The sequence below is a fragment of the Marinobacter sp. ELB17 genome, assembly GCF_000169375.1.
Lineage (GTDB): Bacteria > Pseudomonadota > Gammaproteobacteria > Pseudomonadales > Oleiphilaceae > Marinobacter.
The window spans coordinates 512,113-569,371 of the sequence record NZ_AAXY01000001.1 but is presented as its reverse complement, the minus strand read 5'-3'; the positions used below and the strand labels follow the sequence as shown (position 1 = coordinate 569,371).

The following is a 57,259-nucleotide window of genomic DNA, read 5'->3' as shown; positions in this document are numbered from 1 at the left end:
TCAGTGCCAGACTGGAACCACACACCGATGCCATAGAGCTGGAACCGTTGGATTCGGTGATTTCAGACACCGCACGAATAGTGTACGGGAACTCTTCAACCGTTGGCATTACGGCCAGAAGGCCACGCTTGGCCAGGCGTCCGTGACCAATTTCACGACGGCCGGGGCCCATCATACGGCCAGCTTCGCCAACGGAGTACGGAGGGAAGTTGTAATGGAACAGGAACGGGTCTTTGCTTTCGCCTTCCAGCGCGTCAATAATCTGCATGTCGCGCGACGTACCCAGCGTGGTGGTCACGATGGCCTGGGTTTCGCCACGGGTGAACAGCGCAGAGCCGTGAGCACCCGGCAGAATGCCCACTTCGATTTTGATCGGGCGCACGGTTTTGGTGTCGCGGCCGTCAATACGCGGCTTGCCGTCAATAACTTGCTGGCGAACAACGTGCTTTTCGGTTTTACCAAAGCATTTTTTGACGTCTTCAGCGGAGTGCTTGCCTTCTTCGTCACCGGCCAGTTTTGCAACGGCGGCGGCTTTGATCTCGCCGAGCCGCGCGTAACGGTCCATCTTATCGCGGATGCTGTAGGCCTCTGCGATAGCATCAGCGAAGTCAGCCTTGATCGCGCCCATCAGTTCGGCGTTTACGGCTTCAGCCTGCCATTCCCAGCGGGGCTTGCCAATTTCAGCGGCAAATTCTTTAATGCCGCTAACGGCAGTCTGCATTTCCTGGTGGGCAAACAGCACGGCGCCCAGCATTTGGTCTTCAGTCAGGCTTTGGGCTTGGGACTCCACCATCAGCACGGCGTCTTCGGTGCCGGCAACAATCATGTCCAGCAGCGAGGTTGAACGCTCTTCGTGAGTCGGGTTCAGGAAGTAGCCACGCTCGTTGGTAAAGCCAACGCGGGAAGCACCAATGGGGCCTTCAAATGGAATGCCAGAAATAGCCAGGGCCGCAGAAGCCGCCAGCATGGCAGCAATGTCCGGATCCTGAGTTTTGTTGGCGGACATAACGGTCAGCACAACCTGAACTTCGTTCATGAAGCCATTGGGAAACAGCGGACGAATCGGACGGTCGATCAGGCGTGACGTCAGCGTCTCTTTTTCGGTAGGACGCGCTTCACGCTTAAAGAATCCACCGGGAATTTTACCCACAGAGTAGGTTTTTTCGGTGTAGTTAACGGTCAGCGGAAAAAAGCCCTGACCGGGCTTGGCTTCTTTGGCACCTACAACGGTGCCCAGCACAGAAATATCGTCGATGGTTACGAGTACGGCACCGGTGGCCTGACGAGCAATACGGCCAGTTTCCAAAGTAACGGTTTTACCACCAAGTTCGAACGTTTTAGTTACGGGTTTAGGTTCCACAAAAAACTCCTGAATATCTTTCCGATTGATTCAGTTACTCACCCATGTGGGTAACTGCTGTTCTGCGCTACACAAAAAAACACAACCGGCGGTAGCGCTCTTGCAAGCACCACCGCCGGTTGGTCAGCCAGGGCAAATAACCATGCCCCAGCTCTCAGGCCGTCGAAACAGATTAGCGACGCAGAGCCAAACGCTTGATCAGCTCAAGATAACGATCAGCATTCTTGCCTTTCAGGTAATCCAGCAGCTTACGACGCTGGTTTACCATACGGATCAGACCGCGGCGCGAATGGTGGTCTTGCTTGTTGATCTTGAAGTGACCCTGCAGCTTGTTGATGTTAGCGCTAAGCAGTGCTACCTGAACTTCAGGAGAACCGGTATCGCTTTCAGCCTGCTGGTAATCTTTAACAATCTGAGCTTTCTCGTTGGCAGAAAGTGCCATAAACCACCTCAATATATTGCGATGCTTAAGAGTACAGCCGAACCGCGCATCTCTACAGCTTGGCTAAACGGCTCGCCTAGCGGCGGCCGTCGGTTTTAACCAAACGCTTGGGCACCAGCTGGGTGCCCTCACTGTCCGGGAATGCTTCTGCCAGCCCAACAAAGTCTTGATTGCCATAAACGCGCACGTAACCCTGTTCAAGCTGTGCTTCTATTCTAACTGCTTGGCCATTCAATATCGACACCAGCACCGGTCCACTCAGGCGGTGTTCGGGAAACATGCTGAGTGCCGCGTCTGGCGCTACCAGCAAGCCGTCCAGGCTTTCATCACGCTCGCGCATGGCTTCCATACCCGGTACGTCGTGGGCATCGGCCAATGTGAAGCCTGCGGCCAGGGTACGGCGCAGTGCAATCACATGGGCGCCACAACCAATGGCTTCACCGATATCTTCCACCAGTGAACGGATATAGGTGCCTTTTGTGCACTTAACCGCAATGTCCATTTCGTTATCGCGAAGAGCCAACAATTCCAAACTGTAAATAGTGACCGGGCGCGCTGGGCGCTCAATTTCAATGCCTTGACGAGCGTACTCGTACAACGGGCGGCCCTTGTGCTTGAGAGCCGAATACATAGAAGGCACCTGCTGGATATCGCCACGAAAGCGGTCCAACAGGGGCTCTAAAATGTCAGCGGTCAGGCCTTCCGGCACGGGCCGGGTTTCTACCACAGAGCCTTCGCTATCACCGGTTTCGGTGCGTTCGCCCAAGCGGGCGGTCGCAATGTAGGCTTTGTCGCTGTCTAGCATGGTCTGCGAAAACTTGGTCGCCTCGCCAAAGCACAGCGGTAATACACCGGTGGCCAGCGGATCTAAGGCTCCGGTGTGGCCGGCTTTGGCCGCCCCATACAACCGCTTCACCTGCTGCAAAATGCCATTGGAGGTTAAACCCTGAGGTTTGTCGATCACCAAAATACCATTAACATCGCGGCCTTTGTGTCTGCGGCTCAAACGTTGGACTCCGGATTGTTTTGACCATCAACAGGGCCATCGGCGGCACTGTTGTCAGCGCTATCGCCGTCATCACTTACCGCGGGCTGATCACCCACGGCTTTGCGAATCAGGCCATCCAGCCGGCGGCTGTAACCCTGCAGTTCATCAAAGTGAAAGCGCAGAAGAGGCACCACACGCAGCTTCATCGCACGGCCAACCTGGCCGCGCAAAAACCCGGATGCCTTGTTCAGTACCGCCAGAGATTCTTTCACCTCTGGCGACTCTGCGCCAAGCTCTTCAGTAGTCAGCAAGGACACGTAAATGTCGGCGTAACCCAGATCACGGCTTACCTTAACGGCATTGACCGTAATCATGCCCACCCGCGGGTCTTTAATTTCCCGCTGGATGAGCTGGGCCAGTTCTCGCTGCATCTGATCGCCAATGCGATCAATACGACTGAATTCTCTAGCCATGGGACCCCCTAGCCATTACGCCCCCGTGGATTCAAGCTTGCGCTCAACCCGAATACGATCGAATACTTCGATTTGGTCGCCCACTTTCACGTCGTAGCCTTTCACGCCAATACCGCATTCCATGCCGTTACGTACTTCTGGCACGTCGTCTTTGAAGCGGCGCAGGGATTCCAGCTCGCCTTCAAAGATCACCACGTTGTCACGCAGTACGCGAATCGGTTTGTTACGGTACACGTTGCCTTCAGTCACCATACAACCGGCCACCTGGCCAAACTTCGGCGAACGGAACACGTCGCGTACGTCGGCAATGCCGATGATGTCTTCGCGGAATTCCGGTGCCAGCATGCCAGTCAGAGCCGCTTTCACGTCGTCCAACAGGTTGTAGATAATGCTGTAGTAACGCAGATCCAGGCCTTCCTGCTCAACCAGGCGCTTAGCGGCGTTATCGGCGCGCACGTTAAAGCCAAAGATCACGGCACTGGTGGCCACGGCCAGGCTGATGTCGGTTTCGGCTATACCGCCAACACCAGAAGATACAATCTTCACCTGTACTTCTTCGTTGCCCAGATCCTGCAGCGAACGGGTAATGGCTTCCAGCGAACCACGAACGTCGGTTTTCAATACCACGTTCAGGGTTTTCACCTGGTCTTTGCCCATGTTCTCGAACAGGTTTTCCAGTTTGGCTGCCTGCTGACGCTGTAAACGCTGCTCGCGCTCACGAACGTGGCGGAACTCAGCCAGCTCTTTGGCCTTGCGCTCATCGGCTACAACGAAGAATTCGTCGCCAGCGTTGGGCGTGCCATTCAAGCCCAGAACCTCTACCGGAATAGAAGGGCCTGCATCTTTAACCTGCTTGCCAGCTTCGTCGGTCATTGCGCGCACTTTCCCGAAGAAAGAACCTGCAACAACCATATCGCCCTGGCGCAGAGTACCGTTCTGAACCAGTACGGTAGCCACTGAACCGCGGCCACGCTCAAGGCTGGATTCAACCACAACGCCTTGGGCGGGTGCAGACGGAGACGCCTGCAGCTCCAGAATTTCAGCTTGCAGCAATACTGCTTCCAGCAGATTGTCTACGCCGTCACCGGTCTTGGCAGAAATAGGCACGAACTGTACATCGCCGCCCCATTCTTCCGGAATCACGTTAATGGCAGACAACTCGTTTTTGACGCGATCCAGATCGGCATCTTCTTTGTCCATCTTGGTAATAGCTACCACGATGGGCACACCGGCAGCACGAGCGTGTTCAACCGCTTCTTTGGTCTGCGGCATAACGCCGTCGTCAGACGCCACCACCAAAATCACGATGTCGGTACACTGGGCGCCGCGAGCACGCATGGCGGTAAACGCCGCGTGGCCCGGGGTATCCAGGAAGGAAACCATGCCGTGGTCGGTTTTTACGTGGTACGCACCAATGTGCTGGGTAATACCGCCAGTCTCGCCAGACGCAACCTTGGTGCGGCGGATGTAATCCAGCAACGAGGTTTTACCATGATCAACGTGACCCATTACGCTCACAACCGGTGCGCGTTTAACTTGTTCCTGGCCTTCCTGGCTGCTGAATTCACTCAGCACAGCTTCTTCGAAGGCGTCGTCACTGATTGCTTTGGCGGTATGGCCCAGTTCGTTCACCACAAGGACTGCAGTTTCCTGCTCCAGGGGCTGATTAATAGTGGCCATTACGCCCATACCCATAAGGGTTTTGATCACGTCAGCGGATTTCACAGACATGAGATGGGCAAGATCGCCCACTGTGATCAATTCGGGAACTTCTACTTCTTTGACCATAGGTTTGGTCGGCCTCTCAAAGGCGTGTTGCTTCTCTTTGGGTTTCTTTTTCGAACGCAGCGGCTTGCGCAGCTTGGTGTCTTCGTCGTCCGAAGTAGCCCGTGGCGAATCCTGAGTGCGACTGCGAGGGCCACGGTGGCCTGCCGATTTCTTCTTCGGCTTGCCGTCATCGTTATCTGTATCGTCGCTACGTTCGCGAACTTTTTCCTTCTTTTTCTTCGGCTTGCGGTCTTTACCATCGCCTTCAGGCGGCGGTATCGGCATGTCTTCCGGCGCTATTACGGCCGGCTTTTCTGCCTTCGCGTCCACTGGCTCAGCCGCAACTTGCTCTGCCTTGGTTTCTGCAGCTTTGGTTTCAATCACAGCTTCAGTTGCTGCAACCGGTGCTTCAACCTTTGTGGTCGCTTCAACCGGAGTTACCGGCGTTTCCACTACGGCCTCTTCCGCTGATTCCAGCGGCGTTTCGGCGCGCTTGATGTAAGTGCGGTGCTTGCGAACCTCAACACTCACGGATTTGGCCTTGCCGGCCTTCAACGTGGTGGTTGTTTTGCGCTTCAAGGTGATTTTCTGAGGCTCGGCCTCACTGTCACCGTGGTTCTTGCGCAGATACGTCAGCAGCTGCTGTTTCTCGTCACTGGAAACCGCATCGTTCTCAGAACGCGCTTTCAAGCCTGCTTCCACAATCTGCTTCAGTAAACGATCCACGGGAGCGCCTACATCTTCGGCCAGTTGTTTTACCGTTACTTCCGCCATACTGGTCCTCCTCCCGGATTAGGCCTGGTCTTCAAACCAGGGGGCACGTGCTGTCATGATTAACTGACCTGCACGCTCTTCATTCATACCTTCAATTTCAAGCAAGTCACCAACCGACTGCTCCGCCAGATCTTCCATGGTGCGTATACCCATGCCTGCGAGCTTGAACGCCAAGCCGCGGTCTATGCCTTCCATTGCCAGCAAATCTTCAGCCGGCTCGGCACCATCCAACGCTTCTTCGTTGGCCAGAGCCTGATTCAATAATGCGTCTTTGGCACGCTTGCGCAGTTCGGTGACGGTTTCTTCGTCGAATCCCTCAATCGCCAGCATTTCCTCCATCGGAATGTAAGCTACTTCTTCAATTGAGCTAAAGCCTTCATCAATTAGCACGCCGGCGAATTCTTCGTCGATATCCAGATGCTTGGTAAAGTGCTCCAACAGGCGGCCCTGCTCTTGTTCCTGGCGCTCGCCAGCTTCCTCTTCGGTCATTACGTTCAGAGTCCAGCCGGTTAGCTCGGTGGCTAAGCGCACGTTCTGACCGTTACGGCCAATGGCCTGAGCCAGATTGTCCGCTGCAACCGCTACGTCCATCGTGTGACGGTCTTCGTCCATCACAATAGAGGCCACTTCGGCCGGCGCCATGGCGTTAATGACCAGTTGCGCGGGGTTGTCGTCCCACAGCACTATGTCAACACGCTCGCCATTCAGCTCGTTAGATACGGCCTGAACCCGAGAACCGCGCATGCCTACGCAAGCGCCTACCGGATCAATACGGCGATCGTTGGTTTTTACCGCAATTTTTGCGCGCGAGCCGGGGTCACGGGCAGCACCACGGATCTCGATCAGCTCTTCAGCAATTTCGGGCACTTCAATACGGAACAGCTCAATCAACATCTTCGAGTCAGAGCGGCTCAAAATCAGCTGCGGGCCGCGGTGGTCGGTGCGGATTTCCAGCAGCAAAGAACGAACCCTGTCGCCCATGCGGAAAGTTTCCCGTGCAATCAGGTGTTCGCGGGGCAGCAACGCTTCAGCGTTATTTCCCAAGTCAACAATCACGTTGTCGCGGGTCACTTTCTTTACTGTGCCGGAAACCAGCTCACCAACGCGACCGCGATAGCTGTCTACAATCTTGGTACGCTCGGCTTCCCGCACTTTTTGGAAGATGATCTGTTTAGCCGCCTGGGCGCCAATGCGGCCGAACGCGACCGAGTCGATCCGTTCTTCGTGCATGTCGCCAGGCTGCAAGTCAGGGCTGATGTCTTCAGCTTCCTGAAAGGTCAGCTCGGTGCCTAGCGCCGGAACGGCGTCATTATCCACCACCAGCCAGCGGCGAAAGGTATCGTATTCGCCGGTACGGCGATCAATCGAAACCCGGATATCGGCGTCTTCGTCATCGAAGCGTTTTTTGGCGGCGGTGGCCAGCGCCAATTCGATGGCTTCAAAAATCACGTCTTTCTCGACACCTTTTTCGTTCGAGACGGATTCGACCACCAGCAAGATCTCTTTACTCATTGAATTACCCTGCCTTCAAAATATTCTGTGCGTCCATTGAATGTACTCGTGGACATCGCTCAAATAAAATGTCACTCAAATAGCGTGCAACTTAAAGAACGCGTCACTCGAATACCGGAACGATGTTCGCCTTGTCGATACTGTCGAATGGCAACAGAAATTCGTGGTCATCTACCACCACAATCACATCGTCGCCTTCAATACCGTTCAGCAAACCCTGAAACTTGCGCCGACCTTCAAACGCCATACGCAAACGGATTTGCACTTTGTGCCCGACGAACGCCTGATACTGAGCCAATTCGAACAGCGGGCGATCCATTCCAGGCGATGACACCTCTAGCGTGTATTCGCTCTGTATGGGGTCTTCCACATCCATGACACTGCTGACCTGGCGACTGACTTTTTCACAATCTTCAATGCCGATGCCTTTTTCGACATCATCAATAAAAAGCCGCAACAATGATTCGTGGCCGCGAGCGCGGAATTCAATACCCCAGTATTCATAGCCGAGGCCTTCAACCACCGGCCGCAGAATGTCTTCCAACTGTTTGATCTTGGCTGACAAGTTACGCCATCTCCGTATTCAGAATTTGCTGACTACAAAAACAAAAAAAGGGCTGTGTATCAGCCCTTTTCATGCACCAGGACCTGATGCGCCAGGCCCCTTAGTCAAACAGCCCAAAATATAAAGGCTGTTTGTTGCAAGAACTCGCAAAAAGCACGATTAAACAGCGCTTGATGCTAGCAGACACTTTGCCTGCCGGACGCCAGCCAAACTTCGACTGCACCCAATCTGCGGCGGAGTATAGAGCCGCAGACCTCACTGGTCAAGGACTGACCAAAAAAACGGCCTGGAAAACCAGGCCATTTTTTCACTGCATATGGTGCCCAAGGCCGGACTCGAACCGGCACAGCTTTCGCCACCACCCCCTCAAGATGGCGTGTCTACCAGTTTCACCACTTGGGCAATTCGGTTACTCCAGGCCAGGCAGATCACTCTGCCCGCCGTCGGTTTCGCTGACGGGATCTGTAGCGGCAGGCGCGGATTCCTGAACCATCGGAATACCAGCTTCACCCGCTACTTCGGCACGCTGCTTGGCAAAAATCGCCAACGAGAAACTTGTTACAAAAAACGCAATGGCCAAAAAGGTCGTGAAGCGGGTCAAAAAGCTACCGCTACCCTGGCTGCCAAATACGGTCTGCGACGCTCCGCCACCAAAGGCTGCACCGGCGTCAGCGCCCTTGCCTTGCTGGATTAGAACCAGACCCACCAGGGCCACGGCAATAACCACGTGCAGGACAACGATCAAAGTTTCCATCAAATCCATAAAGACGCTCGCAAACCTTTAACAATGGGTATCTGCCGGCAGTGCCTGGCAGATACTGACAAAATCTGTTGCACTCAAAGATGCACCGCCGATCAATCCACCGTCTATATCCGGCTCAGCGAAAAGTGCGGCTGCATTATCCGCTTTTACGCTGCCGCCGTAAAGCAAAGAAATGGATTCGGCTGGAGCACCCATATTTGCCAGTACGCCACGAATGGCCTTATGCATGGCCTGGGCGTCTTCGCCGGTGGCTGTCTTGCCAGTGCCTATGGCCCAAATCGGCTCATAAGCAACTACAATCTGCCCCCATTGCTCTGGCGTCACTTTGCTCAAACCGTCACGCACTTGGGTAGCAACGGTTGCTTCGGCCTGCCCGGCTTCGCGTTGTTCCAGAGTCTCCCCCACGCACACAATGGCGTTCAAGCCTGCACTGAGCAGCTGCTCGGTTTTCACCGCCACCTGGACATCGGTTTCACCAAACAGCTGACGTCGCTCGGAGTGGCCCACCAGACCATAACGGCAACCGACATCGGCCGCCATAGGCGCGGAAAGCTCGCCGGTGTAGGCGCCCTGCGCTTTTTCACTGACATTTTGCACGCCCACTGCCATTGCGTTATCAGCAGCCTGAATCACCGCGGAAACATAGAGCGCGGGCGGGAAAACAACCGCTTCCATACCCAATTCGCGCACCTGCTGTGCAACCAGGCCAACCAACTCGTTGACCAGGCTTTGGGACCCGTTCATTTTCCAATTTCCGGCTACAATGCGACGACGCATAACACACCTTTATTCATTCGCAAGCGGCGGCGTGAGTCCGCCGAAAAGAGAGGCGAACTATACCCCACACCCCAAGGCCAAACAACTGCTTGCCGCCGACTCTGATCAGGCAATCGAGCTTTCCACCACCTTCGCTAATTGTCGGGCAATGCGTTCAATCACCTCAGCATCCTGGCCTTCTGTCATGACTCGAATCAGCGGCTCGGTGCCAGATGCCCGCAACAACACCCGGCCGTCGCCGCCGAGTTCGGCTTCGGCGCGACTTACGGCGGCCACAATATCTTCACGCTCAAGCGGATTGAAGCGCTTGGTCACTCGCACATTGATCATGGTCTGCGGCAGTTTGCTCATGCCCCGGCGAATTTCAGCCAGGGTTTTACCTGATTTCCAGATAGCGAGCATCACCTGAAGCGCCGACACAATGCCGTCGCCGGTGCTGGTACAGTCACGGATGACCATGTGACCGGAACCTTCGCCACCCAGCACCCAGCCCTTCGCCAACAGGCGCTCCATTACGTAGCGATCACCCACGTTGGCGCGCTCGAACTCAATCCCCAGCTCCTTCAAGGCCAGCTCAACGCCAAGATTGGTCATCAGGGTACCCACCACACCGCCTTTCAGGCGGCCTTCGGCATAGCGCTGTGAGGCAATCACATACAGCAGCTCATCGCCGTCTACTTCGGACCCGTCACGGTCGACCATAAGCACGCGGTCGCCGTCGCCATCAAAGGCTATCCCCAGATCAGCTTTTCTGTCTAGAACCGCCTGACTCAAACCTGCAAGGTGGGTGGAGCCCACATTGAGGTTAATATTAAGACCATCGGGTGCTGCACCAATCACCGATACGTTCGCTCCCAACTCACGAAACACTTTTGGCGCAACGTGATAGGTAGCTCCGTGAGCGCAGTCCAAAACAATGCTCATGCCTTCCAGAGAAAATTCATTGGGCACGGTACTTTTACAGAATTCTATGTAGCGGCCGGGGGCGTCATCAATGCGCGACGCTTTGCCGAGTTCTGCCGAATCACACACCGTCAGCGGTTGTTCCAGCCAGTGCTCGATTTCGGCTTCCAAGGCGTCATCCAGCTTGGTGCCATCTGCCGAGAAGAACTTGATACCGTTGTCGTAATGGGGATTGTGCGAAGCACTGATCACAATACCGGCCGAAGCGCGGAATGTGCGCGTAAGGTAGGCGATAGCCGGTGTTGGCATGGGGCCCAGCAGCTTTACGTCTACCCCGGCAGCAGCCAGGCCGGCCTCCAGCGCAGATTCAAACATGTAGCCGGACAGCCGGGTGTCTTTGCCGATCATCACGCTGTTGCGCTGGCCTTCGCGTTTAAACGCCTGGCCTGCAGCCCACCCCAAACGCAGCATGAACTCAGGAGTAATAGGGCCCTCACCGACGTGGCCGCGAATTCCATCGGTACCAAAATACTGCCTGCCTGACATTACACCGCTCCTTTGATCGCCGCCGCCATTTTAACGACATCTACCGTTTCCCGAACGTCATGCACACGCACAACACTCGCGCCTTTCATGGCACATATTGTCGCGGCAGCAAGGCTTGCCGGCAACCTTTCTTCCACATTGCGACCGGTAATAGCACCCAAAATAGATTTGCGCGACAGCCCCAACAACAGAGGGTACCCCAATACAGTAAATTGCTCTGCCCGCGCAAGCAGCTGCAAATTATGCTCCAGGCTTTTGCCAAAACCGACGCCCAGATCCAGCATGATTCTTGAAGAATCAATGCCGGCGCCCTGTGCCGCGAGTATTCGCTGTGCCAGAAACAAACTGACCTGTGCGCACACATCCTGATACTGCGGGTTGTTCTGCATGGTATCCGGCTCGCCCTGGCTGTGCATCAGGCACACCGGCAAACCGGTGTTTGCGGCAGCCTGCAAGGCGCCTTCACGGGTTAGTGCTCGCACGTCATTAATCAGCCCGGCACCCAGGGCCGCAGCTTGAGTCATCACCTGCGGCGAGCTGGTGTCTATGGAAATCACCACATCCAGTTCGCCGGCGATGGCCTCTACCACCGGGCACACCCGGTCCAGCTCTTGTTGCAGGCTGACAGGTTTGGCACCAGGGCGGGTCGATTCGCCGCCCACATCAATAAAACTGGCGCCGTCTTCAACCATTTGGCGGGCGTGGACCAGAGCCTGCTGCGGGCGATCAAACCGACCACCGTCGGAAAACGAATCAGGCGTTACATTCAGCACGCCCATTACGTGGCACTGAGTCATGTCCAGCGTGCGCCCGGCAAAATTCATCTTCATTCCAACCTCGGCAAATAATTTGGGGGTCTTACAATGAAAAACGCCGCCCTAGAGCGGGCGGCGTTTTTACTTCTTCCTCACTAGCGCGTTACAGATCGCTCAGTGCTCTCCCGCCGGGCGGCCAACGCCACCATGAGAATCGTCGCTCGCTTTGCCATTAACTTTGCCTTCGGTGGAAGTATCTTCTTTGTCGATTGAAGTAGCCTCGCCACCCGAAGAACCACCCCGATCGTCCCAGCCTTTTGGCGTACGGGCATCACGGCCTTCCATGATATCGTCGATCTGGAGCCGATCAATAGTCTCGTACTTCATCAGAGCTTCGGCCATCAAGTCCAGCTTATCGCGATTCTCGACCAATACGTTGCGGGCGGTCTCGTAACAGGTATCAATGATGTTACGCACTTCTTCATCGATACGCTGCGCGGTTTCCGGCGAGTACACGGTTTGATGTTGCCCAGCGGTACGCCCCAGGAACGGTTCGTCATTCTCACTACCGTACTGCAGCGGACCCAGCTTTTCCGACAGCCCCCAGCGGGTCACCATGTTGCGAGCCAGACTGGTCGCCCGCTCAATGTCATTGGAGGCACCGGTGGTGACACCGTCTGCGCCCAATGTCAGCTCTTCGGCGATGCGGCCACCAAACAAACTGCTGATCTGGCTATGGAGGAAACGCTTGGAATGGCTGTACCTGTCTTCCTCCGGCAAGAACATAGTCACACCCAAAGCACGGCCGCGAGGGATGATACTCACTTTATACACGGGATCGTGCTCTGGCATCAGGCGCCCGACAATGGCGTGACCAGATTCATGATACGCGGTGTTCAGTTTCTCTTTTTCGTTCATCACCATGGACTTGCGTTCCGCGCCCATCATGATTTTGTCTTTCGCCAGTTCCAGCTCTTCCATAGACACCAAACGCTTGTTGCGACGGGCTGCGAAGAGCGCTGCCTCGTTCACCAAGTTAGCCAGGTCGGCACCGGAGAAGCCAGGCGTACCACGAGCAATAACGGCAGGATTGATGTCGTCATCCAGCGGTACTTTCTTCATGTGTACTTTCAAGATCTGCTCGCGGCCCAGAATGTCTGGCAGGCTCACCATCACCTGACGGTCAAAACGGCCAGGGCGCAGCAACGCAGGGTCTAGAACGTCCGGGCGGTTGGTGGCGGCAATCACGATAACGCCTTCGTTACCCTCAAACCCGTCCATTTCAACCAGTAACTGGTTCAGCGTTTGCTCACGCTCGTCGTGCCCGCCGCCCATGCCGGCGCCACGGTGGCGACCGACCGCATCAATCTCGTCAATAAAAATGATACACGGGCTTTGCTTCTTGGCCTGCTCGAACATGTCGCGTACACGGGATGCACCCACGCCGACGAACATTTCGACAAAATCTGAACCGGAGATCGAGAAGAATGGCACCTTGGCCTCACCGGCGATGGCTTTTGCCAGCAAGGTTTTGCCCGTGCCCGGAGGACCGATCATCAGAACGCCACGGGGAATCCGGCCGCCCAGGCGCTGGAATCGACTGGGATCACGTAAGAAATCCACCAGTTCTTTTACGTCTTCTTTGGCTTCGTCTACACCTGCAACATCCGCAAAGGTGTTTTTAATCTGGTCTTCGCTCATCAGGCGAGCTTTGCTCTTACCAAACGACATTGGGCCGCCCTTACCACCGGCACCACCCTGCATTTGCCGCATAAAGAATACGAAAAGCGCAATAATAATCAAAATCGGGAATGCGGCGACCAGCAATTGGGTCCACAGGCTCTGGCGCTCGGGCTCTTTACCGATCACCTCAACGCTGTTGGCCAGCAAGTCATCCATCAGTTTGTTGTCAGCCACTTGCGGGCGGACGGTCTGGAACTGTGAACCGTCGGGGCGTGTACCCTCAATCTTCAGACCGTCAATCGTGACCTGGTTTACACGGCCCTGTTGAACCATCTCCACAAACTGGGAGTAGTTGACTTGTTGGCCACTGGTGGTAGGAGTGAAGTTCTGAAACACCATCAGTAGCACTGCGGCTATTACCAGCCATAAAACCAGATTTTTTGCCATATTGTTCAAGGATCACCACCTATAAATTGCCGGGCTGCGCCATGGCACGCCCTTTTTCGCCACTTTACACCATTTCTACGGCCGTTCACCAGAAATGGCCTTGCTGCCACCAAACTTGCTGGTCGCTTCTGGCTGCGGGTGCCAGCAACCGAAGCATCTGAAGTCTCTAAGTGGGGGACTTGATAACGAATTGCAATACCATCCCCAAAGGAATTGACTGATTGAAGCAGGTATCGTTCCACTGATGGGCAAAAGGCCCGGGCGATAAGTGTTAACGGCGATTTTTCCCACTGCACTTTCTGCTACAATCTGGACATTATACGTTGACGGCAGCACAACGAGTGCTGACCTTTTGTTAATTGCCGCTAGAAAGAGATTGCATCATGAGCCTTTCACCAGAACAGCGCCGGGAATACCGGGCGATCGCCCACAATCTTAAACCGGTCATTATTGTAGGTGACAAGGGCCTGACCGAAAACCTTCAGGAAGAACTGGAGCGGGCATTGAACGACCACGAACTGATCAAGATAAAAATCGCCAGCCAGGATCGCGAAACACGCCAGCAGGCAGTGACCGAACTGTGCACGGGCGCCAAGGCTGAAGTCGTTCAGACCATTGGTAAAATTGCAGTGATTTTGCGCCGCGCCGAGAAACCCAATCCCAAACTGTCTAACTTGCTGCGCCTTAAGCACTGACCAACGTGCAGGTTGCGCAAACAGCTGACACAAAAAAGCCGGTCGGGAATTCCAGACCGGCTTTTTTGTGTCAGCCACATCGCTGATCAGATGTACTCAACCTCTTCAATTTCATATTCCACGGTGCCAGACGGCACGCGAATAGCCACTACCTCACCCGCTCTACGACCAACCAAGGCACGGGCAATGGGTGACGACACCGAAATTTTGCCGTCTTTGATATCCGCTTCGTCTTCACCCACAATCTGGTATACGACCTGTTTATCGGTATCCGTATTCAGCAGATGAACGGTGGTGCCGAAAATTACTTTACCGGTGTTTTCGATAGTGGTGACATCAATCACCTGAGCGCCACCGAGCTTACCTTCAATTTCCTGAATCCGGCCTTCAATAAAACTTTGCTGATCACGGGCGGCGTGGTATTCCGCGTTTTCCTTCAGATCGCCGTGCTCACGTGCGGTAGCGATGGATGCGATGACGCGCGGACGATCTTCCGATTTCAGCTTCTGCAACTCGGCACGCAGGCGTGCTTCGCCCAACGTGGTCATTGGTACTCTTGCCGACATAATCTTATTTTCCTGAGTGCAAATCCTGAAGGCGGCGAACCGTACGCTCCGGACCAAACTTGATGGCCCGACAGAAGGCTTCGCCACCTGCCAGGGTGGTGGTGTAACTGATTTTAGCCTGCAACGCGGACTGGCGGATCTGGGACGAATCCGACACCGCTTTACGGCCCTCGGTGGTATTGATCACCAGCTGGACATTGCCATTTTTGATGGCATCCACAATGTGCGGGCGACCTTCGTGAACCTTGTTCACCAACGCTACCTCTACGCCCGCTTTACGCAAGGCTGCGGCGGTGCCGGTGGTTGCAATTATTTTGAAACCACAGTCAACCAGCGAACGCGCTACGTGCTCGGCGCCATGCTTGTCGACATCGCGCAGTGACATGAAGGCAACGCCCGTGGATGGCAGGCGCTCGCCAGCGGCCAGCACGGCTTTGCCGAAGGCTTCGTCAAAGCTGTCGCCAATCCCCATCACCTCGCCGGTGGACTTCATTTCCGGCCCAAGAATCGGGTCAACCGCTGGGAACTTGTTGAACGGGAACACCGACTCTTTCACCGAGTAATGCGCCGGTATAATTTCCTGGGTAAAACCTTGGTCCGCCAACGATGTGCCCGCCATAACACGAGCGGCCACTTTGGCCAAAGACACGCCAATGGCCTTAGACACAAACGGCACGGTACGCGACGCACGGGGGTTCACTTCAATCACGTAAATGTCGCCGTCTTGCCATGCCAGCTGCACGTTCATCAGACCGACCACTTTCAACGCCAGGGCCATCTGTTTGACGGCGTCGCGCATGGCGTTCTGAACATCTGCGGGCAAGCTGTAGGGCGGCAATGAACACGCCGAGTCACCGGAGTGAATGCCAGCCTGCTCTATGTGCTGCATGATACCGCCAATGACCACGTCTTTGCCGTCGCAGATGGCGTCTATATCCACCTCAATTGCGGCGTTCAGAAAGTGGTCCAGCAATACCGGGCTGTCGTTGGATACCAGCACAGCACTGCGCATATAACGCTCAAGCTCGTCCTCGCCATAGACGATTTCCATGGCGCGGCCGCCCAGCACGTAAGACGGGCGGACCACCAGCGGATACCCAATCTTGCGGGCGGCAATAACGCCTTCTTCGTGGCTGCGCACGGTTGCGTTTTCGGGCTGTTTCAGGCCCAGGCCCGCAATCAGCTTCTGGAAACGCTCGCGGTCTTCGGCGCAGTCAATGGCGTCCGGGCTGGTGCCGATAATGGGCACGCCAGCGGCTTCCAGGCCGCGGGCCAGCTTCAACGGGGTTTGACCACCGTACTGCACAATCACACCCTTGGGTTTTTCAACGTGGATAATTTCCAGCACGTCTTCCAGGGTGATCGGCTCAAAATACAAGCGGTCAGAGGTGTCGTAATCGGTCGACACGGTTTCCGGGTTGCAGTTGATCATGATGGTTTCATAACCATCTTCACGCATCGCCAGAGCCGCATGTACGCAACAGTAATCAAACTCGATGCCCTGACCAATACGGTTAGGGCCACCGCCAATGACCACGATCTTTTCACGGTCAGTCGGGTTTGACTCGCATTCTTCTTCATAGCTGGAATACATGTAGGCCGTGTCTGAGGCAAATTCCGCAGCACAGGTGTCTACACGCTTATACACGGGGCGAATACCCAGCCCGTGGCGCCTGGCGCGGAAGGCATCTTCTTTCACGCCCATCAGCTTCGCCAGGCGCGCGTCGGAGAACCCCTTGCGCTTCAAGCGAAACAGGGTAGCGTGGTCCAGCTCGGCCTTGCCAGACGCCTGCAGCGCCTTCTCTTCTTTAACCAGGTCTTCAATCTGCACCAGGTACCAGGGGTCTACGTGGGTCTGGCGAAATATATCCGCCACACTCTGGCCCGCGCGGAAGGCATCACCGATGTACCAGATGCGCTCGGCACCGGGCACATTCAACTCGCGGGTTAACGTTTGCCGGCTTTCTTCGCTGTCAAATTCCGACAGCATTTCATCAAAGCCGTCAGAGCCTACTTCAAGGCCGCGCAGAGCTTTCTGCAACGATTCCTGGAAGGTGCGGCCAATGGCCATCACCTCACCCACCGATTTCATCTGGGTGGTCAGGCGGGCGTCGGCCTGGGGGAATTTTTCAAAGGTGAACCGTGGAATCTTGGTCACCACGTAATCAATGCTGGGCTCGAACGAAGCGGGGGTAATACCACCGGTGATGTCGTTCTTCAACTCGTCCAGGGTGTAACCGATCGCCAGCTTGGCCGCCACTTTGGCAATGGGAAAGCCGGTGGCCTTAGACGCCAGCGCCGAGGAGCGCGACACCCGCGGATTCATCTCGATCACCACCATGCGGCCGGTGTCCGGATGAATGCCAAACTGCACGTTGGAGCCGCCCGTTTCCACACCGATTTCACGCAGAACCGCCAGCGAGGCGTTACGCATGATTTGGTATTCTTTGTCGGTGAGGGTTTGCGCCGGTGCCACGGTAATGGAGTCACCGGTGTGCACGCCCATAGCGTCAAAGTTTTCAATGGCACAAACGATAATGCAGTTATCGTTTTTGTCGCGCACCACTTCCATTTCGTATTCTTTCCAACCGATCAGAGATTCATCGATCAGCAGTTCGCTGGTGGGCGACAGATCCAGCCCGCGAATGCAGATTTCTTCGAACTCTCCACGATTGTACGCAATACCGCCGCCGGAGCCGCCCATGGTGAAAGAGGGACGGATGATGCACGGAAAGCCAACGTTGTCGGCAATGCGATGGGCTTCTTCCAGATTGTGAGCAATGTCGGCACGGGGACATTCAAGGCCAATGGATTTCATAGCCTTGTCAAAACGACTGCGGTCTTCAGCTTTGTCGATGGTATCGGCGTTGGCACCGATCATTTCAACGCCGTATTTAGCCAGTACGCCGTGCTTTTCCAGATCCAGCGCACAGTTCAACGCGGTTTGCCCGCCCATGGTCGGCAGCAGGGCATCGGGCTTTTCTTTTTCGATAATCTTGGCAACCGTTGACCAGATAATCGGCTCGATGTAGGTGGCATCGGCCATGGCCGGGTCGGTCATAATGGTTGCCGGGTTGGAGTTAACCAGTATCACCCGGTAGCCCTCCTCGCGCAGAGCCTTACAGGCCTGAGCGCCGGAATAGTCGAATTCACACGCCTGCCCGATCACGATGGGGCCGGCTCCCAGGATCAGGATACTTTTAATGTCGGTACGTTTTGGCATGTCTTGGTCAACCTGTCAGCAACTTTAATTTCTTGCAGCGCGGTGCGCAGCGCCTTTTTGCGCGAGGCCATTGGCCGACCTCACTCGCCTTTACTTTAGCCGCGCCGGGCTTCCATCGAGCGGATAAACTGGTCAAACAGTGGCGCCACATCGTGGGGGCCAGGACTGGCTTCCGGGTGGCCCTGAAAGCTAAACGCGGCTTTATCGGTGCGGCGCAAACCTTGCAGGGTGCCATCAAACAGCGACTTGTGAGTAGCCTCCAGATTCGCCGGCAGGCTGGCCTCGTCTACGGCAAAACCGTGATTCTGGCTGGTGATCATGACGGTGCCATCAGCCAGGCACTGCACCGGATGGTTAGCACCGTGGTGGCCGTGGTTCATCTTCATGGTTTTGGCACCGCTAGCCAAGGCCAGAAGCTGGTGACCCAAGCAGATACCAAACACCGGCAGGTCGGCTTCCAAAATGTCCTGAATGGCTTTTATGGCGTAATCGCAGGGCTCAGGATCACCGGGGCCATTGGACAGGAACACGCCGTCCGGATTCATCACCAACACGTCGGCTGCAGGCGTTTGTGCCGGCACAACGGTGATGTCGCAACCGCGCGATGCCAGCATGCGCAGAATGTTCAGTTTAATACCGTAGTCGTAAGCCACGATTTTAAAGTGCGGGCTGTCCTGCTGGCCGTAACCATTGACCAGGTCCCACGCCGTTTCTGTCCAGTGGCTAACGTCTTTCGAGCTGACTTCTTTCGCCAGGTCCATTCCTTTCAAACCTGGAAAGGCTTTTGCTAATTCCAGAGCACGTTCGGCAGTAGCGCTTTCGCCGGCGACGACGGCGCCGCTCTGGGAGCCTTTGTCGCGCAGAATTCGGGTGAGGCGACGGGTGTCAATATCGGCAATGCCCACAATATTGTTGTCGCGCAAATAGCCGTCCAAGCTCTGGGTGCTGCGCCAATTACTGGCTGCCAGTGGCAGGTCGCGAATGATCAGAGCGGCGGCGTGTATGCGGTCTGATTCCACGTCTTCCGGGTTTACGCCGGTATTGCCAATGTGCGGATACGTAAGTGTAACCAGCTGGCGAGCGTAGGAAGGGTCGGTCAGTATTTCCTGATAGCCGGTCATGGCGGTGTTAAACACCACTTCGCCGCTGGTTTCGCCGTCAACGCCAATAGCGGTGCCGTAAAACAGGCTGCCGTCTGCGAGTGCAAGGATTGCGGGTGTACTCAAGGCTTCTATCCTCATCGAGTGGCGTCATGTTCGTCATGAACGGGAGCGCAGGCGCAAATTCAGGTCGCAAAAAAGCGAGAGGGAGTTATGGCTCCGTCCCGCTGTTTTGTCCTACGGGAACGAAAGATGTTTCCCGTGGCGCTGTAAAATCTACGCTTTATGCAGTTAAAGCGCCCTATTGTAGAAAATAAGGCGCTTTTTGTCCACAAGGAAACCGCCCGATGGCGTTATTGCTTCAATTCCAACACATCTTGCATATCATACAAGCCGGCTGGCTTGTCTTTCAGCCACAGCGCGGCACGCATTGCGCCTTTGGCGAAGGTCATGCGACTGGTGGCTTTGTGGGTGATTTCGATGCGCTCGCCTTCGGTGGCAAACAGGACGGTGTGATCGCCCACAACGTCGCCCGCGCGAATGGTTTCAAAGCCGATTTCTTTGCGGGTACGTTCGCCGGTGAAGCCTTCGCGGCCGTAAACAGCGCATTCTTTCAGGTCGCGGCCCAGCGCATCGGCAACCACTTCACCCATACGCAGCGCGGTGCCGGAGGGCGCGTCTTTCTTGTGACGGTGGTGGGCTTCGATGATTTCAACGTCGTAGTCGTCACCCAGCGCGGCCGCCGCAGTGCGCAGCAAGTTCAGCACGACGTTCACGCCCACACTCATGTTAGGGGCAAACACCACCGGCACGTTTTCGGCCACTTGTGCCAGTTGTTGCTTTTCGGCGTCAGACAATCCAGTGGTACCAATAACGTGGGATTTACCGTGGGCCAGGCAGAAGCGGGCGTTTTCCAAGGTAAGATCTGGAAAGGTGAAGTCGATCAGCACGTCGAAATCATCTTTCACGTCCGCCAGGCTGCCGGCCATGGCAACACCGGTTTTTCCGATGCCGGTCATGTCGCCGGCGTCAGCGCCAATCAGGCTGTTGCCGGGCTCAACAATAGCCGCGCCTAGTTGCAGGCCATCCGTGCCGTCAACGGCTTCGATCAGTACTTTTCCCATGCGCCCCGCAGCACCGATGATGGCTACCTTCATCTATAAACCCTCAGTTCTTGCATCTATATAAGCCCTCAGTACTCGCATCTGCGAACCCTCAGAACTTGGTTTCGTCGAAGAAGCTCTTCACACCCCTAAACCACGATGTTTTCTTCGGGCCGTGCTGGTCGCCGTCACCGCTGTCGAGGGTATCCTGAAACTCATTCAACAGTTCTTTCTGGCGCTTGGTCAGACGTACCGGGGTTTCGATGGTCACCCGACACAGCAAGTCGCCAGCACCGCCACCACGCACCGGTGCCACGCCTTTGTTGCGCAGGCGGAACAATTTTCCGGTTTGGGTCTCGGCAGGTATTTTTAGCTTCACGCGGCCATCCAGCGTTGGCACTTCCAGCTCACCACCCAAAGCGGCATCAACAATACTGATGGGCACTTCGCAATACAGGTTACGACCGTCGCGGGTGAAGATGGAGTGCTCGCGCACGGCCATTTGCACATACAGGTCGCCAGGGGGGCCGCCCTCTATGCCCATTTCGCCTTCACCAGACAAACGGATACGGTCGCCGGTATCCACGCCGGGGGGCACTTTAACCGATAGGGTTTTCTCTTCTTTCACCCGGCCCTGACCGTGGCACTTACTGCACGGATTCTTGATAACCTTACCTGCGCCACGGCAGGTGGGGCACGCTTGCTGCACGGTGAAAAAACCCTGCTGCATACGCACCTGGCCCATACCTTTACAGGTGCCACAGGCTTCGGGGCGCGAGCCTTTCTCGGCACCACTGCCATCACAGGTTTCGCATTCACGATGGCCAGGAATGGTGATTTTAACCGTTCTGCCTTTAACAGCTTCTTCCAGGTCCAGGTCCAGAGTGTAGCGTAAATCGGAGCCGCGGGTGTTGCGGCCACGGCCACCACCGCCTCCAAAAATATCGCCGAATACGTCGCCAAAAATATCCGAGAAATTCCCATTACCGCCACCAAAGCCACCGCCGCCCTGGCCGTCAACGCCGGCATGGCCAAACTGGTCGTAGGCCGCACGTTTGTTGGCGTCTGCGAGTATTTCGTAGGCCTCACTGGCTTCTTTGAATTTGTTGTCGGCGTCTTTATCGTCCGGGTTGCGGTCCGGGTGATACTTCATTGCAAGCTTGCGATACGCCCGCTTTACTTCTTTGTCGTCCGCGTCCCGGCTTACGCCGAGAGTCTCGTAATAGTCGCGCTTGGCCATACTTCAAATCCCGTGGTTATAACGAGGAAAACGCGGGAGCGACCCGCGTTTTCCAACTACTGGCAAAAATCTAGGTCAATCGATTAACGCTTATCGTCGTCCTTCACTTCTTCGAACTCAGCGTCAACAGCGTCATCAGCGGTGTTCGACTGGGCCTTTTCCTGCCCTTCCGCCGGCTGGCCCTGCTCCGCCTGATCGGCGTACATCTTCTTGGCCAATTCGCCGGAAACCTCAGTCAGCTTCTCAGTCTTAGCCTGGATGTCGTCCTTGTCAGAACCTTTCAGCGCTTCTTCCAGTTCAGTCACAGAAGCTTCAATCGACTCTTTCTCGCTGTCGCTGACTTTATCGCCGGCGTCCTTTAAGGTTTTACGCACCGCGTGAACCATGGCGTCGCCCTGGTTGCGGGCCTGAACCAGCTCTTCAAACTTGCGGTCTTCGTCAGCGTTGGCTTCGGCGTCACGCACCATTTTTTCGATTTCTTCATCGTTCAGGCCGGAAGAGGCCTTGATCACGATGGACTGCTCTTTACCGGTCGCTTTGTCTTTGGCAGACACGTTCAGAATACCGTTGGCGTCGATGTCAAAAGTCACTTCGATCTGCGGTACGCCACGCGGTGCAGGCGGAATATCAGCCAAATCGAAACGGCCTAGTGACTTGTTCTGCGTGGCTTGCTTGCGCTCGCCCTGAACCACGTGAATGGTTACCGCTGTTTGACTGTCGTCCGCTGTAGAGAAAGTCTGCGACTTCTTGGTCGGAATCGTGGTGTTCTTGTCGATCAGCGACGTTGCCACACCACCCATGGTTTCGATACCCAGGCTCAGAGGGGTTACGTCCAGCAACAGTACGTCTTTCACATCGCCAGACAACACGGCGGCCTGAATGGCGGCGCCCATAGCAACAGCTTCATCTGGGTTAACGTCTTTACGAGCTTCTTTCCCGAAGAACTCTTTTACTTTTTCCTGCACCAGCGGCATACGGGTTTGGCCGCCGACCAGAATAACTTCGTCGATCTGATCGAGGCTCAGACCCGAGTCTTTCAAAGCGACTTTACACGGCTCGAGAGTGCGCTGCACCAGGTCTTCTACCAAGGACTCCAGCTTGGCACGAGTCAGCTTGACGTTCATGTGCTTGGGGCCGCTGGCATCAGCAGTAATGTACGGCAGGTTCACGTCGGTCTGCTGGCTACTGGAAAGCTCGATTTTTGCTTTTTCGCCAGCTTCTTTCAGACGCTGCATGGCCAATGAGTCGCCGCGCAAATCAATACCGCTATCTTTCTTGAACTGGTCGGCCAAAAATTCGATGATTTTCATATCGAAGTCTTCACCGCCCAGAAAGGTGTCGCCATTGGTGGCCAACACTTCAAACTGGTGCTCGCCGTCTACATCGGCAATTTCGATGATCGACAGGTCAAAAGTACCACCACCCAGGTCGTAAACCGCGATGGTGCGGTCGCCGCCTTTCTTGTCCATACCGTAGGCCAGAGCAGCAGCAGTCGGCTCGTTGATAATACGCTTAACGTCGAGACCGGCAATTTTGCCAGCATCTTTGGTCGCCTGACGCTGGCTGTCGTTAAAATATGCCGGAACGGTAATAACGGCTTCAGTCACTTTCTCGCCCAAATAATCTTCGGCGGTTTTCTTCATTTTCTTCAAAATTTCCGCGGAAATCTGCGGCGGAGCCATTTTCTGACCTTTTACATCTACCCAAGCATCGCCGTTGTCGGCCTTGGCGATTTTGTAAGGCACCATTTTGATGTCTTTTTGCACAACATCGTCTTGGAACCGACGGCCGATCAAACGCTTGATCGCATAGAGGGTGTTGTACGGGTTAGTAACAGCCTGACGCTTGGCAGACTGACCCACCAGAATTTCGTTGTCGTCGGTGTAGGCGATGATCGACGGCGTGGTGCGATCGCCTTCGGAGTTTTCAATAACCTTAACCTTGCCACCGTCCATAACGGCGACGCAAGAGTTGGTTGTGCCTAAGTCAATACCGATAATCCTGCTCATTAAGTCACTCCAAATCTTTCTGAATGCTGGGGTCGGAGGATCGCTCCGGACTGTTCTGGTTAAAAGCTATATTGGCGCTTTAAGCTATTTTTCAAGCCTGCTCATCAATTTTTGGTGCATCTTGAGGCTTGGCCACCATCACCATGGCCGGGCGCACAACCCTGCCATTCAACAAATAGCCTTTCTGCATAACCGCAACCACGCTGTTAGGCTCGGCGTTAGGCGCTGGCACCATAGACATCGCCTCGTGGTATTGCGGATCAAACGGTTCGCCTACAGGATTCAGGCGCTCAACGTTAAACTTCTTGAGGCCAGACAGGAACATATCGAGGGTAAGCTCTACGCCTTGGCGAATGGACGTCACCAAGTCACCAGAAGAGTCGTGACCTTCGGTGCTTTCAACCGCTTTTTCCAGACTGTCTACCACCGGCAGCAGTTCCTTAACGAACTTTTCTACCGCAAATTTGTGGGCTTTTTCGACGTCGTTTTCGGCGCGACGGCGTACATTCTGCATTTCTGCCTGTGAACGCAGCACCTGCTCCTGAAACTCCTGGACCTTTGCCTGCAGTGCTTCAAGGTCGGCGGATGGCGAGCTTTCTGGCGCCGCCTCGGCTGCTTCTGCGTTTTCTTCTGCGGCATTGTCTACAGCGTGTTGCAGCTCGTCTGCAAATTGCTCGTTGCGTTTTTCGTCAGTGCTCATGACTACTCCTGGTGAATAAAACACGACCGGTATAGCCACGGCCTACTCTCTATATTCGGATAACCGCCATAGCGGCCGGAACGAGGTATTTGCAAGTCGATATGGGGTCCCGCGACGCAGTTTCAACCGATACGCGACGCATTTTGCAACAAAGTTGACGCCACAGAGTTTGCAACCATCAAAAAGCCTGTATATATTCACAGTCACTGTATGAAAAAACAGTATCCAGACATCGAGCGGAGGTTTCGGCATGCTCACACAGCTAACGGTTTCCAATTACGCCATCGCGGAACGGGTGGAACTGCACTTCCATAAAGGCATGACCGCCCTTACCGGGGAAACCGGTGCCGGCAAATCGATTGTGCTGGATGCGCTTGGCCTTGCCATGGGCGGGCGCGCAGACGCCGGCGCTGTACGTTATGGCGCGAAGCGGGCTGACATTACCGCCACCTTCGATATTTCAGCTATTACGGCTGCGCGCAGCTGGCTGGAACAGCAAGAGCTGGACGATCATAACGACTGCATCTTACGCCGCGCCATCAGCCGCGACGGTCGCTCCCGCGCCTACATCAACGGCCAACCTTGCCCGCTAAGCCATCTGAAAGAACTGGGTGGCCTGCTGATGGACATTCACAGCCAGCACCAACACCAATCCTTACTGCGCAAGGACACCCACCGTACCTTGGTGGATGAATACGCTGGCGCCGATGAACTGGCCGGGCAAACCCGTCAAGCCTGGATCGGGTGGAATAAAACCCGCCAGAAAATGGTCGAGCGCCAGAACAACGCCGATGAAACCGAGGCCCGACTGCAACTGTTGCGCTATCAGGTAGAAGAGCTGGACCGCCTGGACCTGCAAGAACGCGAGCAGCAGCAGCTGGAACGGCAACAACAGGAGTTGAGCCAGGCTGACACCATTTTGCACCACAGCAATCAGGCGGCTTTACTGTGCTCGGAAGACGACACCAGCGCTGCCGCACTGGTGCGCCAGGTGCTTCAGCAACTTGAGAAGCTGCCAACGGAAATTCCAGCACTGGCCGACACTCTGCAAATGCTGAGCGAAGCACAAATACAAATCAGCGAAGCCGGCGACAATCTGCGCCGCTTTGTTGATGATTACGAAGCGGACCCACAACGCCTTGCAGAAATAGAAGATCGCTTGAGTGCGATTTATCAGATGGCGCGCAAGCATCGCATCATGCCCGAACAGCTGTTCGAACTGCACCAGCGGCTGAATAGCGAACTGGCCGATCTGGACGGCGGCGCCGGCAGTCTGGAGCAGCTTCAGGCCGAATTGGACGAGCAGCTGCTGGAATACAACGCGCTGGCCGACAAACTGACACAGTTGCGCCAGCACGCGGCGGTGAATCTAGACGTTCGCGTAGCGGCAGAACTGGCTCAACTGAGCATGCCCAATATGCAGTTTGTGACGCAGCTGGCAGACAACCGTGACGAGCCGGCGGCTCATGGCCACGAAGACATCGAATTTCTGGTTAGCGCCAATCCCGGCCAGCCGGCGCGGCCACTGGCGAAAGTCGCCTCGGGCGGCGAGCTGTCGCGGATCAGTCTGGCCATTCAAGTGGTGGTAGCGCAAACCTCTACCACACCGACATTGGTGTTCGACGAAGTAGACGTAGGGATTGGCGGTGGCACAGCCGAAGTCGTGGGCAAACTACTGCGAGCACTCGGCGAAAACGGTCAAGTGTTGTGTGTTACCCACTTGCCGCAAGTGGCAGCCCAGTGCCATCAACACCTGTTCGTTAGCAAGTTCACAGAGCAGGAAGCCACCTTCTCGAAAATCGAAGCCCTGGACGATCAGGGCCGGATCAGCGAAGTCGCCCGCATGTTGGGCGGCGTAGATATGACAGCACAGACCATTGCCCACGCCAAAGAAATGTACAGCAAGGGACAGGCAACCCATCACTAGCAGCATTCCCCCTCTCTACTTTCTACCCTTCACTCTCCACTCTCCACTCCGAGAGTTTTCGGGGCGGGCCAGAAACCCGCCCCCTTTTTTGCGCCTGGGGAAATGCTTGAGCGTGAGTCGGCTTATGACTTGATGGGCTTTACGTACAACGTCAGGCTGTGATCGACAATCTCGTAACCGTGCTCGGCCGCAATGATTTGCTGGCGGTCTTCAATCACCTGATCAAAAAATTCGATGACTTTTCCGGTTTCAGTACATACGATATGGTCGTGATGGTATTCGCTGGCCATTTCGAATACCGCATGGCCGCCTTCAAAGTTGTGCCGCAGTACCAGGCCCGCTGATTCGAATTGGGTCAACACCCGGTAAACGGTCGCCAGCCCTACATCATCACCCTGTTCCAGAAGCTTTTTGTAAACATCTTCTGCGCTCATGTGGTGCTGCGTGGCGCTTTCAAGAATACCGAAGATTTTTACCCGCGGAAGAGTAACCTTCAGACCGACTTTTCGTAATTCGGCGTTTTCAGATGGCATATTACTATTCACTCGTTGGTGTGCCTTGCGGCTTCCGGTATGATGGGGCCGCCATTTTAGGATCAACCCGTGCTACATCTGCCATTGGCAGGCATTTTCAAGATAGAGGATTTTCCCCGGCGATGCAAAAGCTCATAGCTCTTATTCTCACTCTTTTTCTGGCTGGCTGTGCCTTTCCCGGCGTTTATAAAATCAACGTCCAACAAGGCAATATTGTCACCAACAAAGAGCTGACCGCACTGACGGAAGGCATGCCCCGCAACCAGGTTCACGCGGTGATGGGCTCACCGCTGATGCTCAATCCTGTAGACACATCAAGGGAATATTACGTTTACACGTTCCAGCGTGCAGGCGGAGACATCGAAGAACAGCGCATTATCGTGTATTACGATGATGACCGCTTCTCCCACTACGAAGCAGAACTGCTGGAAAAGACGCCCGCCTACTAAGGCTAAGCTGGCGCTATAAGCGCCTACTGTTTTTGAGCTCTGTTCAATCGGGCCTGCTTGGGGTCAATCATGAGCGGGCGGTACAGTTCTATACGGTCGCCCACTTGCACCTTATGCTGGCCTGGTTGTTTTATTGCCTTACCAAAAATGCCCATGTCAGTGTTGTCAGGATCCAGCCCCGGGAAGCGCTCACAGATAGACGACGCTTTGACTGCGTCCAACATGCTGGTGCCCTCAGGAACATCCACCGTTACAATTTCCTGCCGTTCAGGCAACGCGTAAGCCACTTCTATCCGAATGCTCATGAGCTTTCTCCATAAACAACATCTGCCCGCCGACAAAACGCGTCGACCATAGTATTGGCCGCCTGATTGAAAATGGGCCCGAAGGTCATCCGCGCCAAAGATCCGGAAAATTCAAACTCCAGAGTCAGAATCACCTTGCAGGCGTTGTCTTGTAGCGGCTTGAAGTGCCAGCGCCCGCTAAGATTGCTAAAAGGCCCGTCCACCAACTGCATCTCGATGACTTCGGGTATCAAAAGCTGGTTGCGCGTAGTGAGAATATGGCTCAAACCGCCTTTGGCAATTTCCATCGAAGCAGTAACATGCTGCTCATCTTGCTGCTGCACACTGGCGCTGCGACACCACGGCAGAAATTCCGGATAACGGGCTACGTCATTAACCAGGTGAAACATGCGCTCGGCGGAATGCCACACCAACGCGGTTTTATCAATCTGATGAGCCATTGGGTAAAACGGTCCTGTCTAATAAAGGGGTAAACCTGCTAATAAAAGGGTAAACCTGGTACTAACTCGAGGATAAACGTGCTTCTGGCAGTCTTTGCGGGGCTAGACCCACTTCGGCCTGGGCGTTGCCATCGCACCAGAAAGTACGACTGTCGCCATCGCACCACTGGCTTAGCGAAAACACTGTGTATTGCAGGCTTATGTACACAACCACCAGCGGCAACACCCAACGCATCACCCGGTACCAGCCATCAAACAACCAGCCGGGCGTATTGCCCAGAATTTTTTGCAATAAACGGCGGGTAAGGCACCAGCCAGCAAACAGCGACACCATCACCCCAACAACCGGTATAAAAACGCCACCAGAGATCAACTCCAACCAGCGAAACAGTGTTGCGCCTGCGGGCCGATAACTGCTCCATATATTCAATGAATACAGCGACAGCAGGCCCAACAGCCAACAGGAAACCAGAACCAGCAAGGTCGCTTTGCCCCGCGACAGATTCGTGCGCTCCCGCAGCCAGCCAATCACCGGCTCCATCAGCGCCAGTGCACTTGCCCAAATCACCATCACCAGCATCAAAAATAGCAGGGCAATAACCACCTGACTGGCAGGCAACTGGCCCAGCGCCGCAGGAAGGGCTACAAACAACAGGCCAAAACCCCTGTTGGCTTGATTACCATCGACATCCACTACCACCGCAAACAGCGCCAGGCCAGCCAACACGGCAACCAGCGTATCCAGCAAAACCACGGCCAGAACAGAGCGTTTCAAACGGGTGTGTGGCGAGCTATAAGCACCGAAAATGGCCCACACACCCACACCCAAACCAAGGGTAAAAAAGGCATGAAACAGCGCGGCTCTAACGCTGTCCATAGTGACATCTTGAGGATGTAACGCCAGAAAACGGGCCATAGCGGCACCCGCCTCACCGAAATAAACCGCAAATCCGACAAACCCCACCAGCAAAATCAGAGTGGCCGGCACCAGCAGGCGAAACGCCCGCTCCAGGCCGCGAACCACCCCGCGCATAGACACACCGGCCATCAGCAACAAAAAGAAACCGTGCCAGGCCATGAACACCGGGTATCGTTGCGGGTCAGACACCAGGCGTGATAATACGCTTGCCGCGTGGGCGGCGGTATTACCGGTAAAGTCCCCACTGGCGCCATAAAACACCCAGGCCAGCGCAATAGCGCCAAATACAGCGGTATAAGACAACACCACAAAGGCCGCCAGCACACTCAAGTAACCCAGCCACACCCAATTGCGGGAACGCTTGGCAGTGAGCACGAAGTTGTCCATCGCCCGCACCATTCCATGACGGCTATAGCGGCCAAAAGACGCTTCGGTAATCGCCAGTGGCAGAGTGATTAACAACAGGCAGGCCAAATAAAGCAGAATAAAAAGCCCGCCGCCGTGGCGACTGGCCAGATAGGGAAATTGCCAAAAGTTGGCCAATCCCACAGTAGCGCCCGTCGCCGCCCAAAAAAACGTGGACTTGCGGGTAAACGATCCCATCTGTGCCTGAAGATGCGGCGGCATGAACGATCCGGTCAAAAATGAACACCTATTTCGATTATGCGAAGCTTTGCATAACCGAAATTATCTGCACCCGATAATTATGCAAGGTTCGTCGGAACACAAGCGGTATTTTCAGGGGCGGAGCGCGAGCGGAGGTTTGCATAATTTCAGAGACTTTCCAGGAACTGGAGGAGTGCGTCCGTCGGGCGGTAGCGCTTGTGCTGGGTCGCAGGTGGGGTGATGGCGGCAAGGGCCCGCTCCTTCATGCCCATGTCCGCTTCGACATAGCCGTGAGTGGTGACGGGGCTTTCGTGACCGAGCCACAACGCGATCACGGTCAGATCGACGCCCGCCTGCAACAGGTGCATGGCCGTCGTATGGCGCCAGGTATGCGGCGAGATCCTGCGGCCTGCTAACTGTGGACACATCTTTGTCGCGGTGCTGACGGCCAGGTTCAGTCGTTCGGCCACATTGGTGCGCGTCATTGGCAATCCGCTGCGGTTTGGAATGAGGGGTTGCTCGACATGCAAGTCGGCGTATTTTAGCCACTGCCGGATTTCCTTCGCCGTTTCCTTCCATAGAGGCACGGTTCGTTGTTTGCGGCCCTTGCCATGTAGGCGCACAGAGGCGGTTGCCGCCAACGTGATATCGGCCACCCGGATGCCGATCAGTTCGGAAACCCGAGCGCCGGTGTTGTAAAGCACCGTGAGCATGGCGGTGTCGCGGCGCCCGCACCAGGTCGTTATACCCGGGGCTGCAAGCAGCGCGCGAACCTCGTCGCGAGACAGGAACTCAAGCATGGGTCGTTCGAAGCGTTTCATAGGTATCGCGAGAATCTGTTGTGCAAGATGCAGAGCTGGCGGCGCTTGTGAGGCGACGTAGTGGGCAAAGGCACGAACCGCCGCCAATCTTGCATTGCGCGTGCGAATGGTGTTGTGCCGTTCGGTCTCGAGATGCGTGAGGAAATTCAGCACCAAGGCCGCATCGACATCGCACAGTGCCAGCATGGCAGGTGGCTTGCCCGTTGCGCGTCCCACATAGTTCAGCAAGAGCTTGAAGGTATCGCGATAGGCAGCGACTGTTCGGGGGCTGACGTTCTGTTGCTGGATCAAGCGCTCGGCGAAGAAGCGCTGGAGCAACGCGCCGAATTCGGTGGGAGCGGTGAGCAAGGGGTTCATGACGCCTCTCCTTGCGTATAGAGGTGAAAGCGTTCGGCGGCGATCGCCATCAGTTCGGGAATGCCGGTGACATACCAGTAGGTGTCGCTCACCTTGGCGTGCCCGACGTAGGTTGATAGCGCCAGAATGGCACGATCAATATCTACGCCCTCTTCATAGAGGCGCAGCATGCTTCTCACGATGAAGGTGTGCCGGATGTCATGCAGGCGGTGACGCTGATAGTCACCGCGCGTTTGCCAGTCCAGTTGCTGACACAGCCTCTGTAAGGCATACAGCATGCTGGGCTGATTTACGCCGCTGCCATCATCACGCAGGAAGAACTTGTCACAACAAGGCCGTGGCACGAGCCTATCTCGCTGTCGTGCATAGGCGCGCAACGAGTCGGTAACGCTCGGATGCAGCGGTACGAGACGCTGCTGATGGAACTTCGCTTCGCGGATATGCAAAACGCCACTGTCCATGTCGACGTCAGCCGCGGTTAGTGTCAGTGCTTCGGCGATGCGTAGCCCGGTCGCGGCGAGCAAGCCAAAAACACAGTGGCAAGTTGCTGGACGCAATCCCTCGGTGGGCGCCAAGCCATGCGTGGCTTCAAGCAGTGTGCACAGTTCGGCTTCTGTGTAGATGTGTGGGATGAGACGCCGGTGGGCCGAACCAAAGAGACTTCGCGGTGGAACCTCCGTCGCCGGATCCTCGCGCTGGCAAAAGCGGGCGAAACCGCGAAGAATCCCGATGCGGCGCGCCCAGGTAAACGACGCCTTAAGCTGCGAAGTCTGTGCCCATGCGACAGCGAGCGGCACCGTCAGATGCCCTTCAGGAGAGACCTCATCCGCGAAACGGGCAAATGACTGAAGCTGCGTTGCGTCGATGGTTAGCTCGAATCCGTTACGACGACGATACGCCAGGTACGCTTCGACCCGCGCCATCCAAGACAACCGGGCGCTCATGACGGGCTCCCGGGCCACGGCAGTGCCATCGCGCGCAATTGCTCCACGTCAACGCGGGCGTAGCTGTAGGCAGTGTCAAGACTCTTGTGACGCAATACGTCGGCGATCTCTTTGACTGAGACCCCAGCGCGCTGTAGCTGCGTTGCCATCGTTCGCCGCAGCACGTGTGTGTTGCAGAACTGATCGCGCAAACCGCAACGAACAAAGGCGCGGTTCATTGAATTGCGAATGGCCGGAACGCTCAGTGGCGTGTCGAGCGGTGCCCGGTGCCGGACGAATAGTCTGCGGCTCGTCGTCTGCGGGCGTCCCTGTCGCAGATACTGCGCTACCGCCTCTCCCGTGGACGCAGGCAGGGGAAGCTGTTGAATGCGTTTACTTTTGGTACCGCTGATGGTCAGTATTGCCCTGCGCCAGTCGATCGACTCCAGCGTGAGGTAGGTTACTTCGTGACCGCGTAAACCCAGATCAAGCAGGCAGCGCGCGATGGCATAGTCACGCAGGCCAACGGGGTCCGTGCGATCGAAGGCATCCAGAAAGGCCGTTAGTTCGGCGTCCGACAATACCTTGGGCAACGTGGCCCGGCGCCAGTCTGCGATTCGTGGAAGCGCTGCCGCTAGCCCGTCGGTCTCGTCACCGCGCACGGCACGGTAACGAAAGTAGCTACGCAGACTGTTGCACACGATACGCAGCGATGCCGGCCGTAGGCGCGACGTCAGCGTCGAAAAGTAAGCATCTATGTCGGTCGCCGACAGCGACAAGACGCTCACGGTATCAGTAACGCCTACGTCGTAGAGGAACGCCCCAACGTGTTGAGCTCGGCTGTCACGGGTGGCTGATGATAGCCCGCAAGTATCCGTTAAGTACTCGGCGAACCGAGTGAGCTCGATCGTCACTGGATCCTTCGCCATCGTTGGCGATGGCTGTGAACGCATCAGTATTTTGAGCAGATGCCGAAGCGCCGCTCCGGAGCAGCCTACAGAATCGTAGCAGGGTACGGGACAGGTGCACGCCGGGAGGTGTTCGCGCACGAACCGTTTAATAAGGGATGAATCGACGTGCGTCAACTCGAGCTCTTCAGCTTTAAGCCAGAAACCAAAATGGGCAAGGCAGCCCAAATAGATTCTGATGGTGCGATCAGCGTAGCGCTGGCCTCGCAGCGCCTTAATGTAGGATGAAACGACGCTCTCGAGCGGACTATCAATCAGCCAGTTGTAGCGAACAAGGTTTGTGAGGGTTTTATCGGCGGGCATGGTGTGTGCTCCTGCGGTTAGGGACGAGCCCACAGGAAACACTGTTTTTATGCAAAGCTCGATAGCTACAACACAGCTAAAAGCTTCGTCGCCACTGGCCTTTGCCGGAATAGCCCAACAAACCTTGCATAATTATAGGGTGAGGATAATTGTAGCCGATACCGGTTATCGCGCACGACCTGTTGCCAGCAGGCGGGTGAATTCGTGACCGGTCTGGCACTCCTGAGCTACAATAGCCGCTTTGCCGGACCAGCAATCGCCGGCCGGTACATTCGTGCGACGTCGGATAACGGATTCATGAGCAAGAAAAAACCCGGTACTTCAAGCAGTACCATCGCGCTGAACAAAAAAGCCAAACACGAATACCACATTGATGACCGCTTTGAGGCCGGTCTTTCCCTGCTGGGCTGGGAAGTAAAGTCCATGCGCGCAGGCAAAACACAGCTGACCGATTCTTACGTGCTGCTGAAAGGCGGCGAAGCCTGGCTATTGGGGACCCACATTACGCCGCTGACCACTGCGTCAACCCACGTAATTGCAGACCCTACTCGAACTCGAAAACTGTTATTGCACGCCAAAGAAATCGCTAAAATTGTGGACTCAGTCGGCCAAGAAGGCCGTACCTGCATACCATTGGCGCTGTATTGGAAAAAGAACAAAGTGAAATGCGAGATCGCGCTGGTGAAAGGCAAAAAACTGTTCGACAAGCGCGCCACCGAAAAAGAACGGGATTGGAACCGCCAGAAGCAACGGGTGTTGCGCGAGGCTAATATCTGAGACAACGCCCTAAATAACGGCGGCGCACAGAAATAGGAAAGGCGCATGGGCAAGATTACGCAAACCCCCATGTCAGGGTTCGACCTTTTCTGGTTGCGCATGGATACGCCGGAAAACCCGATGATGATTTCATCGGTGCTGATTTTCGACGCGCCCATCGCCATCGCCGACCTGAAGCGGGTGCTGAACGAGCGTTTTCTGAAATTTCGTCGTTTTCGCCAGCGCGTTGTGGAAAAAAGCAGCAAAGTATACTGGCAAAACGACCCGCTGTTTAACCTGGATAACCACGTGCACCGCCGCGCCCAGCCAGGCCCCAAAAAACCGTGCTAAAGCCCCTGAACCGCTGGATGCACAAGGCCGTCAGCAGCGCCCAGGTAGCAGGCCAGCAAGCGAGTATTCTGTTCCAGTCACTGCGCTCAGAGCCAGGCTACGCTCTGCGCCTGATTGGTACCGCTGGCGATATCACCCTGGAATTGCTGAAGCTGGGCTTGATGCCCTTTGATCCAAAAACCGGCCTGCGCCAAAGCCATGGGCGGCACCATTAACGATACGCTGCTGTGCGCTGCAACCGGCGCCAACCCATGTTCTGGGTCCCGCAAAGTGGCAGCATTGGCATTGGCATTGGCATTGGCATATTCAGCTACGCCGGCAGCGTGCAGTTCGGCATTACCGTAGACCAAGGCATCCAGGCCTGCCCCAACGCCATCATGGACTACTTTCACAACAGCTTTTACGAGCTGGCCGAAGCGGCCGGTATCGGACTTGAAACCCCCGCAAAACCACGCGCTGCCAATGTCAAAACCAAGCCCCCTCAGCGCAAGCGCAAGCAACCGGCTTAAATTCTCTGGCACACAGCCCTTGAAGTCAGCCGGAGTAGCCACATATACTGTGCTTAAGGGGACGACATGGCTTCGACGCTGGTGGCGAACCCTTGGGTGCATGTCGAGATGGCAGCGAATCTCGTTAATCCAAAGCTGCAACGCAATAGTCGCAAACGACGAAAACTACTCACTAGCAGCGTAAGCTGCTAGTCGTCCTGACTGGGTCGCCCGTAGCCCAGAGCTACATTTCAGGACGTCATCGCTTACGGGATGCTTCGTTATCCAGAGTTCACTGGCTATCGACTAAGATCTAAAGAACTCGCTTCTTGCGCCCTGGCCTTCGGGTAGCCTGAAGTTAAATCAGTAGAAGGACACAAGCATGTAGATCCTAAGGCACAGTGCTGGCGGACGCGGGTTCAATTCCCGCCGTCTCCACCAACCAAGAGTTTTAGGAGGTCCAGCGAGATCCACTGAAACGCCCTAAAGCCCCGGAAACGGGGCTTTTTTTATGCCTGTCTCATCCATATTGATCCATTGGCATCCACGCTCACTTGTGGGTAACACGCTCCACCCACAACTCGTTACCCACAAAACCGGACAACCATGGCCCGCCTGCTCAACAAGCTCTCTGCCAACGAAGTAAAAAATGCTAAGGGTTCCGGCGAGATACGGAAGCTCGCAGATGGTGGTGGCCTAACACTGGTCATCAAGCGCGGGTCAAAATATTGGTGGTTGAGGTACCGCTTTGCGGGTAACGAGAAGACGCTATCAATTGGCGGTTACCCACAAGTTTCCTTAGCAGCGGCACGGCAAGCGCGTGATTCAGCCAAAGAGCTGCTCAAACAGTACATAGACCCTAGCGCTCATCGGCGACAGGAGTCCACGCAAAGAACATCCGATGGCGAGAACACCTTCCGCACCCTTTGTGAGGACTGGTACCAGCAGAAGCACTGCGTTGAAGTGACAGAGGCACATGCCGTACGGAATTGGAGAAGACTGGAGATCTATACCTTCCCTCAGCTCGCCCGGCGCCCAATTCGATCAATTCAGCCGGTTGATATCCTGCAAGTGCTTGATGGAATTGTTAAAAAGGGCAACATCGAAACTGCGCACAGGGTCAAAACCCTTATCAGTCTGGTATTCCGGTATGCCGTCGCAACTTCAAGAGTCGACTCAGACGTAACCCGAGACCTGACCGGCTACCTACCCAAAACACAAGTGATACATCAGCCCGCACTCGTGCGTCCAGACGAAGTTGTTCAAGAAGTTTCCCCAAGCCCCGACGTTCTTCCGCTTCAACGACTAGGTCTTCGCGAGCCTGGGTAAGTTCCCCTATTTTCTTCTCCAGTTCTTTTTGGGTAAGCAAGAGTCGTTCTTCAGAAAGGCTTCTTCGTGCAACTTCCTCTTTTAGATTCTCGTTGCTGGCTTTAAGCTCAGCGGACGCTTGGAAGCGCCACCAGTTTTGGGATTAGAGGCCAGATCAAGAACGCTGTAAAGCCCGAAGCAACAGCTGTTAAAAGCTTAATGGCGCCATAGGCAAAAATAAAAATTCTAGATACTATTAATATCCAGCCATTAACGCTTTCACCACAAGAGCTTGAACCTTTGCAGGAATTCAAAGATGCCGTGAAGCGATATGAGCGGCACTTTGATGGGTGTTGAAATGATCTACGTGAAGATGAGGCGCGCGCTGGCATGTGCGGTCATCATGAACGATTTCATAATCCAAGACTGCGTCATTACTGCCGTAAAGCGGCTTGAACATCACCAAATCGTCGTACCCAAGGCCTTGCCTCTGTCAAAGTCGGTGGCAGTCGCTCTAGTGTGGCCCGAGCTTCCTGATAGCTCGTAAAACTGCTGTAGATAACGGAATACCAAGGCAAGCCTAGACGCGAAGTACGCACATAAGCGGCCGTGTGTTTTATCTGATGCCGCTCAATGTACTGCTTTACAGTCGCCTCCGAACTGGCCGCCACCAATTGAATAGTAAAATAGTCAGAGGGTTGATCTTGTACCCAAGATTCCGTCCGGAAATAAGTTTGATCGTACCGCGCTGACTCCCCAGCATCCAAAGGACCTGAACGACTATCGCTTTGTCTGCCATCCAGCATTATTATAAAATCCACTCCGCTGATAAACGAGCCATCGCCCGAAACGGTAAGCTTGTGTCCGCCGGTATCTGTCAGCCCTAAACGTCGTAACTGCTGAGGTGAGATCCTTAGCCAGTATTCACCCGCGACCACTTGAGGGACGATATAAAAGCCGTCCCAGCTGCTTGTTGTTTCACCCACTACCTCATGCTGATCGTTTAGCAGTTCCAACTTGAGGTCACCCATCCCTCGCTCGACGCCATTCTTCAGCAAGTAGACGGTGCCATCAATTTCCGTAGTCAGCCTCACCGGAAACTCGAGCTTGGCCACGGTGCCGGGCCGCGGCACCAGGTTGATCCCGGCAGGCTGAGGCGACCACTGAGGGTCCTCCAGCGTCGACATATCTACTCCGATGTCGACGTACCGGTTAACGGGAAGATGATTAATATGAGCGACGCCCGCAGCGTTCGTCCGCGCCTTGTGCCGGCCGCCGTTGACCGTGAAGCCGGCACCGGAAAGAGGCGGCTCATGTTCATCCATAACGCCGTTATTGTTGTCATCCAGAAACATCTGTACCGAAGCGGCACCGCTATTGGCCATTGGCCGAGCGTCGAAAAGCCAGTCGTCCTGTCGCGGGTCTCGCCCCATGGCAACAAACAGCTGGACGCCGAGTGCAATCTCCCCTGTGTCGACATAGCTGGCATTAACACCCAGCCCATAACGGCCCAGACTCTTTGTAAAACCGCCAGTATATCGGGTTTGCGGTGAAGCAAAGGTATGTGCCACTCCCAAGGTCATGCGGTAGCCTTCACCCAGAGGTTTGTCCGCCGTGAACGTCAGCGCTGAAATATCGCTCTCAGCGCCCAGAGTGTAATTCAGTTGGCTGCGTAAACTCATGTCGCGAACCCGGCGACTGATACGCAGCGTGCCCAATGTCTGTTCAGTATCACCGGATGCCCGCCAGTTCAGCGTGTTGGTAAGGGCAGTACCGTAGGCATACGCGGATACCCGTGCGCTGACATCCGTGTTGGCAACGCCGGATTCCCGCTCGTCTCGCCTTGCCTCAATGGTCACCGGTAAACTTGAACGCTCCCCCACCGGAATGGAACCGCTAAGCCTAAGCTCATCCCGAGTGCGAATAGGGTCGCTATAGGCGGGAAACACGTCGCTGGCAAAATCGCTCAAGTGTATGCGACTCGCGTCCACCGCTACGCCGCCGACACGTGTCTGCATCCCGAGCTCGGCAAGCGAACCACCTTCCTCGGACTGGATAAAATCGCCGCTGATGCTCATGGATTGCCAGAACGTGCGCAGCCCCAGAGTGGTGTACTGCCTTTCGGTATCATCTACCGGCGCCCGGATGAACCCAGCTGAGGCCGACAGGTAACGGGAAAGGCCAAGGTCGAATTGAGCAACGGAACGAGGCTGCCCTTCGTCGTCGCGATGTTCGGTAAGGCTGTACTGGAACTCGCCGGGGCGCACCATGGATTGGGCCAGAGGGAAACTATATTGTTCCACCCGGGTCTGCCCCAGAGGCCCATTGAAGATCAACTGAAATTCATTACGGCCATAACTCAGGGGTTGATCCTCGAACCGATATCGGCCCTCGGAGTCGGCTAGTTGAAAGCCTACAAGGGCATCGTTGTAATAAAGCTCCACGTCCCAGCCAGGCGGCAGGTCGCCTTCAAAGACCTGCCGGTCAAAGCTGGTAGGTTGCGTCAATGGGCGGTTGCTCAAAGTTACGCCTTCACCGTTAATGCCTTGAGTAACATTGTCGACACTGGGCGCCGAGATACTGCCGAGCTGGAAAGACCGAGCCTGGAGCGGGCCCAGCAAGCCCCCGCCGGGGTCGTGACGACCAAGCGTGGCGCGCACATCCGGCGTTGGGTCCTGTTTGCGGCTCGATAAATACAGGGACGACTCCATGCCCAGAAGATCGCCGGTAAGGAAGGCCGTATAACGCGCGTCAGTTTGGGTACTGCCTTCGTTTCTGCGTAGTTCGGTGGCGAACGTCTGGTCGATAAAAGGCATGCTTAGCAATCGGTAAGGCTGCTCATAATGGGGATAACCCGGGTCTTCGTAGCCCCCTCGCATACCGGCCTGTTCACCCAGACGCTCACGTTTGAGTCGGGCCTGTAATGGCAATGCTTCTAGGGCGTGAACGCGCAGAGACAGGCTGGAGCGGTTGATCTCAAGTTTCACCGGCAGCCAGCGTTCAAGCAGAGACGTGGCAACGTAAATATCCTCCGGCTCCGTTAAAACAAGGGCTGGATCAAAGCTTTCCGTCACTCCGGCGCGGGTAACGCGGGCTTCGTCCAGATTGAGACTGAACCCTCGGTCCTCGGACAGAATATAGCCGCTGGCGATTGCTTGCCCGGGCTGAGTCTTTATGGCGAGGGTGAGCAACCGGGCTAACTCGCCCAGAGGCAGCAGCGTATGCTCTCCCAGCTCATAGGCAGGGATGGCATCGGAAAGCACCGACTGATCCAGGCGGACCTCAAGCAGGAGGAATTCCGGCGCTGTATTCTGGTATTGGGCAAAGAGATGCTGAGGATGCACAATCGACGCGAGCAACAACATTGCCGCCGCCCATAGGCGAGCCCTGGGGCGAGTCAACGCGAAGACCATTTCAGGTAACACACATCAGGGCAGTTGCAGAACCGTCTCGGCCAGCAGCGCGCCACCGTCCTCCGCCTGTTCTCGATAGGTGACCCGCAGGGCGCCGTTGGTGAGTCGAGATCCGTTTAGCTGGCCCAGCGTAATGCTTGCGCGCCGTAAAGGGTTCGGTGTATAGATGGCAACGCCGTTGGCTCGGGCAATCACCTGCTCGCTACCGCTATGCGGAGTAAAGCTGATGGTCAAATCGCCATAGACGGACTGGTTGCCACTTCTCTCCACAACAAACGCCAGAACCGGTGCTTTGTCAGCCGGCAGCCGCAGGTCGAGATGCGTCAGTGCAACACTGGCTTCGGTGTTGCCATGACGCACAATCACTGGAATGGACGCACCCACCAGTGCAGTCAGCGTGATGCCGATCTCGTTGTCGGCCTTGGCATCGCTGCTCTCGACGCTGGTTCTGCCCCTAGGATCGGGCTGCTTGGCGAACAGCATGTGCGAGCGGTACTCGCCGGTTGCCAGATTGGCGGGTTTGCGGACCATAATCCGAACGGCCTGCCCGGCCCCGGGAGCGAGTGTCACTTGGCGGGGGGAGTACCTCAGCATGTCCTCTGCGAACTGTTCGCCAGGCAGTGGAACGTCTATCCCCGAAAATGCTCCCGTTTCGCTCATGCGGCGATTAACCAGGGAAATGCGATAGGTCGCGCTCTCGGTGCCATTATTGATCAGTTCGAGTTGCGCCGCGCGCTGGTTTCCTGCGAAGACGATCCTGGTCGGATATAACATCATCTCAGCCAATGCATGGCTCACGGGTAAGAAAAGGAGGAGGACGAACAAGGTGAGTCGGTGAAAGAAATTCAGGGCTCTGTTTTTTTGGTTCAAGGCATGCGGCATTGTTCGGGATCCTTATTAGCCTCATCTGGGCGGGTTGAGGCGGGCGACTTCCGTCTAGTTGTAGTCTACTGTCACGGAGAAGTTGCCGGAGTAGCTGCCGGGGGCTTGGTCGCTGCCCACATTGAGCGTTCCTCCGACAGACAGAGCCTGTGAGCCGCCAGCTTCCAGTTGCCCCCCCGCGCCTGAGGGGGTACTGGTAAAATTGTTAACGAACATATCAGTGCCCGGACCCGTCAAGCTGACGATGTCATTACCGGGCAGTTGAATGGTATAAGTCGCGTTAGGGTCGCCACTGACCGTAAATTGTGCAGCGGTACCTTGGCTCGACGGTATCAGCACGACGCCGCCGCCGGCGTTGCGATTGCCATTGGTACTGACCGTCACGGAACCACTGTTACCGGCCACAAAACTGCCAAAGGACAAGCTCTGGACATTCACGATCGCAATGTTCAGTTGTGCCCAACTGCTGGGAGTCACCATGGACGCCAAGGCGACGCCGGCCAGTATTCTCGGCAAGCACGATTTCATTGCGACGCTTCTTTTGGGAATTGGTACACTAACTAGTGGTACGTCACGGTAACGCCGACATCGTTTCTGGCGGATCGGGTATTATAGGCGGCATTTAGCATCACGTCGCTGAAAAAAGCGTTTGGAGAGTATATCAAAATAGTATCACTGACGTTGACGGGGCAGTGACAACCTACTGGCCGCAATATTGATGCTGTCTGCAGACGCATTAAAACCGATAACGGCGATTGTCGTTATCAGTTTTAATTCAAGAGAGGCGCATCTGAAAAATCGTTGATACCCCGCCTTGGGTTTCATCAGCTTGGCACTCGCTTTTCTCGAGTGAGGCGGACGCTTAGTTGTACTCTACAGTCGCTGTCACGTCGCCAATATAAGTACCATTAGCCTGGCCTGAAGTAACGGACAACTCTCCACTCAGGTAGATGGACTGGGCGCCGCCAGCGCCCAGCTCACCGCTTGTAACTTCACCGTTTGTTACACCGGCAGCAGTAAGGTCACTGATCTTGCTCAGCCCGATTATGTTGCACGGAACATAATCGAACAGGATCTCCTGAGGGACTCCGCCAAAGTAATGACAGGCCTCCTCGATGCCTTGCAGCCAGTCTTCCTGACGCTCGTGTTCGGAGAACCGGACGTAAGTGGCGCGACTGAATCCGAGGGTGGCCACACAAAGGCTTTGATCTTGCGCCGGTGACGGGAAATAGTCGTAAAGTCGACCTGCATCTGTTTGCCAGGCGGCGTCTCAAAGCGAACCACCGGATCAGATTCAACGGTTTTGAAGTCGGTAATGTAGCGCTTGAGCTGGCTGACCCCGCCGGCATAGCCGCGATCCTGAATCTCTCTTAGCAACACGGTTGCCGGTATCCAGTGTGGCTTTGCCGCTTCGATTCGCGCCAGCAAATAGTCTTTGTAGGAATCCAGCTTAGTCGCTCTCTGCGTTCGGTCTGGATAGGTGGGCACCGCGCTCAAATCCCGCAGGTAGCGGCGCACGGTGTTGCGGGACACACCCAGCTTCTGAGCGATGGCGCGAATACATGAACTACCTCCGATGTAGTCCAAGATTTAGTCCCCACCTCCTAGTGGGTCAGTATTACTCTGGCGGTGACACTATCATCAACAAGACGCCAATCTCCTACAAGGCTAACCGCATGATTGGAGGTGATGCGCCGTCCGCTTATCTTTTTAAGCCTCAAAACCATGATCAGGTGCAGCTCGAAAATGACGACATGGACTCCATACTTGCTGGGCACTTCATTCCCACCGAGAAGCTTCGAACGGATAATTTCTAGGGATCTCTCGAAGAGCGAAAGCAACTTTTGATGGGATTAATCCACAAGGCTATGGGCAAGACCTTTTCAAACTGATTTCAAATTTGCCAAAAAAAGGCCTGCTATTTAGCAGGCCCATTTGGTTTAATCAGATAAAATTAATTAGTTCTAAACTTTCTCGCCAGCCATCGCTACGGGTTCGTTGACCCAGCGCCCTTTGAACTTGCGCATCTTGACGGCCGAGACTTTGTATCTCGGCTTTTTCGGCAAACCCAAATCTTGCCTGGCTTGCTCAAGCTGCTGATTTGTCGGATTCTCTGGTACAGAAACTTTGCATCCAGACGGCTTGTATGACTCATCTTGGTGCATCTGTCTTGCGACGCTCATGACACCACCTCCTTTTTAATTACCCATTACTATGCACAATACAGTGTGTATACGCAAATATGGAGATGCCGAAAAAGATATAATCAACCCTCGAGATTCAGATAGAAATAGTCATAGGGAAAGTTCCTGTCGCTCTCTCGGTACCTTCCCTCAAAAACCTCCATAAAATGTTGAAAAACAGGCTCTTTTTTCTCTGGATTGGTAAGCAGCACCCTTCTTTTATCGATGAGAGAAGCATAATGCGCTGCGCATTGAACGGCTATGGCTGTGATGTATCCTTCAAATGGATTGGCTTCAGGGTTTCGAGCCAAAAAATCAATCCGAACATGGCTAAGGGCCTTGTGGCCTTTGGAAGCGCGCCCTTGCGCGGCACCCACAAGCCTCGCAGACTCTCGCCCATCTGGCACGTGAAAAATACCAAGATCAAAGTTCCGTGGCCTTTTCATATTGTTAGTTTTGGAAAGGAGCCCAAGCCAGTCAAGACCTGATCCCCAGTTCACCACCTCCCCTCTTACGTTGGGCTCACTCAGCTCGGCTAATAACAGCTGATCCCCAAACAGGTCATGAAACTCATCCGTGCAGTTTTTGTAGGCTTTTTGCCTGATGAGCAGATACCTCTGCCAGGCTTCACTTCTTTGCAAACTTTGGGAAGACACTTATTTTCCTTCCGTTTCTTTTACTGACCACCAGCAAGTCAGAAGAGCACTCACTTGATACCTGACTGCCAAGCATAATAGGTTGAACTGTAACTGTTAATGGGTGAATGTAAATTCACGGTTAAAACCCGACGCATCAAAGGAGTAGTAATGCCTGGCCCGGAATTTACCGAAGTTGAGCTCCCCTTTATTCAGCAACTGGAGCAAGAAGGCTGGAATTACATCGAGGGCTCCCTGGACTTCCCCCTCCGTCACCCACCGCGAAACCTTTGCTCAGGTCATCATGGAGCCACTGCTGCGTGAGCGGCTGCTGACCATCAACACCCGAAACGGCGAGCCCTGGCTGGATGAAAGACGTCTCGATCAAGCCATCTCCGCGATTACCCGCCTTCCCGCCAACAAAGTAATGGAAGCCAACCAACTGGCAACCGAACTACTCCACGGTGGCATCACGGTGGAGGGCTTACCGGACTGGGATAGTGGCAGAGGACAGACCATTCACTTTATTGACTGGGCAAACCCCGGGAACAACACCTTTACCGTGGTGAATCAGTTCAAGGTCAAATGCCCGCCAGGGCATGATGGCTGGAAGGGGCACGTCATTCCGGATCTGGTTCTGTTTGTGAATGGCATTCCCCTGGTGGTCATCGAGTGCAAAAACCGAACGATTCCCGAGGGCATTCCGGAGGCGGTGGATCAGCTACGCCGCTATTACGATCAGCGTCATCAGGATCTTGAGGTCGAGGAACACGAAGGCGCCCCCGCCCTGTTCTTCACCAACCAGTTTATGGTGGCTTCCAATTTCGATGATGCCCGGGTTGGAACCATTGGCGCCGGGTTCAGCCATTACCTGAACTGGAAGACCGTGACGCCTCGTTCCGAAGAGGACGTTGCCGAATCACTGGGCGTTGCCTCGCTCTCATCCCAGCACAGACTGATTGCGGGAATGCTGCCCCCCGCCAACCTGCTGGACATCGTCCGTCACTTTACGTTGTTCATGACCATGGGCGGGCAAACCATCAAACTGGTGTGCCGATATCAGCAGTATCGGGCCGTCAAACGGGCTGTTCAGCGCCTGAAAACCGGTAAAACCCGGTCTGAAGATGGTGAGCACGACCGGCGGGGCGGGATTATCTGGCATACCCAGGGCAGCGGTAAAAGCCTGACGATGGTATTTCTGGTTCTCAAACTCAGAACCGATCCTGAACTGCGCCGTTTCAAAGTCGTCGTGATCACGGATCGGAAAGATCTGCAGGATCAGTTATCGGACACAGCGACGCTGACCGGGGAAACCGTCAAGATCGCCAGCAACACCGGCAAACTGAAATCGTTGCTTAGACAGCCCGGGCCAGGGCTTATTTTTGGGACCATCCAGAAATACCGGGAACACGAGAGTGCGTCTTCAGCCTACCCTCCTCCGAAGAAGGAACGCGGGCTGGAGCTCAATCGTCGCGATGCGGCAGAAGAGCCTGACGACGAACCCAGGAACCTTATCCCCTCACGCCCCTTGGGATTGCTTAATGAAAGCCCGGATATTCTGGTGATGATTGACGAGGCTCACCGAACACAGGCCGGTGACCTGCACGCCAACCTTTTACAGGCTGTGCCCAACGCTGCGCGAATTGGCTTCACAGGCACGCCCATCATCATGGGCAAGAAAAAGCAGACCAGCGAGATTTTTGGCGAATACATTGACCGCTACACCATCAAGGAAGCGGAAAACGATGGCGCCACGGTTCCAATCCTTTACGAAGGCAGAACGGCAGAAGGCGCCGTAAAGGACGGCGCAAACCTCGATGACTTGTTCGAGGATTTGTTCAAAGAACGCACCAAGGAAGAACTGGAGCTGATCAAGAAGAAATACGCTACCAAGGGCCAGATCTTTGAGGCGCCTCGGCTGATTGAAGAAAAAGCGGCTGATATCCTGCGCCACTACGTCACCAACATCCTCCCCAATGGATTCAAAGCCCAACTGGTTGCCTACAGCCGGCGAGCAGCCATGCGCTACCTGGAAGCGCTCAAACAAGCCAAGTCGAAACTTCTCGAAGAGGCCATGGCGTTACCTCCTGAAGACAAGAACATTGCCGAAACCGAGCTGATTACCCGACCGCCTCGAATCAAGGCGGCCATTAAGGCCTGGCAGTATCGTGAATTATTGCAGCAGCTTGAGTTTGCCGTGGTATTCAGCAGCAGTAACAACGATGACAGTGGCTGGGCTCAGTGGAGTGATCGGGCGGAGATTGAGCAAAACATCAAACGATTCAAGAAACCACTGTTTCACAAAGACCCGGACAAGTCCGACCCACTCAGTTTCCTGATTGTAAAGTCCATGCTGCTGACCGGTTTCGACGCGCCCATCGCGGGCGTCATGTATCTGGACCGCCCGATTCGGGAAGCCGAACTGCTGCAAGCCGTTGCCCGGGTAAACCGCACAGGCTTCGGTAAACGCTGCGGTATTGTGGTGGACTACTATGGCGTTGCAAACCATCTGAAAGAAGCGTTGGCGGCCTACAGTGATGAAGATATTGATGGAGCGCTCCGGAGCCTGAAAGATGAAATCCCATTGCTTCGGGATCGCCATCTCCGGGTTGTGGACGTGCTAAGGAAGCAGGGCGTCGATAGCCTCGCCGATGTTGAAGAAGCCGTTACTGCGTTAGGCGACGAGCGACTGCGGGCGGAGTTCATCGTGAAGCTGAAAGAATTCAGCCGGACACTGGATGACGTTCTGCCCCGCCCGGAAGCATTAGAATTCGTGAACGACGCCAAACAACTAGCCTACATTCATGCTCTGGCACGGAATCGCTACAAGGACAGCCCGGAATTAGGCAAAGACGTTGGCAACAAAGTCCGCAAGCTGATCGATGACTACATGATCTCACTGGGCATCAATCCCAAGATTCCCCCGGTGCAGCTGACGGACACCCACTTCGACCAACACATAAACCGGCAAGTGAGCGATCGAGCTAAAGCGTCAGAAATGGAGCATGCAGTTCGCTCTCATGTGCGTAAACACTTGGACGAAGATCCGGTTAAATACACGAAGCTCAGTGAACGCTTGAAGGAAATCCTGAATCAGATGGACGGACTCTGGCAGGAACAGGTGGACGCGCTATCGGCCTTGATCAAACAATTAAAGGAGGATGAGACAACCGATGGTGAAACACCCTCAGCTCTCCCATCCCATCATCTACCCTTCCTGCGACTGATGGCCGAGGTTAAACAGGGTGCCGGCACGACGCTTACATCCGATGAAAAGGAAAGCCTGGAACAAGCCACCGTGTCTACCGTTCAAATAATCACGGAAGAGCTGCGCATCCCGGACTTCTGGAAGCCGTCCCATCTACCAGACCAGGAGCGCCTGAGAGGCCGACTGTTTGAAGAATTGTTCGAGCTCGACCTTTTCCCAACCAATCAACTCGATGGTCTGCTGGATAAACTTATTGATCTGGCCAAAGCGAATCACAGCAAGCTGGTGAATGCGTGATGGAATTACAGGTGGATGACCTGACCTTTGAGGTACGCCATAGCGCCCGGCGCAAAACGCTGGAGATCATTGTGGACCGCGGAGGCGACCTGGTGCTCGCGGCCCCCAAGGGCATCGAAGAACATCTGCTCAAGGACTTTGTTCAGGAGAAAAAATTCTGGATCTACCAGAAACTGGCCGAAAAAGCCGGGCTGCTTAAGCCCCAGCCTCGCAAAGAGTACGTGAATGGCGAAGGATTTCTGTATCTGGGCCGGAGCTATCGGTTGAAGCTGGTCGACGATCAACGAACACCACTCAAACTGACGGCTGGACGATTCTGCCTGCGAAAAGACCTGCAGACTGAAGCGAGATTCCACTTTATTTACTGGTATAGCACCAAGGCACAGATTTACCTGAACGATAAAGTCCAGGCCCTAGCTGCGCGCATGGGCGTTGACCCTGCTGGTGTCAAAATTCAGGATCTGGGCTACCGCTGGGGTTCGTGTGGCAAGGGCAACCGTCTTTACTTCAACTGGAAGACGATCCTGTTGCCGCGAGAGATCGTTGAGTATGTGGTGGTGCACGAGCTTACGCATTTGTATGAGCCACATCACACAAACCAGTTCTGGAAGCGGGTTGAGCGGGTTATGCCGGATTATGAGCGGAGGAAGGATTGGTTGGCCAAGAATGGGATTGAAGTAGAAGGGTTATCCCCCCACTAAACAGATAAGAGCCTCAAATCATGCAACTGGAAATACGGCCTACATTAAGACCAAGTAGCAATCCGAATACACGGCGCGGCCGCCACAACTCGGCAGGCATCGAAAAGCTCAGTGCCCCCATGATACCGCCGCACATCCCGATGCAACACGCGCGCCCGAGTAGACCGAAAACAAATGCAGCCACCAAAGGAGAAGAAGCCAAAAATAGACGGATCCATCTGATACTCTCGAAAAGGCTGAATTCTGGCTCAGCCTATGTGCTGAACCCGGCAATCTTTATCAAGCTTTCGCCGCCTTTGTAATGTTAATGGGCAGGTATCTCGACCAAACAATCATGGCAAACCCGCCAATGATCATAGGCAGAGTTAACAACTGCCCCATGGTCATCCAACCAAAGGCGATGAACCCCAGTTGTGGGTCGGGAAGGCGAACAAACTCGACAGAAAAACGGAAAATCCCATAGAGCAACAGGAACAAGCCGGAGGTGGCTCCATTTCGGCGAGGATTGATCGAGAACCACCACAGCACAGCGAACAGCACGACACCTTCCAGTGCAAACTCATACAGTGATGACGGGTGGCGTGGCGCCGGCCCCATATTAGGGAACACCATGGCCCAGGGTACGTCGCTGACCCGCCCCGGAAGCTCGTGATTGATAAAGTTGCCAAGGCGACCTGCCCCCAGGCCAATCGGCACCAGTGGTGCGATAAAGTCCGTGAGCCGAAAAAATCGTAAGTTTTCCTTGCGGGCAAAGACCAGGGCCGCGACCAATACCCCGGCAAAGCCCCCGTGAAAACTCATGCCGCCTTCCCAGATTTTGAATAACCAAAGCGGGTTGTCCGCCAGCTTTTCGAAGCCGTAGAACAGTGCATACCCCACGCGGCCGCCCAGTATAACGCCCATGGCGCAGTAGAAAATCAGCGTTTCGATGGCTTCGGGACTCAATCCCAATTGATGAGCCCGGCGACGTCCCAGCCACCAGGCAGCCAAAAAGCCCACCAGATACATCAGGCCGTACCAATGGATCTGCACCGGACCTAGTGAGATGGCCACGGGGTCAATTCGAGGATACTGAAGCATGGGCTTTCCTGATTCTATGTATGAAAGTGCGCCTGGGTTTTAATCAGCAACACGCGAGGCTCAGTTGACGGATTCCTTATTACTTCCGACCGGGTTGACGGGTAACGCGTAGATAAGGCGTCTGCTCATCCCATCCCTGAGGGAAACGTTCCCTGGCCTCTTCATTGGAAAGCGACGGCACGATGATCACATCATCTCCGTTCTTCCAGTCCACTGGCGTGGCAACTTTGTGGTTGTCGGTCAGTTGAAGTGAATCAATAACTCGCAAGATCTCGTCAACGTTGCGCCCGGTGCTGGGTGGATACGTCAACATCAAACGTATTTTCTTCGCGGAGTCGATAATGAAAACCGTACGAACTGTTAACTTGGGGTCGGCTTTCGGATGGATCATCCCATAAAGATTTGCGACAACCTGATCCTTGTCTGCCAGGAGGGGGTAGTTGAGCCCTGTGCCCTGAGTCCTTTCAATGTCTTTTGCCCAGTCGTTATGGGAGTCGAGCGGGTCGACAGATACACCGATCAGTTTCACGCTGCGCCTGTCAAATTCATCCTTGCGCATGGCAAAGGCGCCCAGCTCAGTGGTGCAGACCGGTGTGTAGTCGGCGGGATGTGAAAATAACACGGCCCAACTGCCCTCAAGCCATTCATGAAACTGAATGTTTCCTTCTGTGGATTCCACGTTGAAATCGGGTGCGGTTTCTCCAAGTTGCAATGTCATCAGCTTATTCTCCTTTGCTTTCGCTTTCGCTTTCGCTGTCGTTCAAAGTTCAAAGTTCAAAGTTCAAACGGTATCTTTAAAGTTGCCTTTAGGGTCAAGCGTTTTTGCTGATCTCAGTTTGCTGCCCCACGGCAACATTTGTGTTGGCTGTGTCGACCGTTTTTTTATTGCATTTCATCATGCACAGCCCGAGACCACACATAACCAGACAGGGCAAGAGACTGATGAGCAGGGGCGCAATCCCGAACAGCACCAGGTTCTCCCAGCCAAAAATGAGCCCGGCGGTCACCCCTAGAGCTCCAAACAGCCACCAGCGTCGCGGCCCTGTCACCAGCCCCAACAGCCCGCTGGTCGGAGTATCGGATTTCATTTTTTGATCGTCACAACAACTCATTATTTGCCTCCTTCGCCATTTTTGATCAATCCAGGGCTAAGCCCATTCGGGTAACACCGTTACCTTAAATCATGTGGCAACTCGGCCACTTGCGATGAACGATATCCTTAAAGTCAACTTTAAGGTCAAGACTTTTATTGAGTGTGGGCTGCGTTCAATCTGGGACCTCGGCGATGGTACGGGTAATAAAATCAACCATGGCCGAGCTGTTCCATTCCGCAGCACCGACCAGGCGGCCGATCTCACGGCTCTCGCGATTAAGGAGCAAAGTCGTTGGGACGCCTTCTATACCAAGGGTTGCAGCAGCTAATGTGGACGGATCGATATACATGTGAAGATGCTCAATGTTGATTTCCCGCTAGAATTTCTCAACGGCATCGTGCCCTGAATGGTCAATCGACAGAGCTACCACCTCGAATTGCTCGCCTCCAAGCTGAGTCTGGAGCAAATCCAGCGTCGGCATTTCTTCACGGCATGGCGCGCACCAGGTAGCCCAAATGTTGAGCAACACGACTTTGCCGTGAAAATCTGCAAGCGTTAAAGGTGCGCCTTTTTCGTCATCAAAGGTCAGTTCGGGCAGATTCCGAGGTGTTTCCCAGATTCAAAACCCCTGGGAGCCGACCGACGCCGGAACTTCCCCCGCAGTCGAAAACGCGGGGCTAAATGGAATAGCAAAAGCGAGCATCCCCGCCAATATCCATGCTGCAGGTCTACGGTGCTGCCACATTGAAGGTTTCTCCTGTTAACATATATCAGCCTCCGGTACCGGGCCAAAGCCTCCTTGGAGCCCACAGGACTACTCGCTCTGAATCAGGCCTTCAATACGCCCATGCAACCGGCTCCAGAACCCATCATCGGCAGCGGCATTGGGGCCTATGGCGATGGCCTTGAGATAGGTCACCAGATGTTCAGGCTGGAATTTCAAACCGTGAAAGCGGGCACGCATTCGCCCCGCTGGGTCGATCACATGAGTGACTACACCATGTACCTGGACTCCGTCACCCGTGTCCGTGAATTGAACGCCGTAAGCTTGGCTAAGCTCCGACGTCAACCCGGGCGGTTCGTCCCTGGCCCGGTAGAGAAAGTGCCAGTTGCCAGGGTTGAGGTCGAAGTTCTTGCCGTAAGCTCGCATGTTTTCCCGGGTCCCGGCGACGTCCTCGCGATCAGTGGCAATGGTGATGAAGATCACGTCATCGCTCAGCCCTTCTTCCTCAACCGCCGTTTGCAACTGCCTGATCACGTTCATATGCAAAGGACATGCCTCAGTACAGCGCGTATAGAGAAAATTGAGCACAACAGTTTTGCCTTTTAAACCGGCCAGGGAGAGGGTATTGCCTTCGCTGTTGGTCAGGTCAAATTGTGGGGCCGGCAGGTCGACAAACTGGGCATATCGTTCTTTTTCATTTAACGACGTTTCGACATCCTCAATGGAGTGGGCCTGGGTCTTGAGGCTCCCCAAGGCAACCACGGAAATCAGCATTACTCTGAATAAGCTGTTCACAGTTGTTCTCCGTTTGATTCCTTTTCTGAAGGAAATCCTGAGGTCATGGTGTATCGGTACCGTCCAGATCCAGGGTAAGGGGCAGATCAGACGGTGCCAGGCAAACGCCGTCCTCACTGCAAGCCTGTATCCGCACCTTCACGTCGAGCTTACCCGCTTCCTGCAACATGGCTGTTTGCTTTTCGTCGGGAAGTAGCCGAATACTGGCGCCGTCGTCGTATACCTCCAGAGCGGTATCATCAAGAGTAATGTCACTGATTCGGCCACGTGGATACTGAGTCGTAATTTCAAACGACTGGCCGTTGACTGAGGAACTGGCGGCGGTGGGAATAAGGAACTCCATGGATGCCGGGTTGGCGTTCACGTGCCAGCCCGGTTCAATGTCCAGTGTCAAAACGATTTCACCCGTATCCCCTACCGGTGCTTTGTTGCCTCCAGCAACTTTCACGCGCACCTTGTCGGAAGAATCCGCCAGCCCCGACCGGGCACTGGGGCTTGAGGCGCCAGCCCCGACTTCCTCCTGAGTGGGACTGGCAGTGCCAAGGGGGTTGCGATTAACTAACATGAACGCCGCCACTGCGACGATGAGCAGAATCGCAAGGCCGGTCAGCAATACTTTGTGTCGAATCACCATGACTCGCCTCCAATGTCTAACGTTGTGGGTTGTGGGTTTTGGGTGCGGTTGATCGCCCTGACCAGGCTATCGGTCTCAAAGAGGCCCGTGAAACGGGCAATAACCTGGCCGTCACCATCAATGACAACTGCAAAAGGTAAGGCCTGCCCGCCCAATTCGGTTAGCAGGGCGTCCTTTTCGGGGTCACTTGCTGTCACATCGACCTGGATGGGGACCATGTTGATCCGCCACACAGCTTCCGCCACAGCGGGCGCCTGATACACCGTGCGTTCCAGTACTTTGCAGTTAATGCACCAATCCGCGGTAAATTCCAGCAAATAGGGTGCCCCCCGGTTTTTGGTCTCCGCAAGGAGCTCCGAGGAGTATGGCTGCCAGGCAAGCCCGCCCTCACCGTTACCCGCTGGGGATGCAAATACCATTACCACCGCAAGGGCAAGGCCTGTCGCTGTTGCGGCGATAACACGCACGGCGCCGTTACCCTGGATAAAGCGGCGAATGCCCCAAAACAGGACCAGTGCCAGCCAGGACCCCCATAGCCAGGGGTAGACCGCTTGTGGGACCAGGCTTGCGCTGAAAAAGACGGCAGCGGCCAGCAAAACCAACGCGAGCACCTCGCGAATCGCCAGGGTCCAGGGGCCCGCCTTGGGCAATCGACTCAGCCACTCGGGCTTGAGCATCAGCACAGCGTAGGGCAGGGACAGCCCCAGCCCGATACTGCCGAATATCCCCATGATCACCGGCGCCGGCTGGGTTACGGCAAAGGCCAGAACTCCGCCCAGGAAAGGCCCGGCGCAGGGTGCGGCCAAAACGGCGCTCAACAGCCCCGATACGAATGCCTCAAAGTAACGCCGGCCATGCGCCGAGGCGGCAAACGCCGGGACCGGGATGGGCAAATCCAACCAGGTGGCCACCGCAAACCCGACCATCAACGCAACCAGGACGGCAACGAATACTGTCGACTGGAAAAGCGTGCCCCAATTCCACTGTAGCAGCGCGGTCAGGCCGCCCAGCGTCAGGAAAAAGGTCAGTGTTCCGGCCGTGAACGCCAGTGCAGCCAGCTGCCGATGTGACCGCTGACTGCCAGCCTCCCGAAGGATGGTCCGGACCTTGATGGGAATCGCGGGTAGAACGCAGGGCGTCAGGTTAAGCAGCAAACCTGCCACCACCGCCATCATGAACTGGCCAGCGATGAGTAAATAGGGGAGCTCATCCATTACTCAGCGATTCCCAGCAACCTTCCCAGCGCTTCTTGATCGGGCACGCCGGTCTGGCCTCGCCATTGGCCGCTCGTGTCTTTGAACAGCAGCCCTGGCGTTCCGCTGAAACCCAAGTCGGCCATCCACTGGCTGTGTTTCTGGAGCGCTTCGTCAAGGTTCGCCGGTATGGGGGTGAGTTCGGAAATTCCGTCCCCGTTACCATTGTTTCCAAGATTCTCCTCGAACTTCTGGAGCGCCCCGGCCCGGTCATCTGCATTCATGATTGCAGCAGAGAAGCCCGAGCTGGACGGCTTGAGAAACCCAACCATGACCCAGTGCAATCTTACTTTCCCGTCCGCCACCCAACTCCGGGTCTGCTTCCAGAATTTGTGACAGAAAATGCAATTGGGATCAGCGAATACATAGACCTCGGGAGCCTCTTTCCCACCTTCGCTCACCAAGTGGGTATCCAGGGAAAGCTGTTCTGCAACCGAGGTATAGGTCGGCTTCGGAATATAGCGTGCAGCATATTGGCGGGTCAGATCATTGCCGTTACCCTTCAAAAGCGAGCCAGACAGAATGTAGTCACCGAGGCCATAGATTATTCCGGTTTTTCCGTCCCCAGTCTTCACGACATAACCGGTAACGCCCTCGGCTGGTGTGGAGAAGCGTTCGATCACCGTAAAACCGACGTTTTCCTGAAGTGCGATGATTCCCGGATCCATCGTTGGTGACGCAAACGCCAGCGCCGCAAATAGACTCAAAAAAAGTGCTATCGAAAGCCGGCGGCAGAGTAAGACCATATTCCCTACCTGGGGTTCCAAACAGAATGTCATAACAGTTACGCTCCCATCTTTATTTATTCATCAGACAGTAGAAAACCGCCAAGGTTGGCCGACTACGTCGTCGCTCGCCGCTCACAATCGAACGACAGGCGCTCGAAGCGGGAACCCAGGCAATCGAAGGTTCAGGACACTGCTGGAAATTTGGGAGGAAAAGGTTCTGGCCCTGAGAGCACACGGCCAAGATGAGGAGAATAGTCCTTGGGACAGAGGGAGGAAGATAACAATGGCAAATCTGGGATCGCAGGTTTCCCGACGAGCGAGGAAATACACATACTGGCACAACTCCCTTGGGCTTGGAGCCCGGAGCAGTTAGATATTTCCTGGGCATCCGGCAACAGCACACAAACCTCATCCATGGGTTCCATCCCATGAGAGGTCGCAGCAAATCCCTGTGAAACAAGGAAATAAGCTGCGAGCAGCATTGCTGCCAGTCCCAAAAGCCGCTTGGTCATCGCATCGATATCCAGATTACAGAACAGCTAAGTGTCTTTCACGTGTGGAAAGGCAAGAAGCACCATAACCCACATTAATGGGGGTGCCAAGCAAACAGAACCAATTCAACCTTGCATCTCCGCTCTATTCCGTTGACAAACTAAGACTGGATCTACGCTCCAAATTCTTCCGAATTTTACTGCTGGCACGCGTTCTTGCGCCCCCGGCGTCGAGCCAAAAGCAGCTTCGCAACAATCGGTAAGAGGGTAATGCTGCTGACGATAATCAGGATTATCGTCAGCATCCCGGACTCAGTTGCCATGAGCAATCCGCCAAACGTTGTAATCAGATAGGCCGTCGGAATAACACCGGCAAGCGTTGCGACCACGAAGCGCCAGAAAGTGAGCGGCGTCAGACCCGCTGCATAGCTGACCGCATCAAAGGAGATAAAGGGCACCAGCCTGGATGTAAAAATAACAAGCATCAAGGCGCCCTGAGAGCGGTCCTTGCCCAACCACTCAAATACCGGACGTAACCGCCTCCAGCGATATATAACGTCGTAACCCAGGGATCGGGCAATGGCGAAGGCTATCAGGGCCCCGGCTTCGGCCCCGACAACCACGAACACCGTCCCCCAGAAGGAACCATAAACCGCGCCGGCAACCATGGCGATCGGGGCGCTGGGGATCGGGCTCAGGACGATGGCCGTGATCATCAAGGCAATGATGCCCACTGGCCCCCAATAGCCCAGTTGATCGATCCATTCCCGCAACACCGCCTTGTTGTTGACGATAGTCAGCGCTCCGGTTTCCAGCAGGATCCAATAGATCGCCGCAAGGGCGACCAGCAAAAACAAGACCCCGATCACCTTTGCTTTTGCGTTCAGCCTGATTCCCATACTTGCCGATGGTTCCCGATGGCTTTTACTTGCCAGAGTGGTAGTCATAATCCCTTCTGGCGTTTTTCCGGGCGCTTCCCTCATCATCCTTATTTCGGGAGAACAGGTACTTGGCGAGGGCGCCTACGCCAAGTACTAGGGCGACGATGAGCAAAAGGGATATCAATCCCATTCCCGCCATTCCAAACGTGCATGCCTCACTTGTCATCATGTCAATCTCCTTATTCTGTGTATTGGGTCTCTCATGAGACGCCTCCTTGTGCGGCTCCGCTTTCGTTCAAGTTGCTCGCCGCGGTGTGTCCGCTATCTGGTTTAAACCGGCCCAGATCACACCAGGCTGCTTGTTCAGTGCCCGCCCTACCCGTTACACGCAGGAGCCGCAGGTCATGCCGGTAACGGGAACTTCCGCTGACTGCACCCGTGGCTGCTAACCCGCATCCTGACCTTGCTCCTCCGCGCAACCAATCTAGCGCATTGTTGATCAATTCATCCCGACAATAAACGGGCGCATTACCTTTCCTTGGCAATGGCCTCGACGATCGGGCAACCGTCCATCGGCCCCTCCCCTGAACATTCCTCCAGAGTTTTCGACAGAACCGCCTCGATACGGGAGAGACTCTGGATCTGGTGCCGGATTTTTCCCAGTTGCTCTGTAGCGATGCGCTTGGCTTCCGCGCGATCGCCATTGGCGTCCTGAAGCATCAGGAGTTCACGAATCTCGTCAAGAGCGAAGCCCCATTGTTTGGCATGGATGATGAACTGCAGCCTGGCAATCGCATCCTCGGGGTAACGGCGATAATTGGATTGAGTTCGCGCAGGCTCGGGCATGAGGCTTTCCCGCTCATAGAAGCGAATTGCATGACTGGCCACGCCGCTTTTCTCAGAGAGTTCACCGATATTGAACGTATTCATTCATACACCTCAGGCGTAGTCATTGATAGGCAGTTTTAACCATAACCTTGAAGTAGACTTTAAGGTCAAGAGATTTTCTATCGATTGCACGCGTTGAACAGGTATTTCAAAATCGGCTGGAGCGTTATCTTTCTGGACGTCCGAATCGGTCCCCATACTCCCGGGCGGCCCCAATGAGTCGTTATAGAAGTAGTCGTGCCATTGAAATAATAAAGTGCTAGGGTCTGGTGAACTAAAAGATTTGCTGTGTGTCCCAGCCACGTAACCCGACTGTTTGGTGCTTGAAATCAAAATGACCGCAACGAACCGCCAAATTCTCTCCGTGCTCCTGTCGCTGCTTCTGGTGATGAGCGGGCCGGCGCTGGCTATCTCCAAAATGGCGGGCGGTCAGGCGGGCGCAGTAAGGGCGGATTGTGGTTCCATGATGATGGATCAGGTTGAAAGCGCCAGTTCCCCATCCAACGCTGGGAGCGATTGTGTCACAGCTCTTGATATGGCCTGCCCGAGTACGAGCGGACTAAGCAATTGCGGCGTCAGCGTCGGTCTTTTGCTGGCCGGTGCCACAGGTTTGATTGACACCGGCTCCCAACCGGTGTTGGGTGCCCGCGCGGCTATCTACCAGGATCCGTTCCTGGCTTCCATTACGCCTCCTCCGCAACATCACTCCTGAGTTTTAACCCGGATTTTCGCCCATCGCGGCAAATTCATTAACGTTAATTCTTGCAACAAAGTCCCGTGCCTTCTTTCATCCGTGACGGGTCTTTAAATGGAGTGAATCAAATGCGCAATTCAAATCTCAAGCTTACGATCACAGCCGCCGCTCTAGCAGGCAGCGTCGCTCTCTTCTCCGTCTTTGCCCATGCCGAAGGCAACGGCATGATGGCCTCCGACTCTGAGCACAATGGAATGATGTCCTCGGAGGGCAAGCATGGAATGGGCGGCATGATGCCGATGATGAGCATGATGTCTGACATGTCTCCGGAAGATCGGAAAGCTATGACCGAGGCCTGCATGAAAATGATGCAAAGCCACGGTAGCGGCGACATGGGTGGTACCAAGGACGAAGACGCCAGCGCCAGCTAGCAGTTTCGGCAAGGACCTGAGCCGAAAGCAGTCGCCCGGGGAAGCGTATGCGCCCGGGGTCTTGCGTTGCCCATTACCAATTCCAATCGAGGATTACCATGAAGACAAAAAAACTTGCCCTGTTTACGGGTGCGGCAGCCATCATTCTCACCGCTGGCGCCGCCACGCTGACGATCCAGGCCAGCGCGCCGGCCGAATCATTGGCCTCCATGGCCTCCACCGGCACTTCTGGCCCAGCTATAACTATCTACAAGAGCCCCAATTGCGGCTGCTGCCAGTCGTGGGCGGAATACCTCGCCGCCAACGGTTTTGAAACCAAAATCGTGGAAACCGACAACCTCAATGAAATCAAACAGGAACACGGCATACCCCGTGAAATGGCCTCCTGCCACACCGCGTTGA

At 55.1% G+C, this 57,259-nt stretch carries 57 protein-coding genes, 1 tRNA gene, 1 other RNA gene and 1 pseudogene (2 of these 60 running past the window's edge); 14 read left to right on the top strand and 46 right to left on the bottom strand.

What is annotated here, in order from left to right; all coding sequences use genetic code 11:
• The 13 genes from pnp to ftsH all read right to left on the bottom strand — a co-directional run.
• Window positions 1-1,360 carry the 5' portion of a polyribonucleotide nucleotidyltransferase gene (gene pnp / locus MELB17_RS02735; RefSeq protein ID WP_007348602.1) on the bottom strand. It extends 761 nt beyond the left edge of the window, so the window shows 1,360 of its 2,121 coding nt (coding positions 1-1,360); its start codon is at window positions 1,358-1,360; its stop codon lies off the left edge, out of view.
• Window positions 1,361-1,532: 172 nt separating this feature from the next.
• On the bottom strand, window positions 1,533-1,802 hold the full coding sequence (rpsO, locus tag MELB17_RS02730) for a 30S ribosomal protein S15 (protein WP_007348601.1): 270 nt from the start codon (window positions 1,800-1,802) through the stop codon (window positions 1,533-1,535).
• A gap of 76 nt (window positions 1,803-1,878) precedes the next feature.
• Window positions 1,879-2,808 carry a tRNA pseudouridine(55) synthase TruB gene (truB, locus tag MELB17_RS02725; RefSeq protein WP_007348600.1) on the bottom strand — a complete coding sequence of 310 codons (930 nt, stop codon included), beginning with the start codon at window positions 2,806-2,808 and terminating at the stop codon, window positions 1,879-1,881.
• A complete protein-coding gene (gene rbfA / locus MELB17_RS02720) occupies window positions 2,805-3,263 on the bottom strand; it encodes a 30S ribosome-binding factor RbfA (RefSeq protein ID WP_007348599.1) in 459 nt (152 codons plus the stop codon). The genes truB and rbfA overlap by 4 nt, the downstream gene beginning before the upstream one ends.
• 15 nt (window positions 3,264-3,278) lie before the next feature.
• Window positions 3,279-5,804 (bottom strand): translation initiation factor IF-2, encoded by a 2,526-nt coding sequence (gene infB, locus MELB17_RS02715; protein ID WP_007348598.1) that lies wholly within the window; start codon window positions 5,802-5,804, stop codon window positions 3,279-3,281.
• An 18-nt stretch (window positions 5,805-5,822) separates the two neighbouring features.
• Window positions 5,823-7,316 (bottom strand): transcription termination factor NusA, encoded by a 1,494-nt coding sequence (gene nusA / locus MELB17_RS02710; RefSeq protein WP_007348597.1) that lies wholly within the window; start codon window positions 7,314-7,316, stop codon window positions 5,823-5,825.
• Between the two features lie 103 nt (window positions 7,317-7,419).
• A complete protein-coding gene (gene rimP, locus MELB17_RS02705; RefSeq protein WP_007348596.1) occupies window positions 7,420-7,881 on the bottom strand; it encodes a ribosome maturation factor RimP in 462 nt (153 codons plus the stop codon).
• Between the two features lie 317 nt (window positions 7,882-8,198).
• Window positions 8,199-8,283: transfer RNA gene (locus MELB17_RS02700), tRNA-Leu, on the bottom strand.
• Window positions 8,284-8,290: 7 nt separating this feature from the next.
• A complete protein-coding gene (gene secG / locus MELB17_RS02695) occupies window positions 8,291-8,644 on the bottom strand; it encodes a preprotein translocase subunit SecG (RefSeq protein WP_007348595.1) in 354 nt (117 codons plus the stop codon).
• Between the two features lie 18 nt (window positions 8,645-8,662).
• Window positions 8,663-9,421: a triose-phosphate isomerase gene (gene tpiA / locus MELB17_RS02690; RefSeq protein ID WP_083796332.1), complete on the bottom strand. Its 759-nt coding sequence runs from the start codon at window positions 9,419-9,421 to the stop codon at window positions 8,663-8,665.
• Between the two features lie 105 nt (window positions 9,422-9,526).
• The gene (gene glmM, locus MELB17_RS02685) at window positions 9,527-10,870 is read right to left on the bottom strand and encodes a phosphoglucosamine mutase (RefSeq protein WP_007348593.1); all 1,344 of its coding nucleotides are present in this window, start codon (window positions 10,868-10,870) and stop codon (window positions 9,527-9,529) included.
• Window positions 10,870-11,700, bottom strand: a complete 831-nt coding sequence (gene folP / locus MELB17_RS02680) for a dihydropteroate synthase (protein ID WP_007348592.1) — start codon at window positions 11,698-11,700, stop codon at window positions 10,870-10,872. Before folP ends, glmM begins: the two co-directional genes overlap by 1 nt.
• A gap of 99 nt (window positions 11,701-11,799) precedes the next feature.
• Window positions 11,800-13,764: an ATP-dependent zinc metalloprotease FtsH gene (gene ftsH, locus MELB17_RS02675; protein ID WP_157133230.1), complete on the bottom strand. Its 1,965-nt coding sequence runs from the start codon at window positions 13,762-13,764 to the stop codon at window positions 11,800-11,802.
• A gap of 374 nt (window positions 13,765-14,138) precedes the next feature.
• Here ftsH and yhbY point away from each other — a divergent pair, with 374 nt between their 5' ends.
• Window positions 14,139-14,450, top strand: a complete 312-nt coding sequence (gene yhbY / locus MELB17_RS02670; RefSeq protein WP_007348590.1) for a ribosome assembly RNA-binding protein YhbY — start codon at window positions 14,139-14,141, stop codon at window positions 14,448-14,450.
• 86 nt (window positions 14,451-14,536) lie between these two features.
• On the opposite strand, the gene greA is transcribed toward yhbY, so the two are convergent.
• The 7 genes from greA to grpE form a co-directional block, all read right to left on the bottom strand.
• Entirely contained in the window at window positions 14,537-15,016 is a 480-nt protein-coding gene (greA, locus tag MELB17_RS02665) for a transcription elongation factor GreA (protein WP_083796330.1), read from the bottom strand.
• A 4-nt stretch (window positions 15,017-15,020) separates the two neighbouring features.
• On the bottom strand, window positions 15,021-18,239 hold the full coding sequence (gene carB / locus MELB17_RS02660) for a carbamoyl-phosphate synthase large subunit (protein ID WP_007348588.1): 3,219 nt from the start codon (window positions 18,237-18,239) through the stop codon (window positions 15,021-15,023).
• Between the two features lie 95 nt (window positions 18,240-18,334).
• A complete protein-coding gene (carA, locus tag MELB17_RS02655) occupies window positions 18,335-19,465 on the bottom strand; it encodes a glutamine-hydrolyzing carbamoyl-phosphate synthase small subunit (RefSeq protein WP_007348587.1) in 1,131 nt (376 codons plus the stop codon).
• 227 nt (window positions 19,466-19,692) lie between these two features.
• A complete protein-coding gene (gene dapB, locus MELB17_RS02650; RefSeq protein ID WP_007348586.1) occupies window positions 19,693-20,496 on the bottom strand; it encodes a 4-hydroxy-tetrahydrodipicolinate reductase in 804 nt (267 codons plus the stop codon).
• A gap of 58 nt (window positions 20,497-20,554) precedes the next feature.
• Window positions 20,555-21,682, bottom strand: a complete 1,128-nt coding sequence (dnaJ, locus tag MELB17_RS02645) for a molecular chaperone DnaJ (protein WP_007348585.1) — start codon at window positions 21,680-21,682, stop codon at window positions 20,555-20,557.
• An 83-nt stretch (window positions 21,683-21,765) separates the two neighbouring features.
• The gene (gene dnaK / locus MELB17_RS02640; RefSeq protein WP_007348584.1) at window positions 21,766-23,691 is read right to left on the bottom strand and encodes a molecular chaperone DnaK; all 1,926 of its coding nucleotides are present in this window, start codon (window positions 23,689-23,691) and stop codon (window positions 21,766-21,768) included.
• A gap of 91 nt (window positions 23,692-23,782) precedes the next feature.
• Window positions 23,783-24,391, bottom strand: a complete 609-nt coding sequence (gene grpE / locus MELB17_RS02635; RefSeq protein WP_007348583.1) for a nucleotide exchange factor GrpE — start codon at window positions 24,389-24,391, stop codon at window positions 23,783-23,785.
• Window positions 24,392-24,641: 250 nt separating this feature from the next.
• Between grpE and recN the strand changes: the two genes are divergently transcribed.
• Window positions 24,642-26,318 (top strand): DNA repair protein RecN, encoded by a 1,677-nt coding sequence (gene recN / locus MELB17_RS02630; protein WP_007348582.1) that lies wholly within the window; start codon window positions 24,642-24,644, stop codon window positions 26,316-26,318.
• A 122-nt stretch (window positions 26,319-26,440) separates the two neighbouring features.
• Here recN and fur read toward each other — a convergent pair whose 3' ends face one another.
• Window positions 26,441-26,851, bottom strand: coding sequence for a ferric iron uptake transcriptional regulator (gene fur, locus MELB17_RS02625; RefSeq protein WP_007348581.1), 411 nt, complete (start codon window positions 26,849-26,851; stop codon window positions 26,441-26,443).
• A 122-nt stretch (window positions 26,852-26,973) separates the two neighbouring features.
• Between fur and MELB17_RS02620 the strand changes: the two genes are divergently transcribed.
• Window positions 26,974-27,300, top strand: coding sequence for an outer membrane protein assembly factor BamE (locus tag MELB17_RS02620; RefSeq protein WP_007348580.1), 327 nt, complete (start codon window positions 26,974-26,976; stop codon window positions 27,298-27,300).
• A 23-nt stretch (window positions 27,301-27,323) separates the two neighbouring features.
• On the opposite strand, the gene MELB17_RS02615 is transcribed toward MELB17_RS02620, so the two are convergent.
• The 6 genes from MELB17_RS02615 to MELB17_RS02590 all read right to left on the bottom strand — a co-directional run bounded on the left by MELB17_RS02615 (window position 27,324) and on the right by MELB17_RS02590 (window position 32,942).
• Window positions 27,324-27,605, bottom strand: a complete 282-nt coding sequence (locus MELB17_RS02615) for an RnfH family protein (protein ID WP_007348579.1) — start codon at window positions 27,603-27,605, stop codon at window positions 27,324-27,326.
• Entirely contained in the window at window positions 27,602-28,045 is a 444-nt protein-coding gene (locus MELB17_RS02610) for a type II toxin-antitoxin system RatA family toxin (RefSeq protein WP_007348578.1), read from the bottom strand. The genes MELB17_RS02615 and MELB17_RS02610 overlap by 4 nt, the downstream gene beginning before the upstream one ends.
• Window positions 28,046-28,106: 61 nt before the next feature.
• Window positions 28,107-29,591 (bottom strand): sodium-dependent transporter, encoded by a 1,485-nt coding sequence (locus tag MELB17_RS02605; RefSeq protein ID WP_007348577.1) that lies wholly within the window; start codon window positions 29,589-29,591, stop codon window positions 28,107-28,109.
• Between the two features lie 146 nt (window positions 29,592-29,737).
• The gene (locus tag MELB17_RS02600; RefSeq protein ID WP_007348452.1) at window positions 29,738-30,748 is read right to left on the bottom strand and encodes a tyrosine-type recombinase/integrase; all 1,011 of its coding nucleotides are present in this window, start codon (window positions 30,746-30,748) and stop codon (window positions 29,738-29,740) included.
• A complete protein-coding gene (locus MELB17_RS02595; RefSeq protein ID WP_227498758.1) occupies window positions 30,745-31,710 on the bottom strand; it encodes a tyrosine-type recombinase/integrase in 966 nt (321 codons plus the stop codon). Before MELB17_RS02595 ends, MELB17_RS02600 begins: the two co-directional genes overlap by 4 nt.
• A complete protein-coding gene (locus tag MELB17_RS02590) occupies window positions 31,689-32,942 on the bottom strand; it encodes a site-specific integrase (RefSeq protein WP_007348454.1) in 1,254 nt (417 codons plus the stop codon). Before MELB17_RS02590 ends, MELB17_RS02595 begins: the two co-directional genes overlap by 22 nt.
• A 297-nt stretch (window positions 32,943-33,239) precedes the next feature.
• Here MELB17_RS02590 and smpB point away from each other — a divergent pair, with 297 nt between their 5' ends.
• The 6 genes from smpB (at window position 33,240) to MELB17_RS02565 (ending at window position 35,866) form a co-directional block, all read left to right on the top strand.
• Window positions 33,240-33,719 carry an SsrA-binding protein SmpB gene (smpB, locus tag MELB17_RS02585; RefSeq protein ID WP_018404155.1) on the top strand — a complete coding sequence of 160 codons (480 nt, stop codon included), beginning with the start codon at window positions 33,240-33,242 and terminating at the stop codon, window positions 33,717-33,719.
• Between the two features lie 45 nt (window positions 33,720-33,764).
• A complete protein-coding gene (locus MELB17_RS25310; protein WP_007348575.1) occupies window positions 33,765-34,049 on the top strand; it encodes a wax ester/triacylglycerol synthase domain-containing protein in 285 nt (94 codons plus the stop codon).
• Window positions 34,043-34,264: a hypothetical protein gene (locus MELB17_RS25305; RefSeq protein ID WP_007348574.1), complete on the top strand. Its 222-nt coding sequence runs from the start codon at window positions 34,043-34,045 to the stop codon at window positions 34,262-34,264. The genes MELB17_RS25310 and MELB17_RS25305 overlap by 7 nt, the downstream gene beginning before the upstream one ends.
• A gap of 36 nt (window positions 34,265-34,300) precedes the next feature.
• The gene (locus tag MELB17_RS25300) at window positions 34,301-34,558 is read left to right on the top strand and encodes a WS/DGAT domain-containing protein (RefSeq protein ID WP_007348573.1); all 258 of its coding nucleotides are present in this window, start codon (window positions 34,301-34,303) and stop codon (window positions 34,556-34,558) included.
• A gap of 57 nt (window positions 34,559-34,615) precedes the next feature.
• Window positions 34,616-34,978, top strand: a transfer-messenger RNA (tmRNA) gene (gene ssrA / locus MELB17_RS23535).
• 165 nt (window positions 34,979-35,143) lie between these two features.
• On the top strand, window positions 35,144-35,866 hold the full coding sequence (locus tag MELB17_RS02565) for a tyrosine-type recombinase/integrase (protein ID WP_007348572.1): 723 nt from the start codon (window positions 35,144-35,146) through the stop codon (window positions 35,864-35,866).
• Between the two features lie 413 nt (window positions 35,867-36,279).
• On the opposite strand, the gene MELB17_RS02560 is transcribed toward MELB17_RS02565, so the two are convergent.
• The 6 genes and pseudogenes from MELB17_RS02560 to MELB17_RS02535 form a co-directional block, all read right to left on the bottom strand.
• Complete coding sequence (locus tag MELB17_RS02560; RefSeq protein ID WP_007348571.1) at window positions 36,280-39,210, bottom strand: SPOR domain-containing protein; 2,931 nt, start codon at window positions 39,208-39,210, stop codon at window positions 36,280-36,282.
• Between the two features lie 63 nt (window positions 39,211-39,273).
• Complete coding sequence (locus tag MELB17_RS02555) at window positions 39,274-40,035, bottom strand: molecular chaperone (RefSeq protein ID WP_198136425.1); 762 nt, start codon at window positions 40,033-40,035, stop codon at window positions 39,274-39,276.
• Between the two features lie 159 nt (window positions 40,036-40,194).
• Complete coding sequence (locus MELB17_RS02550; protein WP_007348569.1) at window positions 40,195-40,668, bottom strand: DUF4402 domain-containing protein; 474 nt, start codon at window positions 40,666-40,668, stop codon at window positions 40,195-40,197.
• A gap of 535 nt (window positions 40,669-41,203) precedes the next feature.
• Window positions 41,204-41,730, bottom strand: a pseudogene (gene istA / locus MELB17_RS24455) (IS21 family transposase); the annotation flags it as partial.
• A 374-nt stretch (window positions 41,731-42,104) separates the two neighbouring features.
• Window positions 42,105-42,323 (bottom strand): hypothetical protein, encoded by a 219-nt coding sequence (locus MELB17_RS02540; RefSeq protein ID WP_007348565.1) that lies wholly within the window; start codon window positions 42,321-42,323, stop codon window positions 42,105-42,107.
• An 83-nt stretch (window positions 42,324-42,406) separates the two neighbouring features.
• Window positions 42,407-42,979 (bottom strand): hypothetical protein, encoded by a 573-nt coding sequence (locus MELB17_RS02535; protein ID WP_007348564.1) that lies wholly within the window; start codon window positions 42,977-42,979, stop codon window positions 42,407-42,409.
• A 175-nt stretch (window positions 42,980-43,154) separates the two neighbouring features.
• Between MELB17_RS02535 and MELB17_RS02530 the strand changes: the two genes are divergently transcribed.
• Both MELB17_RS02530 and MELB17_RS02525 read left to right on the top strand, forming a co-directional pair.
• Window positions 43,155-46,463 (top strand): type I restriction endonuclease subunit R, encoded by a 3,309-nt coding sequence (locus MELB17_RS02530; protein WP_198136424.1) that lies wholly within the window; start codon window positions 43,155-43,157, stop codon window positions 46,461-46,463.
• Window positions 46,463-47,164: a M48 family metallopeptidase gene (locus MELB17_RS02525; protein ID WP_007348561.1), complete on the top strand. Its 702-nt coding sequence runs from the start codon at window positions 46,463-46,465 to the stop codon at window positions 47,162-47,164. The genes MELB17_RS02530 and MELB17_RS02525 overlap by 1 nt, the downstream gene beginning before the upstream one ends.
• 13 nt (window positions 47,165-47,177) lie before the next feature.
• Here MELB17_RS02525 and MELB17_RS26405 read toward each other — a convergent pair whose 3' ends face one another.
• The 13 genes from MELB17_RS26405 to MELB17_RS02470 form a co-directional block, all read right to left on the bottom strand.
• Window positions 47,178-47,348, bottom strand: coding sequence for a sulfite exporter TauE/SafE family protein (locus MELB17_RS26405; RefSeq protein ID WP_227498775.1), 171 nt, complete (start codon window positions 47,346-47,348; stop codon window positions 47,178-47,180).
• A 95-nt stretch (window positions 47,349-47,443) separates the two neighbouring features.
• Window positions 47,444-48,244 carry a prolipoprotein diacylglyceryl transferase gene (gene lgt, locus MELB17_RS02520; protein WP_007348560.1) on the bottom strand — a complete coding sequence of 267 codons (801 nt, stop codon included), beginning with the start codon at window positions 48,242-48,244 and terminating at the stop codon, window positions 47,444-47,446.
• A gap of 79 nt (window positions 48,245-48,323) precedes the next feature.
• Window positions 48,324-48,962 (bottom strand): peroxiredoxin, encoded by a 639-nt coding sequence (locus tag MELB17_RS02515; protein ID WP_007348559.1) that lies wholly within the window; start codon window positions 48,960-48,962, stop codon window positions 48,324-48,326.
• Between the two features lie 94 nt (window positions 48,963-49,056).
• A complete protein-coding gene (locus MELB17_RS02510; RefSeq protein WP_007348558.1) occupies window positions 49,057-49,356 on the bottom strand; it encodes a DUF3561 family protein in 300 nt (99 codons plus the stop codon).
• A 154-nt stretch (window positions 49,357-49,510) separates the two neighbouring features.
• Complete coding sequence (locus tag MELB17_RS25295) at window positions 49,511-49,687, bottom strand: TlpA family protein disulfide reductase (RefSeq protein WP_227498765.1); 177 nt, start codon at window positions 49,685-49,687, stop codon at window positions 49,511-49,513.
• A 27-nt stretch (window positions 49,688-49,714) separates the two neighbouring features.
• A complete protein-coding gene (locus MELB17_RS25290; RefSeq protein WP_227498774.1) occupies window positions 49,715-49,927 on the bottom strand; it encodes a TlpA disulfide reductase family protein in 213 nt (70 codons plus the stop codon).
• Window positions 49,928-50,152: 225 nt separating this feature from the next.
• A complete protein-coding gene (locus MELB17_RS02500; RefSeq protein ID WP_157133228.1) occupies window positions 50,153-50,857 on the bottom strand; it encodes an SCO family protein in 705 nt (234 codons plus the stop codon).
• Between the two features lie 43 nt (window positions 50,858-50,900).
• Window positions 50,901-51,491: a protein-disulfide reductase DsbD domain-containing protein gene (locus MELB17_RS02495; RefSeq protein WP_007348554.1), complete on the bottom strand. Its 591-nt coding sequence runs from the start codon at window positions 51,489-51,491 to the stop codon at window positions 50,901-50,903.
• On the bottom strand, window positions 51,485-52,705 hold the full coding sequence (locus tag MELB17_RS02490) for a protein-disulfide reductase DsbD family protein (RefSeq protein ID WP_007348553.1): 1,221 nt from the start codon (window positions 52,703-52,705) through the stop codon (window positions 51,485-51,487). Before MELB17_RS02490 ends, MELB17_RS02495 begins: the two co-directional genes overlap by 7 nt.
• Window positions 52,705-53,490: a thiol:disulfide interchange protein DsbG gene (dsbG, locus tag MELB17_RS02485; protein ID WP_227498764.1), complete on the bottom strand. Its 786-nt coding sequence runs from the start codon at window positions 53,488-53,490 to the stop codon at window positions 52,705-52,707. Before dsbG ends, MELB17_RS02490 begins: the two co-directional genes overlap by 1 nt.
• 670 nt (window positions 53,491-54,160) lie before the next feature.
• Complete coding sequence (locus tag MELB17_RS02480) at window positions 54,161-54,862, bottom strand: TVP38/TMEM64 family protein (RefSeq protein WP_007348551.1); 702 nt, start codon at window positions 54,860-54,862, stop codon at window positions 54,161-54,163.
• A 25-nt stretch (window positions 54,863-54,887) separates the two neighbouring features.
• Window positions 54,888-55,073 carry a hypothetical protein gene (locus MELB17_RS02475; RefSeq protein WP_007348550.1) on the bottom strand — a complete coding sequence of 62 codons (186 nt, stop codon included), beginning with the start codon at window positions 55,071-55,073 and terminating at the stop codon, window positions 54,888-54,890.
• A gap of 299 nt (window positions 55,074-55,372) precedes the next feature.
• A complete protein-coding gene (locus MELB17_RS02470) occupies window positions 55,373-55,774 on the bottom strand; it encodes a MerR family transcriptional regulator (RefSeq protein WP_007348549.1) in 402 nt (133 codons plus the stop codon).
• 292 nt (window positions 55,775-56,066) lie between these two features.
• On the opposite strand from MELB17_RS02470, the gene MELB17_RS02465 reads away from it, so the two are divergent.
• From MELB17_RS02465 to MELB17_RS02455, 3 genes are all read left to right on the top strand, one after another.
• Window positions 56,067-56,444 (top strand): hypothetical protein, encoded by a 378-nt coding sequence (locus tag MELB17_RS02465; RefSeq protein WP_198136422.1) that lies wholly within the window; start codon window positions 56,067-56,069, stop codon window positions 56,442-56,444.
• A 110-nt stretch (window positions 56,445-56,554) separates the two neighbouring features.
• Entirely contained in the window at window positions 56,555-56,857 is a 303-nt protein-coding gene (locus tag MELB17_RS02460) for a hypothetical protein (protein ID WP_007348547.1), read from the top strand.
• A 98-nt stretch (window positions 56,858-56,955) separates the two neighbouring features.
• Window positions 56,956-57,259: the 5' portion of a DUF411 domain-containing protein gene (locus MELB17_RS02455; protein WP_007348546.1), read on the top strand. The gene runs 209 nt beyond the window's last position; the window shows 304 of its 513 coding nt (coding positions 1-304); the start codon lies at window positions 56,956-56,958; the stop codon falls past the right edge of the window.

Excerpts from the sequence above, each read along its gene's own strand:
- yhbY (WP_007348590.1), top strand. The coding sequence starts at position 14,139 with ATGAGCCTTTCACCAGAACAGCGCCGGGAATACCGGGCGATCGCCCAC.
- grpE (WP_007348583.1), bottom strand. The coding sequence starts at position 24,391 with ATGAGCACTGACGAAAAACGCAACGAGCAATTTGCAGACGAGCTGCAA.
- smpB (WP_018404155.1), top strand. The coding sequence starts at position 33,240 with ATGAGCAAGAAAAAACCCGGTACTTCAAGCAGTACCATCGCGCTGAAC.
- lgt (WP_007348560.1), bottom strand. The coding sequence starts at position 48,244 with ATGCTTCAGTATCCTCGAATTGACCCCGTGGCCATCTCACTAGGTCCG.
- MELB17_RS02480 (WP_007348551.1), bottom strand. The coding sequence starts at position 54,862 with ATGGGAATCAGGCTGAACGCAAAAGCAAAGGTGATCGGGGTCTTGTTT.
- MELB17_RS02600 (WP_007348452.1), bottom strand. The coding sequence starts at position 30,748 with ATGAACCCCTTGCTCACCGCTCCCACCGAATTCGGCGCGTTGCTCCAG.
- MELB17_RS02490 (WP_007348553.1), bottom strand. The coding sequence starts at position 52,705 with ATGGATGAGCTCCCCTATTTACTCATCGCTGGCCAGTTCATGATGGCG.
- infB (WP_007348598.1), bottom strand. The coding sequence starts at position 5,804 with ATGGCGGAAGTAACGGTAAAACAACTGGCCGAAGATGTAGGCGCTCCC.
- MELB17_RS02470 (WP_007348549.1), bottom strand. The coding sequence starts at position 55,774 with ATGAATACGTTCAATATCGGTGAACTCTCTGAGAAAAGCGGCGTGGCC.
- recN (WP_007348582.1), top strand. The coding sequence starts at position 24,642 with ATGCTCACACAGCTAACGGTTTCCAATTACGCCATCGCGGAACGGGTG.
- MELB17_RS25295 (WP_227498765.1), bottom strand. The coding sequence starts at position 49,687 with ATGTATATCGATCCGTCCACATTAGCTGCTGCAACCCTTGGTATAGAA.
- dnaK (WP_007348584.1), bottom strand. The coding sequence starts at position 23,691 with ATGAGCAGGATTATCGGTATTGACTTAGGCACAACCAACTCTTGCGTC.
- MELB17_RS02605 (WP_007348577.1), bottom strand. The coding sequence starts at position 29,591 with ATGCCGCCGCATCTTCAGGCACAGATGGGATCGTTTACCCGCAAGTCC.
- MELB17_RS02515 (WP_007348559.1), bottom strand. The coding sequence starts at position 48,962 with ATGACATTGCAACTTGGAGAAACCGCACCCGATTTCAACGTGGAATCC.
- folP (WP_007348592.1), bottom strand. The coding sequence starts at position 11,700 with ATGAAGATGAATTTTGCCGGGCGCACGCTGGACATGACTCAGTGCCAC.
- glmM (WP_007348593.1), bottom strand. The coding sequence starts at position 10,870 with ATGTCAGGCAGGCAGTATTTTGGTACCGATGGAATTCGCGGCCACGTC.
- MELB17_RS02540 (WP_007348565.1), bottom strand. The coding sequence starts at position 42,323 with ATGAGCGTCGCAAGACAGATGCACCAAGATGAGTCATACAAGCCGTCT.
- MELB17_RS02510 (WP_007348558.1), bottom strand. The coding sequence starts at position 49,356 with ATGAGTTGTTGTGACGATCAAAAAATGAAATCCGATACTCCGACCAGC.
- rbfA (WP_007348599.1), bottom strand. The coding sequence starts at position 3,263 with ATGGCTAGAGAATTCAGTCGTATTGATCGCATTGGCGATCAGATGCAG.
- nusA (WP_007348597.1), bottom strand. The coding sequence starts at position 7,316 with ATGAGTAAAGAGATCTTGCTGGTGGTCGAATCCGTCTCGAACGAAAAA.
- MELB17_RS02465 (WP_198136422.1), top strand. The coding sequence starts at position 56,067 with ATGACCGCAACGAACCGCCAAATTCTCTCCGTGCTCCTGTCGCTGCTT.
- MELB17_RS02525 (WP_007348561.1), top strand. The coding sequence starts at position 46,463 with ATGGAATTACAGGTGGATGACCTGACCTTTGAGGTACGCCATAGCGCC.
- MELB17_RS02565 (WP_007348572.1), top strand. The coding sequence starts at position 35,144 with ATGGCCCGCCTGCTCAACAAGCTCTCTGCCAACGAAGTAAAAAATGCT.
- tpiA (WP_083796332.1), bottom strand. The coding sequence starts at position 9,421 with ATGCGTCGTCGCATTGTAGCCGGAAATTGGAAAATGAACGGGTCCCAA.
- MELB17_RS25300 (WP_007348573.1), top strand. The coding sequence starts at position 34,301 with ATGTTCTGGGTCCCGCAAAGTGGCAGCATTGGCATTGGCATTGGCATT.
- MELB17_RS02495 (WP_007348554.1), bottom strand. The coding sequence starts at position 51,491 with ATGGTGATTCGACACAAAGTATTGCTGACCGGCCTTGCGATTCTGCTC.
- dsbG (WP_227498764.1), bottom strand. The coding sequence starts at position 53,490 with ATGGTCTTACTCTGCCGCCGGCTTTCGATAGCACTTTTTTTGAGTCTA.
- fur (WP_007348581.1), bottom strand. The coding sequence starts at position 26,851 with ATGCCATCTGAAAACGCCGAATTACGAAAAGTCGGTCTGAAGGTTACT.
- MELB17_RS02555 (WP_198136425.1), bottom strand. The coding sequence starts at position 40,035 with ATGATGTTATATCCGACCAGGATCGTCTTCGCAGGAAACCAGCGCGCG.
- MELB17_RS02610 (WP_007348578.1), bottom strand. The coding sequence starts at position 28,045 with ATGGCTCATCAGATTGATAAAACCGCGTTGGTGTGGCATTCCGCCGAG.
- greA (WP_083796330.1), bottom strand. The coding sequence starts at position 15,016 with ATGTCGGCAAGAGTACCAATGACCACGTTGGGCGAAGCACGCCTGCGT.
- MELB17_RS02460 (WP_007348547.1), top strand. The coding sequence starts at position 56,555 with ATGCGCAATTCAAATCTCAAGCTTACGATCACAGCCGCCGCTCTAGCA.
- MELB17_RS02615 (WP_007348579.1), bottom strand. The coding sequence starts at position 27,605 with ATGAGCATTCGGATAGAAGTGGCTTACGCGTTGCCTGAACGGCAGGAA.
- MELB17_RS02550 (WP_007348569.1), bottom strand. The coding sequence starts at position 40,668 with ATGAAATCGTGCTTGCCGAGAATACTGGCCGGCGTCGCCTTGGCGTCC.
- carB (WP_007348588.1), bottom strand. The coding sequence starts at position 18,239 with ATGCCAAAACGTACCGACATTAAAAGTATCCTGATCCTGGGAGCCGGC.
- dnaJ (WP_007348585.1), bottom strand. The coding sequence starts at position 21,682 with ATGGCCAAGCGCGACTATTACGAGACTCTCGGCGTAAGCCGGGACGCG.
- MELB17_RS02560 (WP_007348571.1), bottom strand. The coding sequence starts at position 39,210 with ATGTTGTTGCTCGCGTCGATTGTGCATCCTCAGCATCTCTTTGCCCAA.
- MELB17_RS02620 (WP_007348580.1), top strand. The coding sequence starts at position 26,974 with ATGCAAAAGCTCATAGCTCTTATTCTCACTCTTTTTCTGGCTGGCTGT.
- MELB17_RS02590 (WP_007348454.1), bottom strand. The coding sequence starts at position 32,942 with ATGCCCGCCGATAAAACCCTCACAAACCTTGTTCGCTACAACTGGCTG.
- MELB17_RS02475 (WP_007348550.1), bottom strand. The coding sequence starts at position 55,073 with ATGATGACAAGTGAGGCATGCACGTTTGGAATGGCGGGAATGGGATTG.
- dapB (WP_007348586.1), bottom strand. The coding sequence starts at position 20,496 with ATGAAGGTAGCCATCATCGGTGCTGCGGGGCGCATGGGAAAAGTACTG.
- secG (WP_007348595.1), bottom strand. The coding sequence starts at position 8,644 with ATGGATTTGATGGAAACTTTGATCGTTGTCCTGCACGTGGTTATTGCC.
- MELB17_RS25310 (WP_007348575.1), top strand. The coding sequence starts at position 33,765 with ATGGGCAAGATTACGCAAACCCCCATGTCAGGGTTCGACCTTTTCTGG.
- rpsO (WP_007348601.1), bottom strand. The coding sequence starts at position 1,802 with ATGGCACTTTCTGCCAACGAGAAAGCTCAGATTGTTAAAGATTACCAG.